Source organism: Alteromonas gracilis, assembly GCF_036870955.2.
Taxonomy (GTDB): Bacteria; Pseudomonadota; Gammaproteobacteria; order Enterobacterales; family Alteromonadaceae; genus Alteromonas; species Alteromonas gracilis_A.
Window position 1 is genome coordinate 3,690,973 of the sequence record NZ_CP145482.2, and the last position, 57,671, is coordinate 3,748,643.

At 43.5% G+C, this 57,671-nt stretch carries 52 protein-coding genes and 7 pseudogenes (2 of these 59 only partly in view); 28 read left to right on the forward strand and 31 right to left on the reverse strand.

All coding sequences use genetic code 11. From position 1 onward, the window contains the following. Together V6N89_RS17745 and sthA are read left to right on the forward strand one after the other, a co-directional pair. Positions 1 to 448 carry the end of an acyl-CoA desaturase gene (locus V6N89_RS17745; RefSeq protein ID WP_346993045.1) on the forward strand. 680 nt of this gene lie to the left of the window's left edge, so only the last 448 of its 1,128 coding nucleotides appear in the window; the start codon falls outside the window, past its left edge; the stop codon is at positions 446 to 448. A 168-nt stretch (positions 449 to 616) separates the two neighbouring features. After that, positions 617 to 2,039, forward strand: a pseudogene (gene sthA, locus V6N89_RS17750) (Si-specific NAD(P)(+) transhydrogenase). Between the two features lie 53 nt (positions 2,040 to 2,092). Here the strand turns inward: sthA and V6N89_RS17755 are convergent. Further along, positions 2,093 to 2,398 (reverse strand): pyridine nucleotide transhydrogenase, encoded by a 306-nt coding sequence (locus V6N89_RS17755; RefSeq protein ID WP_338518737.1) that lies wholly within the window; start codon positions 2,396 to 2,398, stop codon positions 2,093 to 2,095. A 134-nt stretch (positions 2,399 to 2,532) separates the two neighbouring features. Between V6N89_RS17755 and V6N89_RS17760 the strand changes: the two genes are divergently transcribed. Next, a complete protein-coding gene (locus V6N89_RS17760) occupies positions 2,533 to 3,099 on the forward strand; it encodes a uracil-DNA glycosylase family protein (protein ID WP_338518738.1) in 567 nt (188 codons plus the stop codon). Here the strand turns inward: V6N89_RS17760 and V6N89_RS17765 are convergent. Then, positions 3,096 to 5,321: a bifunctional diguanylate cyclase/phosphodiesterase gene (locus tag V6N89_RS17765; RefSeq protein WP_346993046.1), complete on the reverse strand. Its 2,226-nt coding sequence runs from the start codon at positions 5,319 to 5,321 to the stop codon at positions 3,096 to 3,098. The two genes, V6N89_RS17760 and V6N89_RS17765, sit on opposite strands and share 4 nt — an antisense overlap. 138 nt (positions 5,322 to 5,459) lie before the next feature. Here V6N89_RS17765 and V6N89_RS17770 point away from each other — a divergent pair, with 138 nt between their 5' ends. Further along, positions 5,460 to 6,365: a TIGR03899 family protein gene (locus tag V6N89_RS17770; RefSeq protein WP_338518739.1), complete on the forward strand. Its 906-nt coding sequence runs from the start codon at positions 5,460 to 5,462 to the stop codon at positions 6,363 to 6,365. Positions 6,366 to 6,371: 6 nt separating this feature from the next. On the opposite strand, the gene V6N89_RS17775 is transcribed toward V6N89_RS17770, so the two are convergent. From V6N89_RS17775 to pspA, 8 genes are all read right to left on the reverse strand, one after another. Next, positions 6,372 to 7,118, reverse strand: a complete 747-nt coding sequence (locus V6N89_RS17775; RefSeq protein WP_338518740.1) for a phosphoadenylyl-sulfate reductase — start codon at positions 7,116 to 7,118, stop codon at positions 6,372 to 6,374. After that, the gene (gene cysI, locus V6N89_RS17780; protein WP_346993047.1) at positions 7,108 to 8,829 is read right to left on the reverse strand and encodes an assimilatory sulfite reductase (NADPH) hemoprotein subunit; all 1,722 of its coding nucleotides are present in this window, start codon (positions 8,827 to 8,829) and stop codon (positions 7,108 to 7,110) included. The genes V6N89_RS17775 and cysI overlap by 11 nt, the downstream gene beginning before the upstream one ends. Next, positions 8,829 to 10,652 (reverse strand): assimilatory sulfite reductase (NADPH) flavoprotein subunit, encoded by a 1,824-nt coding sequence (locus tag V6N89_RS17785; protein ID WP_346993048.1) that lies wholly within the window; start codon positions 10,650 to 10,652, stop codon positions 8,829 to 8,831. The genes cysI and V6N89_RS17785 overlap by 1 nt, the downstream gene beginning before the upstream one ends. A 167-nt stretch (positions 10,653 to 10,819) precedes the next feature. Further along, positions 10,820 to 11,575, reverse strand: coding sequence for a TIGR04219 family outer membrane beta-barrel protein (locus tag V6N89_RS17790; RefSeq protein WP_338518741.1), 756 nt, complete (start codon positions 11,573 to 11,575; stop codon positions 10,820 to 10,822). 3 nt (positions 11,576 to 11,578) lie between these two features. Then, positions 11,579 to 12,571 carry a DUF2333 family protein gene (locus tag V6N89_RS17795; protein ID WP_338518742.1) on the reverse strand — a complete coding sequence of 331 codons (993 nt, stop codon included), beginning with the start codon at positions 12,569 to 12,571 and terminating at the stop codon, positions 11,579 to 11,581. Between the two features lie 153 nt (positions 12,572 to 12,724). Continuing rightward, a complete protein-coding gene (locus V6N89_RS17800; RefSeq protein ID WP_338518743.1) occupies positions 12,725 to 13,087 on the reverse strand; it encodes a hypothetical protein in 363 nt (120 codons plus the stop codon). Continuing rightward, the gene (locus V6N89_RS17805; protein WP_338518744.1) at positions 13,087 to 13,287 is read right to left on the reverse strand and encodes a PspC domain-containing protein; all 201 of its coding nucleotides are present in this window, start codon (positions 13,285 to 13,287) and stop codon (positions 13,087 to 13,089) included. The genes V6N89_RS17800 and V6N89_RS17805 overlap by 1 nt, the downstream gene beginning before the upstream one ends. Positions 13,288 to 13,345: 58 nt before the next feature. Continuing rightward, a complete protein-coding gene (gene pspA, locus V6N89_RS17810; protein WP_346993049.1) occupies positions 13,346 to 14,014 on the reverse strand; it encodes a phage shock protein PspA in 669 nt (222 codons plus the stop codon). Positions 14,015 to 14,413: 399 nt separating this feature from the next. Here pspA and V6N89_RS17815 point away from each other — a divergent pair, with 399 nt between their 5' ends. Genes V6N89_RS17815 through V6N89_RS17825 form a run of 3 tightly spaced genes read left to right on the forward strand, consistent with a single transcriptional unit; the run spans position 14,414 to position 15,648 of the window. Continuing rightward, complete coding sequence (locus V6N89_RS17815) at positions 14,414 to 14,797, forward strand: FG-GAP repeat protein (protein ID WP_346993050.1); 384 nt, start codon at positions 14,414 to 14,416, stop codon at positions 14,795 to 14,797. Continuing rightward, positions 14,797 to 15,126, forward strand: a complete 330-nt coding sequence (locus V6N89_RS17820; RefSeq protein WP_338518747.1) for an FG-GAP repeat protein — start codon at positions 14,797 to 14,799, stop codon at positions 15,124 to 15,126. The genes V6N89_RS17815 and V6N89_RS17820 overlap by 1 nt, the downstream gene beginning before the upstream one ends. A gap of 36 nt (positions 15,127 to 15,162) precedes the next feature. After that, positions 15,163 to 15,648 carry an FG-GAP repeat protein gene (locus V6N89_RS17825; RefSeq protein ID WP_338518748.1) on the forward strand — a complete coding sequence of 162 codons (486 nt, stop codon included), beginning with the start codon at positions 15,163 to 15,165 and terminating at the stop codon, positions 15,646 to 15,648. A gap of 24 nt (positions 15,649 to 15,672) precedes the next feature. On the opposite strand, the gene V6N89_RS17830 is transcribed toward V6N89_RS17825, so the two are convergent. Together V6N89_RS17830 and dusA are read right to left on the reverse strand one after the other, a co-directional pair. Further along, positions 15,673 to 15,960 carry a hypothetical protein gene (locus V6N89_RS17830; protein WP_338518749.1) on the reverse strand — a complete coding sequence of 96 codons (288 nt, stop codon included), beginning with the start codon at positions 15,958 to 15,960 and terminating at the stop codon, positions 15,673 to 15,675. Positions 15,961 to 16,152: 192 nt separating this feature from the next. Continuing rightward, positions 16,153 to 17,127 carry a tRNA dihydrouridine(20/20a) synthase DusA gene (gene dusA / locus V6N89_RS17835; RefSeq protein WP_346993816.1) on the reverse strand — a complete coding sequence of 325 codons (975 nt, stop codon included), beginning with the start codon at positions 17,125 to 17,127 and terminating at the stop codon, positions 16,153 to 16,155. 435 nt (positions 17,128 to 17,562) lie between these two features. Here dusA and V6N89_RS17840 point away from each other — a divergent pair, with 435 nt between their 5' ends. From V6N89_RS17840 to V6N89_RS17860, 5 genes are read left to right on the forward strand one after another with little or no spacing between them, the layout of a single operon-like run. Further along, a complete protein-coding gene (locus V6N89_RS17840) occupies positions 17,563 to 18,105 on the forward strand; it encodes a hypothetical protein (protein ID WP_338518751.1) in 543 nt (180 codons plus the stop codon). A gap of 3 nt (positions 18,106 to 18,108) precedes the next feature. Continuing rightward, a complete protein-coding gene (locus tag V6N89_RS17845) occupies positions 18,109 to 19,866 on the forward strand; it encodes an OmpA family protein (protein ID WP_338518752.1) in 1,758 nt (585 codons plus the stop codon). A gap of 15 nt (positions 19,867 to 19,881) precedes the next feature. Further along, the gene (locus V6N89_RS17850) at positions 19,882 to 20,367 is read left to right on the forward strand and encodes a Rab family GTPase (RefSeq protein WP_338518753.1); all 486 of its coding nucleotides are present in this window, start codon (positions 19,882 to 19,884) and stop codon (positions 20,365 to 20,367) included. 9 nt (positions 20,368 to 20,376) lie between these two features. Beyond that, the gene (locus V6N89_RS17855; protein ID WP_346993051.1) at positions 20,377 to 21,285 is read left to right on the forward strand and encodes a hypothetical protein; all 909 of its coding nucleotides are present in this window, start codon (positions 20,377 to 20,379) and stop codon (positions 21,283 to 21,285) included. Positions 21,286 to 21,301: 16 nt separating this feature from the next. Continuing rightward, entirely contained in the window at positions 21,302 to 22,498 is a 1,197-nt protein-coding gene (locus V6N89_RS17860) for a putative bifunctional diguanylate cyclase/phosphodiesterase (protein ID WP_338518755.1), read from the forward strand. On the opposite strand, the pseudogene fghA reads toward V6N89_RS17860, so the two are convergent. After that, positions 22,490 to 23,334 (reverse strand): annotated as a pseudogene (gene fghA, locus V6N89_RS17865) (S-formylglutathione hydrolase). The gene V6N89_RS17860 and the pseudogene fghA overlap by 9 nt on opposite strands. A 113-nt stretch (positions 23,335 to 23,447) precedes the next feature. Here fghA and V6N89_RS17870 point away from each other — a divergent pair. The 4 genes and pseudogenes from V6N89_RS17870 (at position 23,448) to V6N89_RS17885 (ending at position 27,112) form a co-directional block, all read left to right on the forward strand. Next, on the forward strand, positions 23,448 to 24,362 hold the full coding sequence (locus V6N89_RS17870) for an acyltransferase (RefSeq protein WP_338518756.1): 915 nt from the start codon (positions 23,448 to 23,450) through the stop codon (positions 24,360 to 24,362). Next, positions 24,359 to 25,251: pseudogene (locus tag V6N89_RS17875) on the forward strand (acyltransferase). Before V6N89_RS17870 ends, V6N89_RS17875 begins: the two are co-directional and overlap by 4 nt. Positions 25,252 to 25,254: 3 nt before the next feature. Next, entirely contained in the window at positions 25,255 to 26,568 is a 1,314-nt protein-coding gene (locus tag V6N89_RS17880; RefSeq protein WP_338518757.1) for a mechanosensitive ion channel family protein, read from the forward strand. A gap of 172 nt (positions 26,569 to 26,740) precedes the next feature. Further along, on the forward strand, positions 26,741 to 27,112 hold the full coding sequence (locus V6N89_RS17885) for a hypothetical protein (RefSeq protein ID WP_338518758.1): 372 nt from the start codon (positions 26,741 to 26,743) through the stop codon (positions 27,110 to 27,112). 128 nt (positions 27,113 to 27,240) lie between these two features. Here the strand turns inward: V6N89_RS17885 and V6N89_RS17890 are convergent, their stop codons facing one another. Next, positions 27,241 to 27,432, reverse strand: coding sequence for a hypothetical protein (locus tag V6N89_RS17890; protein WP_159627831.1), 192 nt, complete (start codon positions 27,430 to 27,432; stop codon positions 27,241 to 27,243). Between the two features lie 335 nt (positions 27,433 to 27,767). Between V6N89_RS17890 and V6N89_RS17895 the strand changes: the two genes are divergently transcribed. Both V6N89_RS17895 and V6N89_RS17900 read left to right on the forward strand, forming a co-directional pair. Then, positions 27,768 to 28,583 (forward strand): DUF2884 family protein, encoded by an 816-nt coding sequence (locus V6N89_RS17895; RefSeq protein ID WP_338518760.1) that lies wholly within the window; start codon positions 27,768 to 27,770, stop codon positions 28,581 to 28,583. A 176-nt stretch (positions 28,584 to 28,759) separates the two neighbouring features. Then, positions 28,760 to 29,593: an NAD-dependent epimerase/dehydratase family protein gene (locus V6N89_RS17900; protein WP_338518761.1), complete on the forward strand. Its 834-nt coding sequence runs from the start codon at positions 28,760 to 28,762 to the stop codon at positions 29,591 to 29,593. Positions 29,594 to 29,732: 139 nt separating this feature from the next. On the opposite strand, the pseudogene V6N89_RS17905 reads toward V6N89_RS17900, so the two are convergent. From V6N89_RS17905 to V6N89_RS17915, 3 genes and pseudogenes are all read right to left on the reverse strand, one after another. Beyond that, positions 29,733 to 31,156: pseudogene (locus V6N89_RS17905) on the reverse strand (sodium-dependent transporter). 198 nt (positions 31,157 to 31,354) lie between these two features. Then, positions 31,355 to 32,080 carry an SDR family NAD(P)-dependent oxidoreductase gene (locus tag V6N89_RS17910; protein WP_338518762.1) on the reverse strand — a complete coding sequence of 242 codons (726 nt, stop codon included), beginning with the start codon at positions 32,078 to 32,080 and terminating at the stop codon, positions 31,355 to 31,357. Beyond that, positions 32,070 to 32,465: a thiol-disulfide oxidoreductase DCC family protein gene (locus tag V6N89_RS17915; RefSeq protein ID WP_338518763.1), complete on the reverse strand. Its 396-nt coding sequence runs from the start codon at positions 32,463 to 32,465 to the stop codon at positions 32,070 to 32,072. Before V6N89_RS17915 ends, V6N89_RS17910 begins: the two co-directional genes overlap by 11 nt. A gap of 222 nt (positions 32,466 to 32,687) precedes the next feature. Between V6N89_RS17915 and msrA the strand changes: the two are divergent. Continuing rightward, positions 32,688 to 33,232 (forward strand): annotated as a pseudogene (msrA, locus tag V6N89_RS17920) (peptide-methionine (S)-S-oxide reductase MsrA). Positions 33,233 to 33,328: 96 nt separating this feature from the next. Here msrA and V6N89_RS17925 read toward each other — a convergent pair. After that, positions 33,329 to 34,450 carry a hypothetical protein gene (locus V6N89_RS17925; RefSeq protein WP_338518765.1) on the reverse strand — a complete coding sequence of 374 codons (1,122 nt, stop codon included), beginning with the start codon at positions 34,448 to 34,450 and terminating at the stop codon, positions 33,329 to 33,331. Positions 34,451 to 34,572: 122 nt separating this feature from the next. Between V6N89_RS17925 and V6N89_RS17930 the strand changes: the two genes are divergently transcribed. The 6 genes from V6N89_RS17930 to V6N89_RS17955 all read left to right on the forward strand — a co-directional run bounded on the left by V6N89_RS17930 (position 34,573) and on the right by V6N89_RS17955 (position 39,861). Next, a complete protein-coding gene (locus V6N89_RS17930; RefSeq protein WP_346993817.1) occupies positions 34,573 to 36,453 on the forward strand; it encodes an alkaline phosphatase family protein in 1,881 nt (626 codons plus the stop codon). Positions 36,454 to 36,470: 17 nt separating this feature from the next. Further along, entirely contained in the window at positions 36,471 to 37,007 is a 537-nt protein-coding gene (fldB, locus tag V6N89_RS17935; RefSeq protein WP_338518766.1) for a flavodoxin FldB, read from the forward strand. A gap of 30 nt (positions 37,008 to 37,037) precedes the next feature. After that, positions 37,038 to 37,826, forward strand: a complete 789-nt coding sequence (locus tag V6N89_RS17940; RefSeq protein WP_338518767.1) for a CLCA_X family protein — start codon at positions 37,038 to 37,040, stop codon at positions 37,824 to 37,826. A 142-nt stretch (positions 37,827 to 37,968) separates the two neighbouring features. After that, positions 37,969 to 38,376, forward strand: a complete 408-nt coding sequence (locus V6N89_RS17945; RefSeq protein ID WP_338518768.1) for an ExbD/TolR family protein — start codon at positions 37,969 to 37,971, stop codon at positions 38,374 to 38,376. Between the two features lie 173 nt (positions 38,377 to 38,549). Next, positions 38,550 to 39,050, forward strand: coding sequence for a collagen-binding domain-containing protein (locus V6N89_RS17950; RefSeq protein WP_338518769.1), 501 nt, complete (start codon positions 38,550 to 38,552; stop codon positions 39,048 to 39,050). Between the two features lies 1 nt (position 39,051). Further along, entirely contained in the window at positions 39,052 to 39,861 is an 810-nt protein-coding gene (locus V6N89_RS17955) for a collagen-binding domain-containing protein (protein WP_338518770.1), read from the forward strand. A gap of 70 nt (positions 39,862 to 39,931) precedes the next feature. On the opposite strand, the gene V6N89_RS17960 is transcribed toward V6N89_RS17955, so the two are convergent. The 10 genes and pseudogenes from V6N89_RS17960 to V6N89_RS18005 all read right to left on the reverse strand — a co-directional run bounded on the left by V6N89_RS17960 (position 39,932) and on the right by V6N89_RS18005 (position 50,548). Then, entirely contained in the window at positions 39,932 to 42,358 is a 2,427-nt protein-coding gene (locus tag V6N89_RS17960; protein WP_346993052.1) for a cellulose synthase subunit BcsC-related outer membrane protein, read from the reverse strand. Then, positions 42,358 to 43,410 carry a glycosyl hydrolase family 8 gene (locus V6N89_RS17965; RefSeq protein ID WP_338518773.1) on the reverse strand — a complete coding sequence of 351 codons (1,053 nt, stop codon included), beginning with the start codon at positions 43,408 to 43,410 and terminating at the stop codon, positions 42,358 to 42,360. The genes V6N89_RS17960 and V6N89_RS17965 overlap by 1 nt, the downstream gene beginning before the upstream one ends. Before the next feature lie 5 nt (positions 43,411 to 43,415). Beyond that, complete coding sequence (locus V6N89_RS17970; protein ID WP_338520169.1) at positions 43,416 to 44,312, reverse strand: cellulose biosynthesis cyclic di-GMP-binding regulatory protein BcsB; 897 nt, start codon at positions 44,310 to 44,312, stop codon at positions 43,416 to 43,418. Further along, entirely contained in the window at positions 44,297 to 44,812 is a 516-nt protein-coding gene (locus V6N89_RS17975; protein ID WP_346993053.1) for a cellulose biosynthesis cyclic di-GMP-binding regulatory protein BcsB, read from the reverse strand. The genes V6N89_RS17970 and V6N89_RS17975 overlap by 16 nt, the downstream gene beginning before the upstream one ends. A 53-nt stretch (positions 44,813 to 44,865) precedes the next feature. Next, positions 44,866 to 47,247, reverse strand: coding sequence for a glycosyltransferase family 2 protein (locus V6N89_RS17980; RefSeq protein WP_346993054.1), 2,382 nt, complete (start codon positions 47,245 to 47,247; stop codon positions 44,866 to 44,868). Next, entirely contained in the window at positions 47,216 to 47,920 is a 705-nt protein-coding gene (locus V6N89_RS17985) for a hypothetical protein (RefSeq protein ID WP_346993055.1), read from the reverse strand. Before V6N89_RS17985 ends, V6N89_RS17980 begins: the two co-directional genes overlap by 32 nt. Beyond that, positions 47,898 to 48,404 (reverse strand): hypothetical protein, encoded by a 507-nt coding sequence (locus V6N89_RS17990; protein ID WP_338518779.1) that lies wholly within the window; start codon positions 48,402 to 48,404, stop codon positions 47,898 to 47,900. The genes V6N89_RS17985 and V6N89_RS17990 overlap by 23 nt, the downstream gene beginning before the upstream one ends. Positions 48,405 to 48,639: 235 nt before the next feature. Beyond that, a pseudogene (locus tag V6N89_RS17995) lies at positions 48,640 to 49,141 on the reverse strand (YgjV family protein). A 276-nt stretch (positions 49,142 to 49,417) separates the two neighbouring features. Beyond that, the gene (locus tag V6N89_RS18000) at positions 49,418 to 49,831 is read right to left on the reverse strand and encodes a methyltransferase (RefSeq protein WP_346993056.1); all 414 of its coding nucleotides are present in this window, start codon (positions 49,829 to 49,831) and stop codon (positions 49,418 to 49,420) included. 97 nt (positions 49,832 to 49,928) lie between these two features. Next, a pseudogene (locus tag V6N89_RS18005) lies at positions 49,929 to 50,548 on the reverse strand (NAD(P)H-binding protein). 70 nt (positions 50,549 to 50,618) lie between these two features. On the opposite strand from V6N89_RS18005, the gene V6N89_RS18010 reads away from it, so the two are divergent. Next, the gene (locus tag V6N89_RS18010) at positions 50,619 to 52,832 is read left to right on the forward strand and encodes a S9 family peptidase (RefSeq protein WP_338518782.1); all 2,214 of its coding nucleotides are present in this window, start codon (positions 50,619 to 50,621) and stop codon (positions 52,830 to 52,832) included. Positions 52,833 to 52,908: 76 nt separating this feature from the next. Here the strand turns inward: V6N89_RS18010 and V6N89_RS18015 are convergent, their stop codons facing one another. Genes V6N89_RS18015 through V6N89_RS18025 form a run of 3 tightly spaced genes read right to left on the reverse strand, consistent with a single transcriptional unit; the run spans position 52,909 to position 56,311 of the window. Continuing rightward, entirely contained in the window at positions 52,909 to 53,283 is a 375-nt protein-coding gene (locus tag V6N89_RS18015; protein WP_338518783.1) for a PH domain-containing protein, read from the reverse strand. A 12-nt stretch (positions 53,284 to 53,295) separates the two neighbouring features. Continuing rightward, on the reverse strand, positions 53,296 to 53,601 hold the full coding sequence (locus V6N89_RS18020; RefSeq protein WP_346993057.1) for an EAL domain-containing protein: 306 nt from the start codon (positions 53,599 to 53,601) through the stop codon (positions 53,296 to 53,298). Then, positions 53,531 to 56,311, reverse strand: a complete 2,781-nt coding sequence (locus V6N89_RS18025; protein ID WP_346993058.1) for a diguanylate cyclase domain-containing protein — start codon at positions 56,309 to 56,311, stop codon at positions 53,531 to 53,533. The genes V6N89_RS18020 and V6N89_RS18025 overlap by 71 nt, the downstream gene beginning before the upstream one ends. 145 nt (positions 56,312 to 56,456) lie before the next feature. On the opposite strand from V6N89_RS18025, the gene V6N89_RS18030 reads away from it, so the two are divergent. Continuing rightward, positions 56,457 to 57,482 carry a serine/threonine dehydratase gene (locus V6N89_RS18030; RefSeq protein ID WP_338518786.1) on the forward strand — a complete coding sequence of 342 codons (1,026 nt, stop codon included), beginning with the start codon at positions 56,457 to 56,459 and terminating at the stop codon, positions 57,480 to 57,482. Positions 57,483 to 57,558: 76 nt separating this feature from the next. Beyond that, a protein-coding gene (locus V6N89_RS18035) for an amidohydrolase (protein ID WP_431189812.1) crosses the window boundary here: on the forward strand, positions 57,559 to 57,671 show its start. Its footprint extends 1,507 nt past the window's final position; only the first 113 of its 1,620 coding nucleotides appear in the window; its start codon is at positions 57,559 to 57,561; its stop codon lies beyond the right edge, outside the window.

Consider the following 57,671-nt stretch of genomic DNA (forward strand, 5'->3'; position numbering starts at 1 on the left):
TTTCGGCGAGGGCTACCATAATTACCATCATATTTTTGAATATGATTACCGCAACGGTATTCGTTGGTATCAATTTGACCCAACAAAATGGCTTATTAAGGGCCTCTCTTATGTGGGTTTAACTACCAACCTACGTAAAGTACCTGAAGAGCGTATAGAGAAGGCATTGGCCGCCATGCAGCTTCAGCGCGCCAGTGAAAATGTGTCATTGTTACCAAATGCCGAAGAAATGATGCACACTATACAGCAAGAATATGACCTCCTTATGCAGCGAATGAGTGAATACTATTCGACGAAAAAGCGTGTTATGCGTATTAAACAGAAAACACTCAAGCGCAGTATCGAAGGGCTAGAGTTGGCCTATAAATACAAAGAGCTAAAACACGCTTTCGCCGTTCAGAAAGAAAAGTGGGTGCAACTGCAGAACTTGTCATTGCAAATGGCTTAGTACTTAAATTTGATCAAACAATTGAATTAGAAATAAAACCACACCTAGCCAACGCCCGTGTGGTTTTTTTATGCGCAAAAATTAAACCCGCTATAGAGTTAGAATTACAAAGCCAGTAAGGTAGTACTATCCTTGTAGATGTTAGATAACAACAAGTTGGGAACAAGTATGGCAACAAAGCAAAAACCAAAAACACCGTCATATCACTATGATGCAATCGTTATAGGCACAGGCCCTGGTGGTGAAGGTGTAGCGATGCAGCTGTCTAAAGCGGGTAAAAGAGTCGCCATTGTAGAGCGCTACGAAGCAGTTGGAGGGGCTGTACTCATTGGGGCACCATTCCTTCAAAAGCACTAAGGCATTCTGTAAGCCGTTTAATTGAATACAATACATCACCTTTGTTTGCTGACAGTCACCTGAGTAAAAGTCTTACATTCTCAGATATTATGCGCCATGCCAGTGGTGTGGTAAAAAGCCAAACGAGGCTACGCTCTTCATTCTATGATCGCAATCGCGTTACTCTATTCCATGGAGAAGCGAGCTTTGTAGATGCGCATACACTAGAAATTACCAGAAAAGACGGCTCAAAAGACACGGTAACTGCTGGGCAAATTGCCATTGCCACAGGCTCTCGCCCCTATTGTCCTAAAGACATCGACTTTAATCATCCTCGTGTTTATAACTCAGACACTATTTTGTCGTTAAATCACGATCCTAAATCCATTATTATTTACGGAGCAGGTGTCATTGGCTCTGAATATGCGAGTATTTTTAGAGGTCTGGGTGTAAAAGTCGATTTGGTGAATATGCGAGATCGCTTGTTGTCATTTCTAGATACCGAAATATCAGATGCCTTGAGCTACCACCTGTGGAACAACGGCGTGCTCATTCGCCACAACGAATCGTATTCGTCAGTTGAAACAACGGATGATTCAGTCATCCTTAATTTAGCATCTGGAAAGCGAATGCGAGCCGACTGTTTATTGTTTGCAAACGGGCGAACCTAAGCAATACTGACACACTTAACCTTGAAAACGTGGGCCTTAAAGCAGACAGTAGAGGGCAGTTAAGCGTTAATGAAAACTACCAAACTGAGGTTGAGAATATTTATGCTGTGGGCGATGTTATTGGTTATCCTAGTTTGGCATCAGCCGCTTACAATCAGGGTCGCTTCGCCGCAGAGGCGATGTTAGAGAAGAAAACCCACGCGGCGCTGGTTGCAGATATCCCTTCTGGTATTTATACCATTCCTGAAATAAGCTCTGTTGGCAAAACAGAGCAAGAGCTCACCGCTGCAAAAGTACCTTATGAAGTGGGCCGAGCACAGTTTAAACATCTAGCCCGTGCACAAATAGCCTCAACGCAAACAGGCAGTCTCAAGATCTTGTTTCACAGAGAAACCAAAGAGATCCTTGGTATTCACTGTTTCGGCGAACGTGCATCGGAGATCGTGCATATCGGCCAAGCAATAATGCAGCAAAAAGGCGAAGGCAACACCATTGATTACTTCGTCAATACGACGTTCAACTACCCAACGATGGCTGAGGCGTATCGTGTTGCAGCTATTAATGGCTTAAATAGAATTTTCTAACAGGCACAAAAAAGCTTAAGCATAGATTGCTTAGCTTTAAAACTAAAATTAAATTAGTTACGGTTCGCAGCTAACGCATTCAGCGCGTCTTTGTGAGCCACGATATCAATGTGCATTTTTTCTTGATCGAATGTCATTGTCGCAATGGCATAGTCGCCTTGACTATCGCTCGCTACTTCAATCACTTTTGCTTGTGCATCACGGAAACGAATGTTATTGCCAATCTTATCGGCCATACATTGGTTATTCATTTCGAATGTTTTCGCATCCATGCAATCGAAAAGCTGGTTACTGCCAGATTCCGCATGCGCAATACCAAATGCAGCTGATAATGCTAATCCAAGTACTACTTTACGCATGTCTCTTCTCCTGTGTTACAGTACATTACTGTTGAATGTAAATATACTGTATATACGGGAGATAGTCAATTCAGACCATAGTAATGTTACAGAAGTATGACAGTGTGAAATATTTGACGAGATTTGGAAAAAAATTGTCGGAATTCGGAAGCTTAGAAAAAAATATCAGGGCTTGTACCCTGTGTAGCGACGTCTTACCCTATCCGCCACGTCCTGTTTTTTCTCTACATAATAAGTCTAAGATCCTGATCATTGGCCAAGCACCAGGATTAAAAGCCCATGAAAGTGCCAAACCGTTCGACGACTTAAGCGGTAACCGCCTGCGCCATTGGATGGGGATCAGTGCAGACTTATTTTACCAAGCCCATAATGTTGCCATACTTCCAATGGGGCTCTGTTTCCCTGGTTACATAAACGGCGCCGATGCTCCACCAATAAAGCGTTGTGCTCCTACATGGCACCCGTCTGTACTAGCGCATATAAAACCATCGCTTACGCTTTATATTGGCCGTTATGCACAGCAGTATTATGCAAAAGAGTACAAAACACTGACAGAAGCGGTCAAAAACAACAAGACTAACGAATATGTACTTCCACACCCTTCTGGTCGAAACAATCGATGGCTAGCCAAGAATCCATGGTTTGAAACAGAAATTGTTCCTCGACTACGTCAAAGCGTATCCAATGCGTTAGATCTCTAATCTTGTTCTTTTAAAAATTCTAGCAGATCATCAAAAGGCATTGGTTTAGCGTATAAATACCCTTGTGCTTCATCACATCCCAATTTAATCATGTAACTTGCTTGTTCTCGCTTTTCAACGCCTTCTGCAATAGTTAACAATCCTAACTTGTTACCTAAAGTGACGATGGTTTCAGCAAGAACAGCGCTTGCACCGGGCTTGATGTCTTTAACAAACGAACGATCTACTTTTAAACGATCCAATGGTAATTGCTGTAGATAGCTCATCGATGAGAAGCCTGTGCCAAAGTCATCAATGGCAATCTTAACACCAAACTCTTTCAGCGTTCTGAGTGCATCAATGACAATTTGCGGCTCGTCCATAACTACGCTCTCGGTAATTTCAAGTTCTAACAAACTCGGGTCGCAGTTAGCAGTTGAAAGCGCATGTTTTACTTTGTCGACAAATAAGCGATCTCGAAATTGCGGAATGGAAATATTGACTGCCACTCGTAAATTGCCGTAATCAAGTTCACGTAATTGTTGCAGTCTGCGGCAAGACTCTTCTAAAACCCACTCACCAATATCTACGATAAGACCTGAATATTCAGCTAATGGAACAAACACAGTAGGTGATATATAACCACCGTCACCATCAGGCCAACGCAAAAGCCCTTCCATACCAACAACCTTTTCGCTAAGTAAGTCTACTTGAGGTTGAAACCACAGTTCGAGCTTGCGTGCGGCAAAGTCACTACGCAGGCGTCTGATCATATCCAAACGCCATGTTGTCTGGTCTTCGATATCTTTCGCGTAGTATTCAAAGTTGTCGGTCAGGTTTTTCTTTGCGCGGTTGAGCGCAATATTAGTTCGCTTCAATATCTCGATACCGATATTGCGCTTACTATCGAGTTTGCATAACCCAAGCGTTACATTAACCGGTAGCGTGTGGTCGCCTACCTGAAATGATGAAGAAAAAATCTCGTTGATAGAGTCAGGAGAAACCAGGGTTGCAGGGCCTATCAAGCCAAACACATCAGCACCTATACGGCCTTTTTTGACACCTTCGTCAAATGCGGTTTGAAAACGCTCACTGATAGCCCTAAGCAATTCATTGCCCACCTCTTGACCTAATCCGTCATTGATATCTGAGAAATGATTAACGTCAATTAGCGCTACACAGCAATCATCGCCAGCAAAGATATGCGGCTTATCAAGCATATTAATGAACTCGTTACGGTTAGGTAAACGTGTCAACCAATCTCTAAATGCTGCATTTCTCAATTCATGGAATAAGTTAACGTTTTCGTAGCCAACTGAGATACTCGATAAAAAGACTTCTAAGAGGTCGCGATCTAGGTCGCTGATCTCATGGGTCTGGCGCACATAAACAGCGGCTTCGAAACCTGCGCGGCAGATAAACAACACAGAAAAACCTGGTTCAAATATATGCTTTTTAAATCGCAAACAACGCGCGACGTTATCAGCGATGTCCTCTTTATTGAGTTCGCCAATAGGTTTATTGATGTATTTTGCGTATTCGCCCGCTGCGCCTAATACGTAAACGTCTTCATCTTCTCGGTCAATGAGCGATCCGGCGCGTGCGCACAAAAGCCCTTCGGAATCTAAACCAATGAGTGAGCTAATCTGTGTGACGACCCCCTCACAAAACGCTTTAACAGAGTGTTCTTCAAAAAGATTAGCCGATGAAGTGATAATCTTTTCTAGGCCCGCACGATTTTGACTAATAGTGATAATTTGTTGATAAGAACGAAGCGATGCAATGATAGTGGTGAGGAGTTTGGCGCGAGTTAGTTCGGTTTTCGTTTTATAGTCGTTAATATCATAGACTTTAATAACTTGCTCTTCCGGCGCATACCCCGGCTGACCCGTTCGCAATATTATGCGCGGTTCAAACAGTTTCATGTCTTCGCGGATATATTTTACGACATCGAAGCCTGCATCGTCGGTTTCCATTACCACGTCCAGTAAGATAATGGCTATTTCATTGCCATACTCATGCAGCAATTCTTTCGCTTGCTTTCCCGAATAGGCGTGTATGAAATTAAGCTTGCGATCATTGACCACTAAATCAGACAAAGCGAGACGTGTGACGGTGTGAATTTCTTCATCATCATCAACTATAAGAATGTTCCAGTCTTTGCCTAGAAGTACTTGTTCGTCTGTTGAACCATCGTCGTCTAAGAAGATGAGTTCGTCATTATCGTAATCCATTGCCGACATTACCACTTATTTCCTCAACATATACAATATAAGAATGCGCTACTCATTGTATAAAGGCAACGATTACATTGATAATTAGGTTATGCAATGCAATAGTGCTCCCATAGTGCCGTTAGATTTATCAATTAATACATTTATATGAAGATTACGCCACAGCATTTTTCCCAAGAGGTGAAGAAAACGCAAACACCTCAGGAAAAGTCATCACCTCAGGCCAGTGAGAGCATTCCCACAGAGCGCAGCACCGTAAACACTAAAGTTGACGTAAGCCGTCAACGCATGTTGTCTTGGTTTGCTCGTGTTGGCATTAGCCCGTCTATGCTGTCTCCTGATCCAAAAAAACAAAAACATGCCATCGAACGCAGGAAGCAAATTTTAGAAGCACAAAAAGCAAGCAACCTTCAATCTGTTTTAAATATAGCACTAAATGTCACGATCAACGAACAAACTACCGAGAATCTAGACCCAGACTGGTTTTTTGCTTTTAGTACAATGGCTGAAGAAATCTATAGTCCTCCTATGCAGGAGCTGTGGGGCAAGATTTTTGCTGTAGAAGTGGCACGTCCTGGCAGTTTTTCATTGCGTACCCTGCAGCTACTAAAGACACTTACTCACCGTGATGCAAAAATTTTCAGTAAAGCAGTAAGTGTAGCAAGCAAGAGAAATAACGATCCCGTGCCGAGAATTTTAGTCGGTTTTCACAGGAGAAAAGGGCTTTTTTCATTTTTGAGACGCGCTGTACCAGAACAGATTAACCTAGCAACGGTGGGACTGAGTTACCCTGACCTCCTATCATTGCAAGAAATGAAGCTCATTTATGCTAGTGAAATAGAAAGCGGAGAATATGCAGAAGGTCAGAAAGTGTCTCTGCGCTGTGTGAATGACACTATTAACCTCACTTGCCAGACATCTGGGGTCGCGTTGGTGTATTACAAGTTCACTCCCGTTGGAAGCGAACTGTACACGCTGGTAGGGAAATCCCCCAATGAACCGTATCTAGGTGCACTAAAAACGGTTCTTGGAGAGGCCTTTTTGGTGAGCTAGTCTAAGCTAGATACCATCACCAAATTCATGAAGGCCACATTCACGTTTCAAGCCAAAGAAACGCGTATCTTGCTCACTCATACCTTCTTGAAGAGATTGCGTTGTGTGCCAATCACCGATAGATACATACCCTTGCTCCCATAATGGATGGTACTCGAGGTTGTTCTCTTTTAAGTAGTAGTGAAGGTCTTTATTGCTCCAATCAATAATAGGATACAACTTAAACTGTTTTCCTACCTTTTGAAGCACAGGAAGCTTTCCTCGCGTGTCCGACTGACTGCGACGTAAGCCAGCAAACCAGGTTCCTGCCTTAAGTTCAGACAATGCGCGCTGCATCGGCTCTACTTTATTCAGTTTGTTGTACTGCTCGATACCGTCTATACCCTTTTCCCACAGACGGCCGAATCGCGCTTCTTGCCACGCTGAAGACATATCTGCTCGATAAACATGTAAGTTTAGATTCAGTTTGTGAACCAGCTCATCAATAAATTTATACGTCTCAGGGAAAAGGTAGCCAGTATCGGTAAGCACAACGGGAATATCCGGTTGTGCTTGCGTCAGCATATGCAGCATCACTGCTGACTGCGCGCCAAAGCTCGATGAGACAATGTGCGTGTCCGGCAAGTTTTCAAGCGCCCAAGCCACTCGCTCTTGCGCCGTCATGGTTTCCAACGTTTCATTGATATCGGCTAACGCTTCTTTGCTGATATCAAGTGACAATGGTTGCTGCGTTGTAGCTGTATTATGCGTCATAGAAATCCCGTGCGGAGTCTACTACTGGTTTAACGATACCAGCGCGAATGACAAAATCACCAAAGGCTTCGCCATCATTACGCTCTTTCGCCCATTGGCCTAAAAGCGTATCAAGTTCTGCCATGATTTCTTGTTCACTAATATTTTCACGATACATACGTGGAATACGTGTACCTTCCCGGTTACCACCTAAATGAAGGTTGTATTTACCTGGACCTTTACCCACTAAGCCTACTTCTGACAGCATGGCGCGACCACAGCCGTTTGGACAATAGGTTACACGAAAGATTACGCTGTCTTGCTCTAGACCGTGTTTCGCCAATAACCCTTCAAGTTCGGTTACCGCATCAGGTAAATAACGTTCAGCTTCTGCCATAGCTAATGGGCATGTAGGTAATGCTACGCATGCCATAGAGTCAAGGCGCTGATTAGAAATCTCAGGCGCAATCAAACCGTGCTGTCTTGCTAAAGACTCAATAGTGTCTTTATCTTCAGGGGCTACGCTTACAATAATCAGGTTCTGGTTTGCGGTTAAACGGAAATCGCCTTTGTGGATTTTAGCAATCTCTGCACAACCTGTTTTTAAGGTCTTATTTGGGTAATCCAAAATACGGCCGTTTTCGATAAAGACGGTAAGATGATATTTGCCGTCGATACCTTCTACCCAACCAATGCGATCACCACGCCCAGTGAATTCGTAAGGACGGCTTTCTTGAAACGATACACCAGCGCGCTTTTCAACTTCGGCTTTAAAGTTTTCCACACCAACACGTTCAAGTGTGTACTTTGTCTTTGCGTTTTTACGATTGACACGATTACCCCAATCGCGCTGGGTGGTAACAACCGCAGCGGCAACATCTAGGGTGTTTTCTAGCCCAATGAAACCAAAGTCACTGGCTTTACGCGGATACGTGCTCTTGTCACCGTGCGTCATCGCAAGACCGCCGCCCACAAGTACATTAAAGCCCACTAACTTGCCGTTCTCGGCAATGGCTACAAAGTTCAAATCGTTAGCATGTACGTCTACGTCGTTTTGCGGTGGAATAACCACGGTAGTTTTAAACTTACGTGGCAAATAGTTATCACCTAGAATAGGCTCAACAGGCTTTTCGGTGGTTTCCACTTTTTCGCCGTCTAGCCAAATTTCCGCATAGGCGCGGGTTTTAGGAAGCAAATGCTCACTAATTTTTTTAGCCCATTCAAATGCTTCAACGTGAAGTGCAGACTCAACTGGGTTCGAGGTACATAGCACGTTTCGGTTAACGTCATAAGCAGTGGCAATTGAATCGATGCCGACTTTGTTTAGCATCTGGTGCATCGACTTAATTTTTGGCTTTAACACACCGTGGAATTGGAACGTTTGACGCGTTGTTAAACGAATGCTGCCATAAATAGAGTGGTCTGCCGCGAACTTGTCAATGGCAAGCCACTGATCAGGCGTGATAACACCACCCGGCAAACGCGCACGAAGCATAACATTGTGCAACGGTTCTAGTTTTTGTTTTGAACGCTCTGCACGAATATCACGATCGTCCTGCTGATACATGCCGTGGAAGCGGATAAGCTGGAAATTATCCGCAGTAAATCCGTCGGTTAGATCATCTTTCAAATCGGTTTCAATAGTACCGCGCAAGTTATTGCTTTCGCGCTTAAGGCGTTCGTTGTCAGCCAGTTTGCCTTCAACGATAAATGGTGATTTTTCGTTACTCATTAATAGACATCCTTCTGATAACGTTTCGCTTTACGCAACTCAACAATATAGGCTTTAGCATCAGCTTCAGATTTTCCGCCGTGCTCTTGAACAATAGTAATTAAGGCATTTTCTACATCTTTTGCCATGTGCATTGCATCACCACAAACGTAGAAATGTGCACCTTGTTCAAGCCATTCGTATACTTCTTTGCCGTTTTCTAATAAACGATGTTGAACGTATACCTTTTCTTCTTGGTCACGTGAGAATGCCAATGTAATTTTGTCCAGCAGGCCGTCTTTCACATACCCCTGCCACTCGACTTGGTACAAGAAGTCTTGCGTAAAGTGTGGGTTTCCAAAGAACAACCAGTTTTTGCCTTCTGCGTCCTGAGCGTCGCGCTCTTGCATAAAGGCTCTAAATGGCGCTATACCTGTGCCTGGACCAACCATAATAACTGGGGTATTTGGATCTGCAGGCAAACGGAAATTGTCATTGCTTTCTACAAACACATCCACTTCACCGTTTTCTTCAAGGTATTCGCACAAGAAACCCGATGCACCACCCTGATGGCGATGACCAAAAGCTTCATAATCAACGTGTGCAACGGTTAGATGAACTTCTTCTTCCACTTCCGTTTGGCTTGATGCAATTGAATACAAACGTGGCGTTAGCGGGCGCAGTGCATCGACTAACTGCTGAGCAGTCAGCGAGCCTGGATGGTCGCGCACAATATCAATTATCTGACGTTCAGCCATGTAAGTACGAAGCTGCGCTTTGTCTTCCATTAATGCCGCTAAACTTTCAGAGCCTGTGGCTGCTTGGTAAGACTTAATAAAGTTTGGATAACTTAATGTAAGCTCAAGTTTTGAAGTCAGTGCTTCAGACAAAGGCATACTTGATTCGGCCACAACCACTTCGGCGTTACCGTCTAAAGAAAGTAAACTAATAAGCTCTGATACCAGTGATGGTGCGTTTTTGAACCATACACCAAGCGCATCGCCGGGCTGATACGTTATGCCAGAATCTTCGAGGCTAATTTCGATATGGCGAATGTCTTTTACTGAGTCGCGCCCTGTTATCTTTAGTGACTCGATAAGAGACGCTTTAAACGGGGCTTTTTTAGTGTACGTCTGTGCCGCAACACCGTGAACAGCTGCGCCGCTTTGCGCTGCTACTGCAGGTGCTGACGCGGCACTGAAATCTTCTTTAAGCGACTCAATAAGTTTGCTTAGCCATGCTTCGGCTTCAGCTTCGTAGTCAACGTCACAATCGAGGCGGTCGACAATGGCTTTGCCACCAAGTTTGCCTAAACGCTCATCGAAGTCTTTACCTGTTTGGCAGAAGAACTCATAGCTGCTATCACCTAAGCCTAGCACAGCATATTTTGTATTGGTGAGCTTAGGCGCTTTTTTGCCCGCTAAAAACTCATGCAATTCTATAGCATCATCAGGTGCATCACCTTCACCATGCGTACTAACGAAAACAGCAACGTGGGTTTCGCCTTTCAAGTTGCGTGGCTTGTAGTCTGCCATGCTAACGAGCTTGCTATTAAACCCTGCTTCTTCTGCTTTTGCTTGGCACTGTGCTGCCACGCCTTTCGCATTATAGGTTTGTGAACCATATAAAATGGTCAGTGTTGGCGCATCACCCGCAGGCGCAGCTTGCGTTTGCATCATAGGTGCTACTGCACCACCTTGCGCTGCCGCCATACCCGCAGCATACCCACTTACCCAAGTAAGTTGATCGCGATTTAAACCCGCAATGGCCTGCGTAATTGCATTCCATTGTTGTTCGTTTAATACGGCGCCTGGCGCTGTGTTCGAATTAGAATCTTGTGACATAGTCTTTTAGCCTTTTATCAATGGCGCTAAGGCTAACGAGTTTCTTCAAGAAGAGAAAAGAATAAATGAAACTTTTTTATTACGGAAAGTGCTTAAAAGCGATATTGAAATAAAAAAGGCGTGAACTGAAACTCAGTCACGCCTTATCACTATTTGGCAAAAAGAGCTTAGAAGTGTAGCTCTAATCCAGCAAATACGCCGTCAAATTCCATGTCAGCGTATACGTCGTCTAAGTCTTCAATATCCACAGTTACGTTTCTGTAACCCAGTTGCAATGTCATATCTACAGCAATGCTCTCGATAAATGAGTACTGAACTGCGGCTTGATAATCGCTAACTTCATGATCATCAAATGACAAATAGCTGCCTTCAAAATAAGCAGACAGTCCCGTGAAAGGTAGACCCAGCTGAACTTTTGAGTATGCCATAGGGATCACACCTGAAAATTCAACGCTACCCGCAGTGTTACTTGCAGTGTCTACCACTGCGAGTGTGCCGTCTATGTACTTAGCATTGATACCTAGGTCAAAGCTCACTAAATCATTGTCAAACAATTCGTAGTACAAGATAAAATCTGTAGCGTCAATCTCAACATCAGAATCTACTTCACTGTTCGCGGTATACAATTCACCGTCAAACGTAAAATTGGTGCTCAACACCGTAGTACCTGAGTTATCAAGAGATGTGCGGTTAATTTTGACGTTTGGAATAAAAGGTACTGGATGCTCAAAAGCGACATACAGTGCAGTGTTGGTTTCATCATCGAAGCTAAAGTCTGTCGTACTGCTGCTATCAGCAAAGCCGCCAGACGTGTCGGTTTGCCACATCTGCGCACCAACATAAACACCCGCAATCGTATCAGCCTGTGACGCCGTAGACACCATTGCACAACCTAACGCTGCAGCTAAAAGACCTTTTTTCATTAATTATCCTTGATTAAGCAGTTCTGAAAGTTCAATTAAAGCGGCATTTGCACGAGAAATATAGTTTGCCATTACTAACGAATGATTGGCTAACATACCAAAGCCGCTTCCATTTAATATCATTGGGCTGTATACCGTTTGCTGAGTTGCCTCGAGTTCTCTGATGATTTGCTGAAGGCTGACTAGTGCATTTTTGTCTTCTAACACGTCATAGAATTCTATTTCCACTGCTTTAAGAAAATGCAGTAGTGCCCACGTCGCGCCTCTTGCTTCATAAAAGTTGTCATCTAACTTCCACCAGCTCGTTTTCACCACGCGTTGGCTAGACACTGGAGATGACTGTCTTGCGTTCGCATCTCCTGCAAGGTCGGTATTGATTCGCGCTGATCCTACGCTGGCACTGAGTCTTTGTGAATAGCTACCCAAGCGCTTTTCTACTTGTTTAAGCCATTCGCGCAAATTATCGGCACGGGTGTAGAACTGACTGTCTGCATTTCTGGTGCTTGCTAGTTCATCTCTATACTGTTTTAACAAAGCAATACCGTCTGCATAACTTGATTCTGACGACGGCAGCATCCAGCTTCGATGATCCATATTGAATTTGGGGTGTGCCTTAGTTAAGTAAGGGTTTTCTATTGACTGAGACTGAGAGCGGCTAAAGTCTTTACGCATTGACAGTGCAAGGTCGCGCACCATTTCAAGCGCACCGAATTCCCAAGCAGGCATATTGTCAAGGAAAAGCCCAGGGGGCGTGACATCGTTTGATAAGTACCCGCCAGGTTTATTAAGCAAAGTTTCCGATACATCAATCATGGTTGAGGTAAGTGTGTAACCCGCAATTTTAGTTGGGTTTTCAACAGAGCTACTGTTTTGAAGACGCGCTCTTACATCGTACGTGTCAGGTGAGAAGCTCCAATACCAACCTATCAGCCAGAAAATCACAAAAATTATTGCAGCGACAATCGCTATCCATTTTGAGTTTATAGATTGTCTCATATGACACCAACCTTCCTTTTAAATGACATATAGCCGACATGCGTCAGCTATATGAATTTCTACTTTAAGTGAAAAATGCGAAACCTTTGTTACCAATGCATCTATAACATCATCTTTTGGTACGGCAGCACAACTTAAATTGACTTATGTTGCTTATAAAGAATTGTGCATGTAGTGGCTATTTCGGCGTTGATAGCGTGCAGAATTTCTCTTTTTTAGCGCGTAGAGCGCCAGTCCGATGATAATAAATGGCCAGAATGCGCTAACACCAACGACAAAAAGTGCTAACAAGCCTGCGCCAAGCCCCAGCATAATAGTACCAATTACGCTTACCGCGACAACAAAACCAACAATAACTAACGCTACGCCAATGAGTGAAAGCACCGCAATATTTTCCCAAGGGCCCAGCAGTTCGTCAGACATTACGATATGCATGCCTAACCAGCTGTCTACAAGGTTGCCTAAGCAGTTCATTAATACTATGGCAATAACTACTGCAATTAAAAAGTTCTTCATTACACCATCCTCGGTAATAAAATGACGGCTGCTATATAAGCAATCAGCGTGATTGGTGTGGCAACGAAAAGGCTTATTACCGCTGCAGCTCTAACCCAAACCGCGTCAATATCAAAGTAGCGTGCAACTCCTGCACAAACACCCGAGATAACGCCTGAATCTAAGTCTCTATACATACGCTTTTGTGTTGGCATTTTCATGATTTTCTCCACTGTCTTTTACTTTGCTAAATACGGTCTGTGTTTAAGCTAAGGCTGCTTATGCAGCCTTGTTTTTCTTAAGTGCTTCAAGTTCTTTCTCAATGGCTTCGTCAGCCTCCATTGCATCAAACTGTGCTTGAAGTGATGTCGCTTCGTCTGATTTGGTTAAGTCGTACGCATCAACCTGCGCTTCAAGATAGTCAATTCGCTGTTCATAACTTTCAAAGCGTGTCATTGCATCATCAATTTTGCTTTCGTGGTCGGCTTGCTTCACTTTAAGACGGGTTTGAGCAGAGTTTCTGCGCTGAACTAACGTCTTTTGCTTTGCCTTTGCTTCGGCCAATTTGCTATTTAGACGCGATGTATCTTGCTGAATTTTCTCTACCGACTCAGCCAGATGCTTTTCTTGCTCTTCAAGTGATGCGAGTTTGTTCACATACTTTTGCTTCTCTATAAGCGCAGCTTTTGCTAGCGACTCCTTGTCATTATTCATTGCAAGCTGTGCTTTATCCTGCCAATAAGCAATCTCTTTGTTAGTGGCAGCTATATGACGACCAAGCGTTTTTTGCTGAGCGATATATCGTGCCGCATCTGTGCGAACTTCTACCAAGGTTTCTTCCATTTCCTGAATAATCAAACGAATGATTTTTTCTGGATCTTCAGCCTTGTCCAGCATTGCGTTAATGTTGGCTTGAACAATATCGTTAATTCGCGAAAACATACCCATGATTATTTCTCCGTTAAAAAATGATTTGGTTACCAGCCCTGTAGCACTTTTGCGTTGTATTTCGCTGGGTTCCCTACTGGATTCCTTTAAACTATTACAAGCAGCATGCCAAGTTATTAACATACTGTTTTAATTGAATTTTACAGTTCCATCCGTGTTTGACGTGGCTTAAAAAAACCAAGCAATCCTAACAATTGGTTTTTTTAACCACTGATTTTGTTAATTTGACCACTTCTGATATTAAGCAGTTTTTGCATCTAAACATGAACAAGTCATCGCCTGTAAATTCAAGTGCCTTTTATAACCACCTTTGAAATTTCTAGTTTCGTCGACTCTGAATTGTCGGAGACTCTTCTACCCACTACTGTGTTCACTTTCTAATCAAAGAATGAGAAGGTAATGGGAAGATACCTCACAGCAGTTAGGTTCGCGGTTGTTGGATTGCTGCTAATCACACCCTGCAGTTTTGCCCAGCAATTTAAAGTGATGTCTGATGACGGTAGGTCAGAGGATTTTTTTGGTTACAGCGTTGCTATTGATAAAGGCGTCGCCTTAGTCGGTGCTTTTAAGGCAGATGTAAAAGATAGTGAAGATGCTGGTGCAGCCTATGTCTATATAAAAACAAAAGATGGTTGGCAGCAGCAAGCCAAACTCACCGCTACACCGCGCTATCCAGGTGACACTTTAGGCGGAAACGTTGCACTTAAAAATGGATTCGCGCTTTTAGGCGCGAGAAATAGTGACCTAAAAAAGAAAAATCTTAAGCGCCGTTTTCATTTTTAATGAACAAAAACGACACATGGGTTCAAACACAAGTGTTGACGGCCATAGATGCAAATAAAGACGACGCATATGGACAAAGCATTGCTCTCACTGAAAACTTCCTTGTTATAGGTGCGCCACACAGTGATAGTCCCCATACCAATTCAGGTGCCGTTTATGTGCACAAACAGAAAGACAACCAGTGGCAGTTTCATTCCAAGCTCACCGCAGACGACGGCGCAGAAGGTGACTTGTTTGGCATTAGCGTAGCCATTGATGGTAATAGCCTTCTTATCGGTGCTGACTTACATGATGAGACAGCAGAGAACGCAGGGGCTGTGTATGCCTAAATATTTGAGGACAACCAGTGGAATAAACAAGCAAAATTGCTTGCAAGTGACTCAGAGAAAACGGATATATTTGGTGTGAGGGTTGCGCTAAGCGGTGACACAGCATTAATTTCAGCACGTAGGGATGATATCGAAGGCGTTGGTATAGACGCTGGCTCCGCCTATATTTTTGAACGCTCCAACGGTTTGTGGAGACAGACGGAAAAGCTAACGGCGCCCGATGGCAATGCAGATGACCGATTTGGTCGTGGCGTTGCTTTAACAACTAATTTGGCAGTTATAAGTGCAATGCACAGTGACGCAAACGCAAATAACCAAGGCGAGTTATACGTTTACGAAAAGCAAAATGGAAAATGGCGTTCTAAATATAGGGCATTAGCAAATGATGCTTCAGAAGACGATAAGTTTGGCTGGAATGTAGCGTTGTATAAAAACATGGCGATTGTGGGCACGCCCTATAGCGACGACAATGGAACTGAGTCAGGTTCAGCTTATATTCTTGATATAAAAAAAGCGCCCTAAGGCGCTTCTTTTGAAACAATGATATTAGTCAGCATCTTCTTCATTTGACGAACCCGCTGCGTCAGTATTCACTACTAAGTCTGTCACACTAACGTTGCCAGGTGTGCTGCTATTTTTGCCATCTAGTTCAAAATGATAAGACGTATTAGCAACTGTTTGATAAACGTCTGCGCTTATCTCATTGGCAGTAACTGAAACCGCTGTTGTTACCATGTCAGTTAGTAATGTTTGAAGCACTGACTCTTGCGCGCTCACTGCGCTGCTCATCATGCTTGCTGAAAGTAAAGTCGCTGCAATTAGTGAAGTTTTCATAGTTTCCCTCGAACGTTAAGTCAGTGCAACAACACGTTGTCGTTGCGATACTTAGTAGTTAGCGAGAGACGTGCCAACATCAAAATAAATAGTTAAAAACCTGATTTTATTGAATTTTCTTAAAACAGCATTACCAACTAGAGAAAAAACAAATAGTACAAATATTAAACTTTAGTCAAAAGCACTAATACTTTAGTCTTTTTGACCATTGTACTGAGCCACCTCTCTCTGTGCTTTTTCTACAGCATCGAGTGCATTCATCAAAAGATCTGGATCAGGAGACTTGCCTGTACCATTTTGACTTAAGTAACGGCGCCAAATCCGTCCACCTGCTTGGCCTTGGAAAAGTCCCAACATATGACGCGCCACATGCCATGGCTTAAAATACGGGTCGTCTTGACGGGTTATGTACTCTTGCATCTTTATCACAAGATCTCGGCGAGAGATCGTTTCACTGCGATCATCCCCAAAAATAACCTCGTCGACATTCGCTAAAATGTAGGGGTTCGCGTAAACCTCACGCCCTATCATTACACCATCTACGTCAAGCAGCTGCGCTTTCGTTTCATCCAGCGTTTTGATACCACCGTTGATGCTAATAGAAAGTTCGGGCCTTGCAGCTTTTAGGCGATGTACGCGAGGATAATTTAGTGGTGGGATTTCACGGTTTTCCTTTGGGCTTAACCCCTGTAACCACGCTTTTCGCGCGTGTACGATGAAGGTATCGCATCCAGCGTCAGCGACCACATTGATGAAACGTGAAAAATCTTCATCTTCATCCATATCATCAATCCCGATACGGCATTTGACTGATACGGGAATGTCAACCTCTCGCTGCATAGCTGCGACGCATTCTGCAACGGTCTCAGGCTGCGCCATCAAACATGCGCCAAAGCTCCCATTTTTTACTCTGTCGCTTGGGCAACCCACATTGATGTTAACTTCGTCATATCCGCGTTCTTGTGATAAAACGGCACAACGCGCCATGTCGCTCGGGTCGCTACCACCTAATTGAACAGCGACAGGATGTTCTTCATTATTAAACCCCAGATAATCGCCCTTGCCGTAAATGATGGCGCCCGTTGTAACCATCTCGGTATACAGCAATGTGTGCTTGGAGAGTAGACGCAAGAAATAGCGACAGTGGCGATCTGTCCAGTCCAACATGGGGGCGACAGATAACTTGCGATTTAATGGAGTAATAGACACAGCACGAACCTCAAAAACATCGTAACGAGAGAAGCAATATAAACCGCGCATTAGCGCGCATTCTCGAGCGGCGTATAGTACCTATGTTCAATAAAAAAACAACGTCATAGTGGCATAATTTAGGGGCATGATTTAGGCGCTGATCACTGGATTGTACGGGTAACGTTGTAGCCTTGTTTTTATAGCCAAACAGATCAGACCTCACATGCTTTTACAACACGCTGAATAAAAAGTACTTTTTCGATATCCAAGTATTTACTATTAATATACTTTTTGAGTATTTCAAAGTGCTTCATTTCCCGTTATTGTAGGAAAAAACTACAAAGCGTTTAAAATACCGTCTATCAAAGACTGCGTTGACGGCTTACAGCGCTTTTCTCGCCGGAGATGATTATGGAAGACAAGAAGCAAAAGGATGCGAAAGCACCGACTCCAGCCGATTCAGTACAACAGACTGATGAGTTAACACAGCTTCGAGAAATTCTATTTGGCCAAACAAATCGAGCTTTTAAAGCCGACTTGTCAGCTTTAGAGTCGCGTGTAGAAGAAAACTTCACCACTTTGAACCACAAGCTTGATAAACAATTTAGTGAAATTCGAAAGACAATTGATGAACATGTGGCAACGTTAAGTGATCAACTTGCCAGTGCAAATGAAAGCCATAGCACTATTCAAGCTCATCTTCAGAGTACAACTGATAGATTGCAGAGCGAGCTGGAAATAGCGGAAACCTCTGCCAAAAGTGACAACGATGCACTCGAAGCACATGTAGTCAAAGAGCTGGAGTCTCTCGATAATCTATTTAGTAAACGTCACCAAGAACTGTTGGCAAAACTGCAGCAAGTGACTAGCGAGCTTTCTGAGAGTAAAACAGACAGAAAAACGTTGGCTAATCTATTGTCAACGATGGCAACAAATCTCGCTACCGATAGCTAAATCATGACCAGTAAGGTGCCCTCACCTGAAAACACAGATCGCTCTCTTGATAACGTGAGAGCGCTGCTTATTGGGCGTGACGAAAAGTTTGTCGATGAGAAGCTAAAACAGAATGCGAAACACTATGTCAGTGACGTTGTCTCAGAGGCGTTAATTACCCGCGAAAATAAAGACGGCTCTGTCAATAAGGTCTTGGTGCCATTAGTCGAGAAGTCGTTACATCGTTCAATAGAAGCGAACAGTGATAAAATTGTGGGTTCGCTTTACCCGCTCGTTGGTACATTAGTCAGAAAAGCGTTTTCATCTTTCATCATTGAATTTGTTGAGCGGACTAACACGCTTATTGAAAATAGCTTGAGCCCCAAGAGTATTTCATGGCGCTTCAAGGCGTGGCAATCGGGGGTCAAATATTCTGAATTTGTCGCCGCGCAGATATATCAGTACCAAGTCCAGCAACTACTCGTTATTCACAGAGAAACGGGGACTCTGCTGCGCAATGTTTCTTCCGATCCTGAAAAGGAGAAAGATGCCGACCTCATTTCTTCAATGTTAGTTGCCATTAACGACTTTGTTGCCGATGCTTTTAGTGAAAGCCAAGGTGACGCAGAAAATGAAATCGGTGAGATAAAGACGGGTAATTTCACGTTACTTATTAAAATTGGGCCTCAAGCCATTTTAGTCGCGGCGGTGACGGGTATTGTTCCCCCCGATATGCGCAGAAAGCTTCAGCTGACACTCGAACAGTTTCATCAGTTTTACCAAACGCCATTAACCAACTATGACGGAAATAATGCACCATTTGATGGCGCAGAGACGATCCTCTCAGACTGCTTAGTAAGTGAAAAAAAAGAACAAAAGAAAAAGCCCAAACGACTTGTTGGTGCACTCCTGCTTTTCGCTGTCGCTGCAATTTTAATGGTACTCGCCTCTTTGCGCCTCTCACTTAGTATTTTGAAAAACGATATTGAAAGGCTGCAGCCACCCGATGGAATACTCGTCGCAGACACCTATATTGACCAAGGTAAAATACATACTAAGGTATTGAGAGACCCATCTGTGACTAGCGTCGATGAGTGGCTAAAGCAAAATGAAGTAGATACGACGCGTATTCGAATCATAGAAGAGCCTTTCGCTTCTCTTAAACCAGTAGTGGTCAAACAAAAGCTCACCCAACTGCTTAATGACTATCCATTACAAGACAGAGAAACGTTATCAGTAAATGAAGCCGCGAGTGAAATAGCCATTAGTGGTCAAGTGTTTTCATCTACCGCGGCCCAGTTGACTCAACAGCTAGAATCAATCCCTGGCATCGATAGTCTTATCATTAATACACAAAGATTGGCTATTGTCCCTGTGGTTGAGATTAATGATGAAACACTTCAGCGAGCGGCGCTTGGCAGGCTTGTCGACAAAATATCTTCGCAAAGTGTACTTTTTGCTACTAACCAAGACACCATTTCTGCAGTAGAGTTAGCAAAGCTAGAGTTGCTAGCCAGCGACATATCTACGCTTGAGGCGCTGGCGATTAAGACGAATACGTTTATTAGCATTGTAGTATTGGGAGCCAGTGATAATTCAGGTTCAAGTGCGCGCAATAAAGTGTTAAGCCAAAAACGAGCAGACACTGTCGTGAACACGCTTGTGTCACTTGGTGTCAAAAGCGAACTACTGATTGCCGTAAGCCTCGGTGAACTGCCATTGAAAAAAGCATCAATGGGGCGCTCTGTTATGATTAATGTTTTAACGTCCGATGTGAAATAGTAAGGAAGCTGGAAGGTGATTCAGAAAAAAGTATGTATTCTCGGACCAACAGGTGTTGGAAAAACCAGCTTAACCAAGCAGTTTGTAGAAGGTATTTTTTCAGAAAAGTACAAAACGACAATTGGCGTCAAAATAGATAAAAAGCAGATCAGCAAAGAATCACAAGACGTTCAGCTTCTAATCTGGGACTTAGAGGGAATTGATCGCTACTGTGGCTTTAATCCCCGATACCTTCGTGGTGCCAGCGCTTATATTATTGTTGTTGATCAAACTCGCTCTCAGTCTTTGCTAGAAGGTATGGAAATTTTGGAGTTAGCCAAAGACCACTACCCCAATATTCCTGCATTTTTTGTAGTAAATAAAACTGACCTTCCCACCAGCTGGCATTGGAGCGAAGAAGAGTTGAACGCTTATGCGCAAAAGTTCGTTTCTCTAGTAAAAACCAGTGCAAAAACTGGTGAGAATGTTGAAGCGCTGTTTAATACCATTGCGTTCTGGTAGGGGAAATCCATGGATATTCACTTATTAAATGCTTTAGGTATCACCAATTGTGCATTGTTTCGATGTCACAGCAATGACGACATAGAGTGCTTAACAAGCGACCTAGGATGGTTACATGGTGTCGTATTACTCGATGACCAGCGCCGCTTAGTCAAAAGCGATATCCCTTCTCTATTTCTAACCGATTTTTTCATTGATGCGAATGAAGTGTGGCAAGGCGACGCGGCATTCACATTGTCTTCAGGTTTTTGGACTGAACGAATCAATGATACAGAGTTGCGCTTAGAAGCATTGGCGATTAATAGTGGAGCGCAATCTCGATATTTGGTGATAAAAAATGTTGAGGACGAATTTAACGACAAGCGTAAGACACTACAAGCTGCACGAGAGTTACTCCTCAGCCATCATGAAATAGTGGGGCAACACGAATATATCAGACACAAACTCAATGATGTTCTCAGAAAAAATAATCGACTCCAGCGACTAGTACCACCTATTCAGCAAGCTATATATGATTTAGATACAGGTGTTGTGATCATTGATGCTAAAGGCCACTTAGTACTAGACAATAAAGCGGCTCATCGATTACTTGTGTGTAACAGCACTACGCCAAGTTCGACACGTATTGATGAACTTTTGAATATTTTGGACGCCTCCCAGTCATTTCTGCCTTCCCTGATTAAGAAAAAAGCGCCATGGCAAGGCGAAGTATTTTGGCAGCCCGTCGGAAGCTTCAATGCATGGCTGCAGTTGACAATACACCCTGTCTTGCAAGGTACCCAATTGACGCATTGGGTTTATTTGTTTACTGACATTACGCACATTCACAACAAACGTGAAAAAGTGCTTAGTGCAAGCGGTATGGATTCACTCACAAATGTGGCCAGTAGAGGTATCTTCTTAAATACGGTTCGTTAAGCTCATCAACGAAGGCGTGGCGTTTAAACTTTTTATCATCGATATATGTCGATTCAAACGCATTAATGAGATGCTCAGCTATAAGTCTGGGGATGAAATTCTAAAGTCTTTTGCCTTGCGCCTTCAGTCATATGTTAATAACGCCGGGTTTATTGCACGAATTGGCAGTAATGAATTTGCATTGATTATGCGCGACGACAACACACTGTCGTCATCACATGATGCGTTAATACCCGGGCTAATCGAGAAGCTCACGCGCACCTACACCGTGCTCGACGGAACCGAACCAAACCTAGCGGTAAACATTGGAGAGGTGAGCTTTCCAAGTAACTGTAATTCAGCAGAGACCTTACTACACCACGCCGATATTGCACTTCAAGCCGCTAAATACGCGGGTAAAAATATCGCGCTTGCATACAGCGAAGAGTTACATAGACAGCATCACGCCGTGAATCATCTTGAAAATCAGATGCGAGAAGCAATTAAAAACAATCACCTTAAGCTTTATTTACAGCCTATTGTTGATTTGGCTTCGGGTAAAATAGTCAAGTGCGAAGCCCTGACCCGCTGGATTACTCCAGAAGGAAAGTTTATTCCTCCTGAAGTCTTTATCCCTTTGGCCGAAAAAAGTGATTTGATATTTCCATTTGGAGAATGGCTTATCGATGCAGCATGTGACGCGATAAAACAAATTAACGCGGCAAATATCGATATTAGGCTTGCTATTAATATTTCCGGGCGCCAAGTGAGCGACCTGGACTTACTTGACCAAATAAAAGCAGCAATCAACGAGCACAACATTGACGCGCGACACCTCTCAATAGAGCTAACCGAGAGTATTCTTATCAAACGACTAGATACCGTATCTGTGCTGCTTAACGAGCTTCGCTCTATGGGTGTGACCGTTTCGATTGATGACTTTGGAACGGGGTTTAGCTCGCTGGTTTACCTCAAAAAGCTTCCCATAGACGAACTCAAGATTGACCGTTCATTTGTCAGTGAGTTAGAAAACAATACCGACGACCAAGCCATAGTTCAGGCCATCCTAGGTCTCGCCAAAAACCTCAATATCAACATTATTGCTGAGGGTATTGAGACCCCTCAGCAACAAAATTTTTTGACGATGCATGGATGCCACTATGGCCAAGGGTACCTTTATCAAAGACCTGTGCCACTTAGCGAATTTATCACCGTGGCAAAGCGGTTAAATTAACCCCATGTGCCCTGCGTGAAACTCTAAATGCTCTTCGATAAATGACGCGATGAAATAGTAACTATGGTCATAGCCTTCATGCATATTAAGCGTAAGCTGTGTTTCCGAGCGCTGCGCCGCATGAACAAGTGATTCTGGCTTAAGCTGCTCGTGTAAAAACTCATCTTTCGTTCCCTGCTCTACCAACAAGGGAACATAATGCGTTTTGTTGGTAAGCAATTTGGCAGCATCGTAGTGCTCCCATTGTGCGCTGTCACTACCCAAATAGTTGCTAAACGCTTTTTGTCCCCAAGGACAGTCGCTTGGGTTTGCAATAGGACTAAACGCAGATACAGAAACGTACTTATTAGGATTTCTCAAACCGATAACAAGTGCTCCGTGGCCTCCCATTGAGTGACCACTAATGGCACGCTCTTTTGTCACGGGAAAACTTTCCTCGATGAGGGCTGGGAGCTCCTCTGTTACGTAGCTATACATTTTATAATGGGTGTTCCACGGCGCTTCTGTGGCGTCAACATAAAAACCTACACCTAACCCAAAATCATAATTGCCGTCGGCATCGTCAGGCACGTTTTCCCCGCGAGGAGAAGTATCAGGCGCAACAATGGCCATGCCCAACTCGGCGGCAAGTTTCATTGCTCCCGCTTTCTGCATAAAATTTTGGTCCGTGCAAGTCAGGCCAGACAACCAATAAAGTACTTGAGTACAGGTTTGTCTTTAGAAGCAAATGGCGGTAAGAAAATTGCGAATGTCATCTCGCACTGTGTTGTAGTTGCGGTGTGGGTGTAGCGCAGGTGTTGTCCACCAAACACTCTATTTTCACCTATAAGCTCCATTTTGTTTCCTTTTCATCATTAATTTGCGCCTTTATTGTGGAATCAGTAAAGGCTCTATCGGATTTTAGATCAAGTTCGTTTACACTAAGTGCCTAATTTTTGAGGTAAGTAAAATGGTAAAAGCCCTATTGCATCATGTTGTTGGCACAATTTCCGTCATCGTTTACTTTTTAAACACCGTGTTATGGGCAACGCCCATTTTGTTGCTATCGATATTTAAGCTCATTCCCATACCTCAATGGCGCCGTTTTATCTCATACTTCTTAGACGCCTGCGCCACTGCGTGGATAAGTGTGAACAATATTAACCAACGAATCAGCGGGGGCACCACGTGGCAAGTAAACGGGCTCGAGAAGCTCAATCGTGACGATTGGTATCTTGTGCTGGCCAATCATCAATCTTGGGTTGATATTCTCGTGTTGCAGCGCGTATTCAATCGAAAGATTCCATTTTTAAAGTTCTTTCTCAAAAAAGAACTTATCTATGTCCCTATACTCGGGCTTGCTTGGTGGGCGTTAGATTTTCCTTTCATGCGCAGATACTCAAAGTCGTTTTTGGCGAAAAACCCGCACTTAAAGGGTAAAGATATGGAAACTACGCGAAAAGCATGTGAAAAGTTTCGAACTAAACCTGTCAGTATCATGAATTTTGTCGAAGGTACCCGCTTCACAAAGTCTAAGCATGAAAAGCAAGCTTCCCCCTTTAGCCATTTACTTAAGCCTAAAGCGGGCGGTATTGCCTTTGTGCTTTCTGCAATGGGTGACCAATTGCACAAGCTTATTGACGTGACTATCGATTATCCGCAAGGTGTTCCCTCGTTCTGGGATTTTGTTAGCGGTAAGGTTCGTAACATTCGTGTAAATATCGATGTAATGCCCATAAAAGACATTATGGATAACGGCATATTTAGTGATAATTACTTCGACGACCCGCAAGTTAGGGCCCGCTTTCAGTCTTGGTTGAACGAACGCTGGCAAGCAAAAGATAGCTTATTGGAATCACTTAACGCAACGCAGAAACCATTATGATCCGTGCAGTACTCGCTCCATTTATTTTTATCATACATACCACTCTTCAAGTTTTAAACCTCGCGTTATGGGGTGGCTTGATTATTGTTCTTGGGCTGGTGAAGTTACTTTTGCCTAACGGCCCTGTTAAAGCACTATGGAACAAGATCATGCACACGCTCATGTTCAGTTTTGGTCGATTCAGCGTATTGCTCATTCGTTTATTTAACAATATAGACATTGAATGTGCGGTACACGGAGAGCTCGCAAAGGACCGGTGGTATCTCATTATTGCAAATCACCTTAGCTATCTTGATATTATCCTGTTGATCGAATTTGCAACTCACCGTATCCCAGCGCCAAAGTTCTTTTTGAAAAAAGAGCTTATTTGGTTACCTTTCGTCGGCTTAGGTGCTTGGGCGCTAGATATGCCGTTTATGCATAGATATACTCGCGCGTACCTGGAAAAACATCCCGAAAAGAAAGGGAAAGATCTCGAGACCACCAAAGCCTATTGTGAAAAGTTTAGAACCGTTCCAACCACAGTAATCAATTTTGTAGAAGGTACGCGTTTCACTACAGAAAAACATACGGCCAAGCAAAGCCCATATTCAAATTTACTCCCCCCAAAGCGGGCGGTGTGTCATTTACACTTGCTGCAATGGGCGAGTTATTTACTAACGTGTTAGATATCTCACTACTGTATCCAGAGAATAAAAATCATCCTATGATGGCAATGCTTAGCGGTCGAATGACAAAAATAGTGATTGACGTCAATGTCACTCCAGTGCCTGAATTACAGCAACAATCACAGCGCACAGAGTCAGAGTTTCGTCTCTATTTTCAAGACTGGTTAAATAGCTTGTGGAAAAATAAAGACAACCGAATTAAGAAACTATTGGAGTCTTAATAGATGGAAGTGAGCAGCTCAATTAGAGATACTTTTATTCACTTTGTAAAAGATGTTTTTCCGAGCCTCACTACAGAGGACCCGCTCTATAATGTATTAGCACTAGGCGCAATCCTCGTTATCAGTGCACTTATTTATATCATTGCCAGGCTGCTGGTTCGCCCACAAATTGCCAGCTGGGTCTATAAGACGAATAACCGCTGGGACAACGCACTTCAAGAGCATGGCTTTTTCCGGCGCTTAATGCACCTTTTCCCTGCACTTTTTATCTATATTGCGACACCAGTATTGATAGAAGATGAAGCCATCATGCATGGTATGGTTATCAAATCGGCTCAACTTTACATGCTCTACAGCGGGCTATTGGCCCTCTATGCACTGCTAAGTACGGTAGAAGACGTTTACAATGCATCAGCGCTTGCAAGACGTGCACCCATAACCGGTTTTATTCAAGTAACCAAGCTCGCCTTCGCCATAATCACTATTTTATTGAGCATTTCATTAATTGTAGATAGAAGCCCCCTTCTGATAGTTTCGGGGCTCACCGCACTCGCTGCAGTACTCTTGCTCATTTTCAGAGACACCATATTAGGATTCGTTGCTGGTATTCAAATTGCGGCCAACCGCATGTTCAATACTGGCGATTGGATTGCTATGCCCAAATATGAGGTAGACGGTGAAATCTTAGAGATTGGTTTAACTAACGTTAAGGTGCAGAACTGGGATAACACTATTTCAACGTTACCCACATACAGCTTAACTACAGAAGCGGTAAAGAATTGGCGTGGTATGCAAGAGTCCGGTGGTCGCCGTATCAAGCGCGCTATTTATATCGATATACATTCAATTAAGCTATGCGATGGCGAGATGTTAGAGCGCTTTTCAGGTATTCGTTATATCAATGAATACATCGAGAAAAAGAAGAACGAACTGCGCGACTATCACCGCGATTTTTCTATAGACGAGTCTGATTTATTAAATAGCCGTAGGCTGACTAATATCGGTACTTTTAGGGCTTACCTAGAGGCCTATTTGCGTAAGCATCCAAACATAAATCAAGATATGACACTAATGGTACGCCAATTACCGCCTAATGAACTTGGACTGCCATTGGAAATCTATTGTTTTAGTGCAGAAAAAGCATGGGTTAAGTACGAAAAGATTCAGGCAGATATCTTCGACCATGTCATGGCTATGCTTGCCCCTTTTGACCTACACGCTTATCAGCGAGATGGGCATTTGTCTTTATTAGCGCATCGCGAGTCATCTGCATTCTCGCATGAAAGTAAGATACCTGCAGAGCAAGTCGATCAGTAGTGTTACGCTTCGGTTATTAAGTGTACACCTAGGGCTTGCTCGCCTTTGTAATGCGCTCTGTTAAGCGGCACACTCGAAGCGTACTATTGAGCATGAATATCATACCTTCTGCAATGAACAAGGTGCTGAGGTGTAGCAACATTGTGGTCTTCTTATTTACAAGGTGACGACAATGAAAAAAACGTCCATGGTTCTCTTTTTTGCCTTATTCATGTTGAGTGCTACGGTGAGCGCCGCACCTCAGCTGCTTTACCACCAAAACAATGATGCGAAAGCAATAAGTGGGTCAATTGCAGCCCTTACCGCTGCCATCCGGCAAGGAAAGAGCATTCGAATATATATGAACCTTGGTTTCGTCGAGCATTCCATGGATGCTGGTTTTTTGAGTGTTATTGGAGACAACGTATACGCACAAATCAGCGGTATCCAAGCTCAGCGTCCAGATCGTGAAAACCAAACCATTGAACTAAAACCCTACTCTCGCCATATTGGGTTTTATTCGACGCGAAGCCCGTATGAAATTAAATGGTATAGCACAGACTGAAGAAATACTGTTTAGACGGGAAGTAAATTGAGAATAATTATGATGGTTTGCCGTGTTGAATAACAGGACAAACCATCTGATAAAACCAATATGTTAGTTATTGGTTTTGTTGCTTTGGCAGGCAGTCGCTACGCAATGGCATATGCCATAAGTAAGCACAGTACTAAACCAGTGACACCAAAAAAGCCATACTCGATTTTCTCTTGCATGCCTTCTGCGCCAGCTTTTGCTGTCATAAAGCCCATAACGATGCTGCTTAGTCCTAGCGTAAAAGCAATTAGCGCAACACCAAACATAATTGCATTAATCCAATCAGCCATTGTGGTAACCCCTTAAAATAATTGGCGGTATTATGCACCAATTAAAATCTTTTGAACATGCTTTAGCTGGGTTTAATTCTATAGGACATGACGAGTTTAACGACTTCTTGATCTTGGTCAAAATTGCTACTTTGTCGACAAATTCACTAATTAATTAACGAAAAGCTAAGAACGCCAGATTCACAAAACAATTAAGCCATTGTTTTAAAATGAAAATAATTTATGGCAAGGCCATTGCAGTAGATAGCAGTAGACAGTGCAATAGATATGTCAATAGTACATCAATGATAAATGAATAACGCTATACCATGGCAAGATTGATTAAGGAAAAAACAATGTCAAAAAAACTTTTACTTTCAGCTGCAGTAGCAAGTGTTTTGTTTAGTGGCCAGGCATTGGCTCACAATTCAAGCTTCCAGAACAATAGCTGTGATATCGAGCTAGATGGTCACATCAAATACTATCAAGGCGATTTGACTGTCAAAATGGACGATGGCTCGGTTATGACAATTGACAAGTTTCATAACCTTACCGTTAATGGCAGTGATGTTTCGCTAAGCAGCGAACAGCAAGAATGGGTAAGCGAGTATTACAATCGTATTGATGAAGCTATTCCCATGACATTAACTATTGCCAGTGAAGGACTGGAAATTGCGAACGTCGCTGTGACCGAAGTTTTCTCTGAGTTACTCGGTTCAGACAATGACATGGACGCGAGCTTTCAAACGTTGTTTACCAACCTTGAAGGCAAATTGTCAGCGTCGTTTTACGATGATGCTGGAAATATCCGCATTGACTCAGCGCAATACGACGAGCCGGGTTGGTTTGACGAAAGCTGGGAGCAAGAGTTTGAAGAAGAACTTGAAACGCTTATCAGCGAGTCGATGGGCAGGATCTTAATCGCACTTGGCACTCAAATGTTGTGGGAAGGCGGCGATATGGAAGACTTTGAGCAAAGAATGGAAGCGTGGGGTGAAGATCTTGAATACCGTTTGGAATCACAGGCAGCTGCGCTAGAAGAAAAGGGTCAAGCGTTGTGTGAAGTGCTGAAAAAAGCAGACTATGCAGAAGGTAAAATGCAGGCCTCTATTTCTGGCCTTGATGACCTGAACTTACTCGACCTAGATGGTCACGGCGAAATGAAGATGTAATTTCAGCAACGCCCCTAAGTAATATACAAGTATGTCGATGCCGAGCAAATTGCTCGGCATCGTTGTTTTATCACCTCTATTACTCTTAAATGCTTATTTGTCTAGCCCGGACTTGCTAGTTTTAACGAGCTGAGTAATGATCACTTCACTCTTTGTACATAAGTGAAAGCAAGCTCATGAAGCAGAAACTTGTCATTAGTGGCTATGGCTGGCTCGCGGGTTATCTTGGTGATGCGCTTCAGCAAACTTTGGATATCGTAGGGACCAGCAGAAACGACGACAAATTAGCGTTGTTATCAAAAAAGGGAATATCAGGTGTTAAGTTTGCACTGGGTGACAACACTCGGGAACTTCAGAAACATCTAAATGGCGCCACTTTTGTCATTAATATTCCCCCCGGCAGACGAAATACCAATTTAGCGTCGTTCACCAAGAACATGTGTACGCTTGTTGACGATGCCATTAGCGCAAACGTAGCTCATATTGTGTTTATAAGCACCACTTCAGTCTACGGAGATAGCACTGATAATACGCTAACGGAAGAAGCGCCATTGCATCCAGAAACTGAATCAGCAAAAGCACACGTGGCAGTTGAACAGTATCTCGCCGAGCGCTTGTCGAGTAAATGTGATTCTCATAGGTCAACTCACTACACGTGCGTGCGGCTTGCAGGTCTTGTAGGGCCTGATCGACACCCTGCAAATTCATTGAGCGGGAGAACCGTAGGCAAAGGCAATAAACGAGTAAATCTTGTGTATATTACTGACGTAGTAAGTGCCCTTAAGAAGATTGTTACAGCACCTACCGAAGAAAAGCTCTACCACCTCTGCGCCAATGAACACCCTAAAAGGGGAGAGTATTACGTCGCGGCTGCCGAAGCATTACAGGTTACTCCGCCTGTATTTAGTGAAACTGACAACAAACCTTGTGGAAAGGTAATTGATGCCTCACAAAGTTGGGAAAAATTGGGTATTGTTCCTCAATATGCTTCGCCCGACGCAATGTTCTAATGGTATACATATTGATAAAAGGCTCAGCAGTGCGCTGAGCAGTTCTGATGACGTGTAATGCACAAAAAACGGCGACTAAATAGTCGCCGTTTTTTCATACTCTTAATGTTTTCACTCCAATCGCAGCAGTCTTAGCGAATTAGCCAAAAAAACTAAAACCGAAATACTTAACTGCTACCGTATTGACGAAAATGACAAGCAGAATGAACGGAATAAACGTCTTTAAAGAAACATCGACATATTTTTCGAACCAGCTTTCTTTGAAGCCGCTGCTGCCTTCCTCAAGTGAAGTATTAAAATTAGCACTCTTCCAGCGGTGGATAACAAAAATACAAATTAGCAATCCATTGAGCGGCAAAATCGTCTCGTAAAACACATCAATAATGACATCGAAGAGCGATTTATCTACCCCTGCATAGTGCATAAATGTGGTTAGAAACTCCACTTTTCCAAATGACAACGCACTTAATATGGCCAGAACAATCATAATACTGCCTAGCGATGCCAACGCCCATTTACGACTCACTCCTTTCTCGTCCATCAATGCCGCAACGGGAACTTCGAAGATGGAAACAAGTGATGTAATTGCAGCGAAAAACACCAGCAAGAAGAAAAGGCTCGCTACGATTGAAGCGCCCACGTAGCCAATAGAACTTTGAAGCGCTAGGAAGATATTCGGCAAGTAAGTGAAAATCATGCCAACCGATGACTCACTTAATTCATCAGGATTTATTTCTGGGTTGAATGAGAAAATAGCAGGTAAAATCATCAAGCCTGCAGTAAATGCTACCGCAGTGTCAGTTAATGCGACCAACTTAGCAGAGTTTGGTACGTCAGCGCGTTTGTCGATGTAACTTCCATAGGTAATCAATATGCCCATTCCTAGCGATAGCGAGAAAAACGCTTGGGACAATGCGCCATTAATGACAGAAGCGGTTAACTTTGAGAAATCAGGAACAATATAAAACTCAACCCCTGCCATGGCATTTTCGCGAGTCAGTACAAATACGACCAGACCAAGAAGCATGACAAAAAGTGCTTAAGCATAAGAAGCTTGGCTGCCTTTTCGATGCCCTCTTTTACGCCGCCTTGCAAAATAAGATAAACCACTGCTACGACTACCGCCATATAGGCGAAAATAGACGGTGAGTTAATGAACAAGCCAAATGTGTTGGGGTCAGCAAGCTTATCTAGATTACCGCTTACCGCCTCGTAGAGATAGCCAAATATCCACACCGTAATGACCATATAAAACACGGCTATCATAAATGGCGTTGCGATGGCTAGCCACCCTGCGAGTTTCCATTTAGGGCTGTTGTTGCTAATTGCACTATAGGCTCCTAGAGGGTCCTTTTTGGCATGTCTACCGACTGACATTTCAGCCAACATCATAAGTAAACAGATGGCAAAGACAAAGATAGCGTACATTAACAAGAATGCACCGCCACCATTTTTGGCTGCACCAACAGGAAAACCAACCAAATTACCTATGCCTACTGCTGAACCTGCAGCCGCTAGAATAAACCCTATGCGCGATCCGAACTGTTCTCTGGCCCCGCTCATATCCCTTCCTCTTGTTGAGTTATTGTTATTTATTGTCGGGATGGCGTTTGTAGTGGTGACTCACATGTGGCGTCAACGCGTTGTATTGCAACCGTTAAAGGCGTATCAATACGCTGCACCATTCCCAAAAGGAGCATGGTAACAGCAGTGAAATAAAAAGTCTTGATGTTGAATAAACAGAAATGTGGTCTGACCGTATCACCAGGTTACCACTTGACCATCCCAGTCGATAAAATGACAACTTTGTTCGCGGTCAAGCGTTACAAGATGAGATAACAATTGCTCTGCAGTGAAGTCAGGGGTAAAGAGCTTTTTCGCTGCGACATTTTTCTGAAAAGGTTTAGATAGAGATGTGTCAACCGTTCCCGGGTGATAGCACACCAACATAATGTTCTTTAACCTTCGTTTGTATTCAACTGATGCTGATTTGACAAACATGTTGAGCGCAGCTTTCGATGCGCGATAGCCATACCAGCCACCTAATCCGTTGTCAGATATACTTCCCACTCGAGCACTGAGACAAACAACGGTCGCTTCTGCTTTGTCCATTATTTTCACTAAATGCTTCAACCATAAAGATGGAATGATCGTGTTTACAGCAAAGTAGCTCTCAAGGGCTTTTTCGTTTACGTCCTCTAGACGTTTCTCTGGATGTATGTCTTTTTCAGGATCATGCAAAAAGCCCGTTGTGATAACGACGTTGTTCAGTGCAATGCCTTCGTCCATTAATTTCAACACAACGTCTTCTATGTGGTTATCATCTTGTTTAGCAAGCACTAGACATTCTACATTTGAAGGATAGTTTCTAGCAGACAGGTCGCTGCGGCTCACCGCTATGACATCATCACCACGAGACGCACACTGACGGATAAGTGCATCAGCAATGCCACCTGAAGCGCCAATAATCAACGTTTTATTTGTCATTTGTTTCTCCTGGAATACAGCGGTCACAGCCGCGCTTTTTACCGGTCAGCCAATAAGAAATGGTGTAGCGGTGCTTGGCAAAGACATTGTAAAACGCATCTGCTGCTATCCTAACAATCGGCCAACGTAGCGGTGCATAGAGCCATCCCATACCCACCGCTTTCCACGCTTCGTGCGTCACATCCAACCCCGTTATCAATGTGCCGTCATCTCGCATACCGTGAATACGAGCATTTAACGCATGCCAATCCAATGTTGGGTATTTCGACTTGAAGTCTGGGGCTTGAATATCGACAAGAGTGAGACGGTTATTTTTGTCTCGCTTTTTCAAATGGCGCATCTCAGCCATACATAAAGGACAATATCCATCGTAAAAAACAATCACTTAACTACCTTTAAAATATCTTTCATCGCTATAAACCCGTGTCGATAATGCCGTGTAATACACTGGGCATAGGTCGAGACCGACACGCTCTCGGAGTTTTTATAATTTAATATTCGTTTATACGCTAAAAAAACCTGCTTGGATGACTTGAGTTGTGGCTCATCGAAACCCACACTAGAGCAAGTTATCCTTCGCGATTAGATATTTTTACGAGGCTTTATTATGGCGAACAAGCAAGTTGCAACACTGGCAGGTGGGTGTTTTTGGTGTATTGAATCAGCGTTCAATACCGTTGAGGGTGTTGAAAAAGCCATATCGGGTTACGCGGCGGGGAAAAGAATGACCCAACCTATGAAGAAGTATGCTCTGGGAACACAGGGCACGCCGAAGTAGTTCAAGTTAACTTCGATGCCGATGTAATTTCGTATCGTGAAATTTTAGAGATATTTTTCGCGCTTCACGACCCAACGCAATTAAATAGACAAGGTAACGACGTAGGTACGCAGTATCGCAGCGCTATTTTTTACCACGATGATACGCAAAAAGCAGAAGCGGAAAAAATTATTGAAGAAATTACCGCCGATGCCATTTGGCCAGATCCGGTAGTTACTGAAGTGGTAGAAATTAACAACTATTATGCGGCAGAAGACTACCATCAAAGCTATTTCAAAAATAACCCTCAAAATCAGTACTGCTCAATGGTTGTTGCGCCAAAACTGGCAAAGTTCAAAAAGACATTTGCTTCGCGCCTACGAAGCGATAGCTAACACGAACAACGTGTTTCAAAATCAGGAATGACAAACAAAAAGGGTTGCAAAAACAACCCTTTTTTAATGCTTGTTTTTATTACTTAAAGAACCCGTTTATTCAAACCAACTGGACTTTAATGGCAGCGGAAACAGCAAAGGCGCCAGATCTTCGTAACGAGAAACATCTGCTTCACACACTGCGTTTTTCATATAATTTTTTTCCCATGGGTCATTAATTATCCATAAGGTGTCTTCAAGCACTACTAACCCTTCCATCGATGCATTGTCCATCACATAGTTGCCACATGCCTCTCCACCATTCACTTTAAACGATACAGGTATACGTTTGGTGGTCTTTTGCTTTGTGATATCAATTATCCATAATTCATTGTCATTTCTAGCCGCAGCCAAAAGAAACGTTTCATTATTCGCTGTTGTGTGCAGCGCTAGACCGTTTATAGGGTGATTACCCGAGGTAAAACTCGGAAGTTCTACGCCTGGTTCGGACACTGGAGCAAACTCTGTTGTAGACCAGAAGTCATCGTCAATATTAACGGTAAAGATTCTTGGCTGACCTGCTTTGTCTTTCTCTAAGCCCAAGTATAAGGTGCCATCTGCTGCCATCGTAAGACCTTCGATGCCATCGTTGGGAAAATTGCCTACTTCATATTCTAGTGAAAATTGAAGCGGGCGTACGCTATTCATCTCTACTTTCCCTTCCCCTTTTAACTTCAGTTTTACCAATAACGTGGGGTAGTCGGTAGAGCCCGTAGCTTCATATTTCGATTCACAGCGAGGGGATAGCGCACCAGTTCGAGTAGCGTCTTCTGTTACAGTATAAATAACAGTTGGGTCACGAGGGTCAACGGCAAGTGCTTCTAAATCTGGCTGCTCACTTAAATAAGTGTAAAAGCAGCTTCTTCTTACCGAGTTAGAAAATGAAAATGAAGCACTTGATGCCGTCAGCTTTGCGTTTGAAGGATTGATGGTGTGCAGTTTCAATTGCTGCGTGGCATCTGCGCTGGCATCGGCAATGGTTACTAACTGTCCGTCAAGCACAACCAGACCAGAGGTTTGTGGATCGAACATCACTTTACCATTGTTGTCGGTTATCCACTCGCCTACTGTCTCCTCAGTAAGGTCAACTTCGGCTGGTTCAATAACGACATTTTTCGGCTCACTGCATGCTGCAATCACTAAGACAGCACAAGCACTAAATATCGACTTCTTAAGCATGTTAAAAGTTTCCTTTTTTACACATCGCATTATTAAATTGTAAGGGAGTATATCCAGCATACCGTTTATTACCAAAAAAGAGTAAGGTTATCCTTCTTAATGTATCTTTTGAGGGTTTAGCTATTTCTACGCAGCATCTTCCACTTGTTATCGCAGGTCCCATCGTTCGAAACGTCACAGAGCGTCAGTGTTGTATTTGGTTGTGCACATCAGTTTCTGATGCACCAAGCTTGGCTTTATCTGAAGGCAAAGACGTACTGAATGGTGAGGGAAGTGCAGAATCGGTAAAGGTTGGGGAGCATGCCTACCTTCATTTGCTACGTTTTGATACTGAACATCCATTTAGCCAAAATATGAGAATTGGCTATAAATTGTGCTTTGAAAACAATGAACACCAATCTCGTTGGGAAGAAGAACTTAAGCCGCTTCTGTACCAAGGCCAGTCCACGTTGAGTTTTCATTTCACAAAAACGCCAACCACTATATTACACGGCTCATGCAGAAAACCTCATTTTCGAGGTGACGATGCACTCACGCAAGTTGATTCACTTCTTCACGCGGCATTTACGCAGGATACCCCTGCCCCAGATTTATTGTTGATGACAGGCGATCAAATTTACGCAGATGATGTAGCGGGCCCCATGCTCAAAGCCATTCACTTCACCATAGAGGCGTTGGGCCTTTATCATGAATCACTGGAAGGCGCTGTAGTGCAAAACACCAGCGAATTAGCCTCACATCAGCACGGCTTTTATGAGCGTGAATTACTACTGCCTCAGATATCCACCAACACCGTACTATCCTCTTTGTTTTTTGGTGCCAAAAAGAAACCGGTTTTTACGTCAGTCAACGCACAAAACCATCTTATTGGCAGCGCCGAAATCATCGCGATGTACTTGCTAGTGTGGTCACAAGCGCTTTGGTCTTTGATAAAAATAGACAAAGAGAATATTGATGAAAAATATCATGAAAACTTCGAAAAAGAAGAACAAGCGCTTAATGGTTTTGTTTCCTCTTTACCTAAAATTCGACGGGGATTAGCGCATATTCCAACCTACATGATTTTTGACGATCACGATGTAACCGATGATTGGAATTTAACGCGAGGTTGGGAGCAAGAAGTATACGGTAACCCTCTGTCGAAAAGGATGATCGGTAATGCGCTTTTGGGGTATTTGCTATGCCAAGGCTGGGGAAATGCACCTAACAAAGTTACTCCACTCATTGAAAGCGTCATCACAAAATACAACAGCGGCGCAGCTAAAGATCATGACGATTTAATTGATCAACTACTTGATTTTGATCAGTGGCATTATCGACTTGATACCACTCCGCCGATAGAAGTACTAGACACAAGAACCCAACGTTGGCGCTCTGAATCAGATTTGAACAAGCCTTCTGGCCTTATGGACTGGGAGGCTCTGTGTGACTTTCAGCATTCCATCATTGGAAAAGAGTCTGTCATTGTTGTGTCTGCCGCGCCTATCTATGGCGTAAAAGTCATCGAAGCAATTCAAAAGATATTTACGTTCTTTGGTAAAGCACTCACCGTTGATGCTGAAAACTGGATGGCACATAAAGGTACTGCAAGCGTCATTCTCAATATTTTCAGACATTATAAGACGCCGCCCGAATTTATAATATTATCCGGTGACGTACATTATTCATTTGTCTACGACGTGAGATTGCGCTTTCGCCGCAATAGTCCGCATATCACACAATTTACATGTAGCGGTTTGAAAAACGCTTTCCCCGATGGCCTCATCAAATGGTTGGATCGCTTGAATCGGGTTTTATATCGCGCCAAGTCACCTTTAAACCTTTTTACACGACGTAGGAATATGTCTGTGAAACCGCGCCACCCAAGCATGGGTTATGGTGAACTTTTTAACGGTTGTGCCCTCGGTGTATTAAAAATTTCACACAATAGCACGCAAGTACAATGCAAGGCTTTGTTGTCCAACGGTAAAGAGGTAGAATTCCCGCCAGTTAACGACGATTAGTTCAAAAGAGGTATCTAATGAGTGATAGCGCCCTGTCAATTGGCTTATTTTACGGCTCAACCACCTGTTACACAGAAATGGCAGCAGAGAAAATACAAGCGCAGCTCAATGGTCTCTTTGACGAAGAGGTAGTCATCTTACACAATATCAAAGATGTCAGCCTTTCTAGGGTAGCGGATTACGATATTGTTATTTTTGGCATCTCTACATGGGACTTTGGTGAACTTCAAGAAGATTGGGAATCTCATTGGGAAGACGTGCACGGTCTCGATCTATCAGGCAAAACTATCGCGCTATTTGGACTGGGTGATCAATTAGGCTATGCCGACTGGTTTCAGGATGCACTCGGTATGCTGCACGATGCTATAGTGCCATCGGGCTGCAAAATAATAGGTTTTTGGCCCAACGACGGATACGAGTTTGCCGAATCTAAAGCACTCACAGCTGACAAGTCAAAATTTGTAGGTCTGTCGCTGGACGATGAAAATCAATACGACAAAACCGATGACCGCATAGCCTCGTGGTGTGAACAAATATTGACTGAATTAGCGTAATGCGCCTTGCCCAATAGAGCAGATATCAGCATGGAGCCCAAAGGCCGCCTTCATCAACATTTTTATCGCAACGGCCCAAGCCATCGCGATGGCGCAGATGTATCGTTTCAAGATATTCGAAAGCTTTTTGATTTTGCCACCATCACAGTAGGTCGATGGGTAACACCGCAGGAACAACAGATCGCTGCCAATTTGTTTTTTGATGCTCTGTACGATCTTGTTGCGATCTTGAATGTGAATGAGCAGGTACTATCCCTTAACGGATCCTTGTCGCTCGCTTTCGGCAGCGGTGGTCAAAAACATGCAAGCGCCCATTACAACAGTACAAAACGTCAGCTTGCACTTGCAAAAAATGCAGGAGCAGGGGCGTTAGCCCATGAGTGGTTTCACGCGTTCGATCATTACATTGCACCCCGCATGTTTGATGGAGTTGCACCCGGTTCATTTGCCACACAAGCATGGCTAGACAATGCATCCATGAACTCACATCCACTGAATCAAAAACTGAGCGATTGCTTCTCGTTATTGTTTTTAAATGATCAAAAGAGGCCCAATGAGTACTTTGTGCGATCGGTAGAGGCTGATCGCGCGTTAAAAATGTATTATTATGCTATGCCTCAGGAGATGGCTGCCCGTGCTTTTGAAGCGTGTATCCAGGATCACGAAATCAAAAATGCGTTTTTGGTGCAAGGCACAAAAAAATCAACGGAAGCTAGACTTGGCATTTATCCTCATGGTAACTTGCGTACATCACTCAATCAGGCATTGATGTTGTATTTTTACCAATTAGGTGTCGCTATTTCACATAAACAAAGCTAGTTTGTTGTTTTATTACTGTGAAACTGAGTATTTTTCCAGCAACAAGTGTTAATGAGCACACTGTTTTTATACAAAAGTCTGTATATTTTTGTAACAAGCAGTATACTAAAGCGCTCGAACGTAACAGAAGAAAGAAGACGAGATGAAAAGAAAGAAGCATACCTCGGCTGAAGACGAGGCTCAGATTGATATGACCCCCATGTTGGACATCGTGTTCATCATGTTGATTTTCTTCATCGTAACGACGTCGTTCGTGAAAGAGAAAGGTTTAGACGTAAACCGTCCTGAAGACAATCAAGCGAAAAATGATCAGCCATCTAAAGCGCTATCTATCCGTATTGATGCCGATGGCACGATTATGATGGGCGGTCGTGAAGTTGATATTCGTCGTGTTGTTGCAAACACGCAGACATATCTAGCAGAGAACAATACAGACTCAGCAGCAATCCAAGCCCACGAAGACAGTGAGCACGGTACTGTTGTAGAAGTTATGAACCAGGTTAAAATTGCGGGTATTCAGAAAGTATCTGTACTGGTCAAAAAGAGCTAAAACCTCTTTAAAATCAATAAAAAGCCGCCTTTTGGCGGCTTTTTTAGTATTGGCACATATACCAAAGTATCTCTTGTAAGACCGTGCATTTTTTGCTCAAATGATAGTATGCAGTGTGCTTGGAAATCCATGTTGAAACTCGGTTCCAGGCTAATTTGTCACTGGAGCCAACAATGAAAACAAATTTCGGTACTCGTCGAGTCGCCGCATTACACGTAGCGATTGCATCTACACTTTTCGCCCAAAACGCCTTAGCTGCGACCATAGAGCTAAGCGAGGCTTTTAAATACAACGCGTTTATTTTCAACGACTTTGACGGCGAACGTTCTGATGTTGAAGGTACTTTAGCGGTAGGTGGAAACCTTACGGTTGAGCACTTTGACGTCGGTCTATTGCTCGAGCCAAATCTATCTTCAAGCTCTCTTTATGTCGGCGGCGACCTAAACTATACCCATGGCCAGGTACACGGTGGTCAAGTGACCGTGTCGGGTATGATCACGGCTGAAAGCGTTTCTTTTGATGGAGCATTGAACAGCGGTGGTTCGTCATCGGTAAAATACGGCAATATCGAAACAGGCGGTATTTTTAGTAAAGGCGATGTAACGCTTGATAGCGCTGGATTAAACCAAGGCAATATAGAATCCGAAGGATCAGTCACTATTACGTCTGCTTGACTTGGATGACGGTGAAGTTACTTACGGTAACGAGCTTACTGTCACGAGCGGAAATAGTGGTCGAGCAGCTACCAAAGATCCGTCTAATCGCGTTAATGTAGAAAACATCGACTTTCAGGCTATTGCCGATGAAGTAACAGCGCAGTCGAATGAATTTGCCAACATGGCGGTTAACGGTACAACCACACTGAAATGTGGAGCAGTCGACTGTACCGATAGCAGCACAGAAACCATCGATACCATTGTTTTTTCAGGCAATGATGATGTTAACGTTTATTCAATTAACACTGACTGGTTTAGTGCTGATGGCAAGGGTATTGTCTTTGACTTCTCTACCACCAGCTACAACATTATTAACGTGTACGGTAAAGAAGTTGAGCTATTCAACACAGGTTTTTTTAACACGGCATTTACTACGGAAAATGAATATTTCCGTGAAAATGGCCAATACCGTGATAACGATAACAACATAGACCAACGACACGACGGTCTGTATACCAACAACATTTTATTTAACTTTGTAGATGCTGACAGCCTTTCTTTACATTCGGTTGGTGTAAAGGGTAGCGTACTGGCACCCTACGCTGAATTAAGCTTTTACAACGGTCATGTTGATGGCAACGTCATTGCAAGTAGTTTGGTAACCCCTGAGGTAACCTTGTATGACGACCAAGGAGTTCCATACCTTGCCCCTACGGGACAGATTAATGATTACCGATTTGGTGCTATCGACGTCAGCGAACCTGCTTCCATTGCTTTGTTGTTCGGCACTGGTGCATTCATGTTTTCTCGAAGAAGAAAACAGCGATAGATAAACATTCAGAGACAAAGCAAAAGCGGGCCAACATTGGCCCGCTTTTTTGTTTTATCAAGTAGTATATTTAAAGCGCGAAGCCCGTTCTTCTTGGGGAAGACAAAATGAGTTCATCACTAGTAACGCCAGTACCTGGACCACCTCGCCATCTTATTTGCAAACCCGCTTCAAAAGACTGGAACTCTACCGCAAAGGCTTTTCCGACATAACCCGACAAAATCCAATTATCATCTATACGATACTGGCCTTCTGCCATAATGTTGCCACTAAGGCCCGTGGTTCTATCGTAATCCAATAGAGTGCTAGCATCGTCTTCAAAGGCAAAGAACTCACCTAAAGGAAAGCGTAGTTCATCTTGTTGTTCCAGCCTTGATAGTGCTAACTCAGTGCGCAGTTTAACTTGCCAATTCATTGCTTCCAGCGTGAGTAGCTCAGAGTACCCACCTATACTGACAAAATAACGCGGACTAAAGTACCCGCCATTGCCATATGTGAAACCACTCAGATTATGGTCATACGTGCTGTAGCTAGCGAAAGGACCGACGCGCCAGTAGTCTAAATAAGATGAATCCGACTCGGCTAGGTCGTAATTGAGATAAGCACCAAGAGACCACATACCATTGTCTTTCACCCGCTCGCCTTTTAGGGAGCTTAATTGTGCAGTACCCGCCACAGACCATTTAGGAGCAAATACATGTGCTACAAGCGCTCGAGCGCCATTTTCAATGACATAACCCCACGGAAGATTGTGCTGGGCATTAAACGTTCCTGTTTGACTCAGCAGACTGTCGTCTTTCGCTTTCCGAAACAGCGTTAGTGCAACGATGGTGTCTGAGAAAAAGCGAGTCGCAGACAACTGCCCTGTCACTTTAGTATCCACCGGTTGTGAAAACATACCGTACTCTAGGTTTGCGTAAACATTGAATTTGCTATCTTGATACGACACTTCTGCGCGTACTCCAGTGTCTTCAAAGCCTGATATCCCCTCAAATGGCATTTGCGCTAAATTTGCCAGTTGTCTATCGCCAAACCAATCTCCCTCATTAGGTGAGCCGCTATAGAATTGTTTGTAATCAAGGATGACTTGCCATAACCATTTTTTATAAGCCGCCCCAATACCCACATAGTGACTAAATACGTCAAAGTGACCTAATCCGCGTTGACCGCTTCTATTTCTTACATTAGTGCCATATAGAACGGTAAAAGCATCTTTGGTTTGCGCGTTTACTACACGCTCATTGTCATTAGAATAGGCGAACCAGAATTGCTTTCTTGGCCATGCATTTTGGTTACTCTCGCGCTGTAAGCGGGATTTGATCACAGAAAATTTCAATGCTAAACGCGCAAGCGCGGTGTTGTCATTTTTATTAAGCACCACCAATTCGTTCGCTATCACCTCATTGTCAGGCTTCTTCGAAAGGACTACTTCGAACGCTGAAGTAGCGGTAGCAATATCTTGATTTTCTTTTGCGGCCCAGCCCACTAACTCCTGTTCATCAAGCGTCAAAGGGCGAATCTCACTAAGCTGTTTAGCGGCATCTATACTTTTTGAATACTCGCTTTCTTCAAAAAAGCGTACCTGGCGTTCGGCAAGTGCATCAGCGCAACGACGCAGAAAAGTCTCGGTGGAAATGGCACATGCCAACTTGAAGGCGTCATCTGCGTTGTTTTGCGCTATTAGCGTCGCGTATTGACCTTCGTTGTTGTTCAATAGCGTAAATAAACTGAGTGCCTTGTCGTATTCTTTATTGTCGTAGTTTTTCCACGCATTCCCCTCAATAATTGACATCACATAACCTTGAATATCTTGATTGAGGTAACGTGTTAATAATGTCAAATCCATATTCACCAGGGCGCGTTCAACATAAATTCCCTTGATACTATTTAGGCCCTGAAGAATTGACTGTTTTTGAACATCTAGCGTGGCGACCTTTTGTGCATTTTCAAACTGGGTTTTAGCTATTTCCAAAAGATTTTTGTCTAATGCCGTCCACCCCATCAAAAGGTAAAAATCAGGACGGTTTAGTGAATTACTCAATGCGACAAGGCGTTTAACTTTTTCATTACTTGTTGATGCTCGCGCTTTGGGGGTTAGCGCAGCAAAGGCTTCTAGCGGTGCTGCGGGGTTAGGTTTGGTTACTTCTGACTCCGGCTTGAACTCCACCGTCTCAGGCTTTGACTTTGGCGCCTTGTCTGTATTCACTATTTTTTTGGGCCTATCTGGTTCATTAAGGCCCTCTATTGCATCAAGTACTTCTTGCGATACTTGCCAATTAGGATACGCCTCTTTAAGTCGAGCATACTCGTCGTTAGCAAGCGCTATTTGCTTTTGATTAATGTGATACCAAAGCCCAGTCAAATCTGGCTGCTGCGCCTCAAGGGGTTTAATATTGAGGTTTTTGTCTTGATACGTTGTAGTCGCTTGTGAAAAGACTTCAGGACTCGCAAAAAGTGTACTTAGTAGCGCAACTAAAGATAAGGCTCGCCAACTCATTATTGATTATCCATAACAGCTAACATAGAAAGTAACGTAAGGCTTGCAGAATAATAATCTGTACGACGCCTGATATCAGGCCATTCAAGAGGCTCTTCTTGTAGAATGTTTTTCACAGCACCTTTTATCGCTACCATTCCTTGGGTCATTTCGTAATTCGCGGTATTCCCGCTCGTGAGGTTCACTGTTGCAGGAACCTTACCTTGCTGCCACCAAGCAATGTACGGCGAGAATAACTGTGACTCACCCTGCTTCACTGAGCCAAGCGACCAGGCTAAATGCAACGGGATCCGCACTGCATTAAATCCATATTCTGAGGAAATAACGTTTTGTAAGGTTAAACGCTCTTCTAGACGTCTTTGTGTTTGAGTGGTCGTTTCAAGACGTACCCAGTCGCTTGGCAGGCGATATTCTGAGAATTGCATATGTTGAAGTAACTTTTGGCCGCTGTCATAAAGAGACTGCCAAGTGCCAGGTTCATCTGAGTATTTTTTCAGGTTCAGCAATGCTGGAAACACCCAATAAGAAAGGTTCAACTGTATACTTTCTTCATCCTCAAAACCAAACTCTCCAGGTAACAGCAACGTCAGGTCATTTGAGCGCTTGATAAGCTTAACTTCAACCCCTTTAATGATGTTGATTGCTGCGTTCTTGTAGGTCGTGTTGTCCCATCGCTCTGACGCTCTTAACAGCGCCCAGGCAATCAGGATCTCTCCATCTGAAGCATTATTTGGATCATCAATGCACTGGCTATCTCGAGTATCACAAGGTCGATAACGCCAACTAAAAAGCCCATCGTTACGTTGTAATACCTGCTGAGTCCATTGCCAGAGAGAATCAAAAGTCTCTTGGTCGTTTGCTTGAACAGCGAATAGCATTCCATACCCCTGCCCCTCGCTGTGAGAGACATTTCCATTCCCCGTATCAACTACTCTGCCTTCGTCAATGAATAGCGCTTTGTACGCTGCAAATTTCAGACTAAACGTCATGTCTTTTTGTGTAGAGCACGACGCTAATAGCATCAACAATAGTACAACGAGCCCTCGCAACATGATATCTACCATGAGTCTTGTATTTGCTTATTTCTTCGCTTTAGAAGCGTGTACATAACTGCGCTAAGTAGCACGACAATGATGATAAAGCCAATCATCCAATACCACGGGTGATTAGAAAGCCATAAACGCATATGCAACCAAATGTCATCAGCTTCACCCACTTCAAACTTATCACTGACTTGCATAACGAGTGACGGTGCCAGGTTGTCTTTCCATGCAAAGAAGTCTCCTCCTAACTGCCCCCACATTGAAAGGCTAACCAAATCAAGCGTACGCATATGAAGTATCTCTGGCGTTTGTGCAGCCATGATAAACAACGTGTCGCGCTGAGCAGATGAAGGATGTCGCTGCGCCGTTAAAATTGCCTGATTGCCTAAATCGCTTTCTTGCACTGTGTGTCCGTCAACACGCATTTCCTTAAACGAGAGGTCCTCGCTCATCGTTCTTACATGGTTGTACAAGTTGTTCTGCAAACGATAAGACCAACGTTTGCTGGCTTCAATAGCAGTACTAAATTCCGTTTGTTCAACTTGGGTCAGCGTCTCAGGTGTGCCCAATACAACAATAGAGCCATCTGTTTCAAGAGTATTACCAACCTTTACTTGCACATTAAGCAAAGGCGCTTGTGCAACTTGCGCGAGCTTCGCTGCAAGTGTTAGTGCGGTATCTAAAAACGTATTATCAGGAGCATTGATTGTTGCAACTGGAGCTGACTTAAAGCGAGCAAAAGGGTAAGCCGCTTCTGCGAGAATCGCTAAGTTTGGCTGAACTGCAATATTTCCTGCAGAAGGTAAATCAATGGCCGACGTGTTCTCTAATTGAAACACAAGATGAGAGCCTGGGATGTCATCACACGGTACTCCCGCTAACGGTGCACGAGAGGTTACATCAAAGTCGATGTTGTTTGACCCACCTTTAAAATAACGTGCTTAGGTACAGATAACTGGTAATCTCGAAAAGACTGACCATTTGTATTAGTTAATGCAAGGCCATGCACAAGCTCGTCGTTTACGCTCACATTCATCACTGAACCAGGTCCAAACCCTGCCCCATAAGCAAAATCCAGTAATAATTTTACACTTGCATTTTCAGGTACATAGAAGTCAGCAGGCAACCTGAAAGACACGCGATGATTGAAGTCGTTCTCATTGCGAAACTGTGCAGTTGATACGCCAAAATCGTCGAACGTGTAGTGTTCGCCTGGCGATAGTATGCGGTGGCGTTGTAGTGATTCCGCTTTCATCTGTGACTGCGATAGCACCGTTACTTGATCAACCGGGTTTAATGCATCATCCATCACTGCGAGAGCTTTAGTCGCTTTATAAACGTCATCATCGTTTCTTCCACTGATAATTAGCTGAGTAGCTTGAAGGCACAATAACCTTATCGTCCACAACAAAAGCTAGCGTTCGTTGCGCCATTAAAAAGGCACCATCGATTTTGTTAATGACATCAGAAGATAGTACTGGGGATAGCTCCGTAACGGTTCCCATAAGCACGTGTACTAAGCTGTTTTCGCGTTGGCGTTAAATACCATGCACTTCGCTCAAAACGTTGGATATTGTCATCTTGCCAGAATTCGCTTTCGTCTTGAGCGACATCGGGTAATACGTAACCATCATCAAACACCGCATGAGAAACAGACAATGGTTGATATTGATTGCGCAAGGCTAAGGCTTGTGCAGTAAGCGGTAAGGCATGTTGAATAAGCGCATCTGAAGGCTCTCGCGCAGTATACAGAGCAACGCCACGTTGCCCTCCAATACCCGGATTAAAAAATCCGCTCAAATTATCAAGTGTAAATGCCGTGTCATTGAGAGAGGTGTCCAACGTAAGTGTCGAATTATAAATATTAATTTCGCTCCACAATTCTGGCGCGTTTCCATCGACACATTGTTCAGCGTAATGCTGACTGACTGAGAACGTCAACGTATTGAAACCTGCACGCCATAACGCTCTAGGTACAGGTATTTCAGAGGTTAAAGAAGGGCGGTCGGGATCAAAGGCAATTTGGCCTATAGTAGCGTTGTTAAACCTTACAAACAGCTGTGAACGTTTTTTAATAAGTGCTTGCGAACTAACAACTTCAAGACGAATTTTTGCATTATTTACATCTGCTATTGTACTTAAGGGGATAGATACATCGACACTGTCGGATTTACCCTGTAATCGCAACGTTGCATCGCCGCCATAAAACTCCGTTAATCTGAAAGTCTCGGTTTGTGCAACCAACGAAAAAGGCATTAATAAACAAACGAGTAGAGTGAAGTATTTTCTTATCATTATTTTTCCCTTGCTTAGCCCTTTATAGAACCCTAATCTTCCAGCAAACTTTCCTGCCAATACAAGCACATGCAAAAACACGGGCTTCATTCCCACTTTTAACACATGCTTTACGCCAAACCAGTATGTTATCGCTCTGGTTCGCCTGCGTTGGAATGACATCCAACGTAAACTGTCACACAGAGCAAATGCAACAACATCATCAACCTGATCATCCGTTTTAGGCATAAACCTAATACGTAATACCTTCGAAGTCTCGTCATAGTGCAATACATCAATTGGAATTTGCACATTTTTGTTTTGTGCATGACTCCATGAGGTAAATATAGCTTCACTAGGAATAAGCGCCCCCTCTCCCTTAAGCCGTAAACGCGCTCCACCGAGAGACAGATCAATAAGATCACCAACCCAAGCTTCTTCATAACAGGTTTTTATTACAACGCTATTGGTAGTAGGTAATCGAGACTGAGCGCGCACCTGTTTTCTCTCTAATAGAACACTCATGACCGAGAGTAAAAGCAGTAAGTTAAAACTGTTCCACAACAAAACAACAACGGTAAGTTCTCTTGTTAATGGCTCTGTAAAGTACTTATAAATACCCGCAAAGAGTGCGAACGTAATTATCAGCGTTAGCCAATAGAACACATTTGATAACGGAGAAATGAATGTGTGATCCAAACTCTCTCCCTTTGGTGTGACCACGAATGAAGGCGCTCTCGGTTTAACAAAAACCTTCACTAGCGCGTTCAAGGTAAAGGCGCATTGCAATATCTCATAAAGCTCAGAAACCAAAGGCCAACGTGTCCGCCCAAACAACATGGTAGAGATGGTATAGGTGGCGATAACGTGAGGAATAGTAAACGCAAAAATTTCCAGCATTGATGCATGGTAAACTTGCAAGTCAAACACTAGATAAGCCAGTGGCATAAGAAGAAAAATAATACGAGCAAAGGGAAAGAGCCAAAACATGATAGAACTCATGTAGCCAACTCGTTGATACCACTTCAGTCCTCGCGCATTGTAGGGCTTTTTTAACAGTAGAATTTGTGTCATTCCCTGTGCCCAACGCATACGCTGCTGAATAAACGCGTCGAAGGTTTCAGGGGCAAGTCCGCTCACCATGGGTCTGTCAACGTACACAGATTCGTAGCCCATTTTATGCAGATCAAGCGCGGTTTCAGCATCCTCGGTGATGGAATCACCCGATATACCACCAACTAAATCAAGGTGGGCACGTCGCATAAGTGCAGCTGAACCACAGAAAAAAGAGCTCCCCCAGTAGTCTAAACCTTTTTGAATTGTTCCATAGAACATATCGTTTTCAGACGGCATTCTTGTGAATGCTGAAAAGTAATTTCTCTCGACAGGGTCAGGGTTAGCCATAAAGTGTGGTGTTTGCACCAGAAAAACTTTTTCGTTTTTCAACATCCATGGCACCGTTCTATCTAAAAAGTCTGACGTTGGCACATGGTCAGCATCAAGTATGACGATCAATTCCCCATGGGTATTTTTGATCGCGCTATTTACATTGCTTAGCTTTAGCAAACTCATTTTTTTCTCGCGTATGATAAGTAATTTGCAGTCGTTTGCATAATGCCTGCAGGTCAGTGCGTCGTTGCTTAGCCGCCTTGGCCGCAGTTGGATTTTCAGCATTAATTTTTTGATCGGTACCACCATCGTCTAACAAATGGATAAACAGTTTATCCTTCGGGTAATCAAGCATTTTTGCCGCACGAATAGTGACCTCAAGTATATCTTCATCTTCGTTATAACTGGGAATCATTACGTCGACAGTAGGTAATGTGTCTTTATCTATGCCTTCTAATGTGAGTAGAGGTCGACTTAATGGAAACGCATTAACGATGGCTCCGAGGATAGACGTGATACCTGCATACAACTCCGCTGCAAACAGTAGCCACACCGCTATAAACGATAGGATATCTGAATACTTTAACGTATATATTCCGCGCCATAATAGATACCGGGCACTTAGTGCTAACGCGAGCACTAATGCTAACGTTCGGAAAAAGTGTTGATGTTTTTGAGTATGATTGGCTTCCCTGCTACACAGAGAAATGGCAATTAAGATGGTGATAGATGAAAAGAGTTGGCCTATTGCGTCTATGGGCGCAAGCAATAGCAGCCCCAATAAAAGCGCTGCTATCCAAAAAATGACGGAAAACTGTGTCGTGTAGTGATGTCTATGCGGTTGCCAATTGCCCAAGCTTACGATCCAATATGTGTATTTGTGCTACACATGTATAGTTCGCCCTGTTAATTAACGATATCTTACCATCTGACATATCAATTTCGTGATTGCTCATGTAGAACATTCTCGAAATAGCATCGCGCTGCTTTCTGTTTAATTTGCTCGCCACAAACAACACAGGATATGCAAAAACGCCAACAGCCGCTAACGCAATTAAGCAATAAAAAAGTGCTGGTGCCATCATGGGTGCGGTATACAGGGAAAACAATAACATTGCTGTACTTGCTAAAGTAAATATACCAGCAATCTTACGTAAACGTATAACTTTTATAAGATTATTTTCCGCGTTCAAAAGCAAACCCAAACGACGATGCCACAGCGATTCAGTCTCACTTTGAGACTGCTCACCAACCAACGTCGGCTGTACAATGCTTGCGCTTTGTATTCGTTCAGAATCTGGCAATTGGCCGGATTCGTAAACGCTGCCAACTAATTTCACTACGTACACTCCCCACTACAACACTACCTGAGTTTACTACTGCTCGTCCTGAGGAAAAACTACAGAAATCATACTTATATATAACGCAGTATACCTAAACACCTATTACTTACCATTGAACTTTGGATTAAAAATCCAACAATCTGCCAGTACAATTAAAAACATAAAAAGCAAGTAAATCAAAGGGATACGCTTGACATTCTGTCAGTTGTAAATATTTTGAAGAAAACTCCTATCAACCTTGGAGCTTTTGACTTCTTAGCTTGCTTAATATGCTCAATAAGTTGCTTACATTAAAAACAGTGCCAAAAATGCTTCCAACGGAGAATGCATAAATTAAGCCAAGAGTTTCAGCAACAAGAAACACTTTGCGGATGGTATGTGTGTCTCTGATTACGATAGAACCCACGGTGAAAATGAGGGAGGACGCATATGCAATAAAAATAATCCACGAATGCGACAGCACAAACCACTCGTAAATGAGAAACGCGACGTTGACGCCAATGAATAAAAACAACACCGCGTTGCTGCGATGCTTTATTGCGATTATATTGCGCAAACTTGCCAAAAATGTCCCAACGCCCGCCGCCATAGCGTCTAGCATAAAAAAATGTGCACTTAGCGCAGCCAAGGCAAATGCCGAAATAAGTAGGTACCGAGTCAACATGGTTTTGCCGATAGCCAATAAAATTAAGGATGACTGCAAGCGCACCAAACGCTTCAGCGATAATAATCATCGGGGTAAATCTCTCTTTAAAACTTAAGGTAATAGGCTTTGCACAAAGCTGTAAACTGGTCTGTATACGCACCTTTATGATCACGTATGGTCAGCGTATCTGACAAGATTTTGTCGCTTGGCTGAAGATGAAACTGAAACGCGCTCAAATAAGGCTCTCGAGCAGCGCTATGCCTTATGTTAATAGTACGTGTGAGATGCATCCCTTGTTCACCAGCAAGGTAAATAATCTTCTTGGCACTGGCGTACGGGTAAACGCAATAAATAGACCCCGTATCTACAAGATACTCAGAACAAAATTGAAACAAATCAACTGGTTCAAGACGAGACACTTGACGTGCAATAGCACGTGCGGGTGTTTGTGTGCAATAAGCATTGGTTGCCGATTTTGCACTGTCGAAATACGGGGGTTAGTAATAATAAGGTCGTATAAATGAGACGGTTGAAAATGCGCTAAGTCAGTATGAACAACCTGCATTCTGTTTGACCAAGGTGCATTTGCAAAATTCTGAGATGCCTGTTCGGCGGCACTGTCATCAATTTCAATGGCATCAACGGTAGTCTCTTGTGGTGACTTTTGTGCAAGCATAAGTGCCAAAATGCCGCTTCCTGTTCCGATATCGAGGATGCGCTTCGCGTTGTTCGTACTAGCCCAGCTGCCCAAGATAAGACTGTCTGTATTGACCTTCATTGCGCATTTATCCTGCGCTACTGTGAATTGCTTACAACGGAACATTTACTACTCGCACTTTTTAAATAACAGATGTGTCAATATATCGACGCATGTTTTACCACTTTTGCAATGACATCATGTTTCTTGCTACGTCGACGGCATGAACGGGGCGATATTTTTTAAGCGGCCCTTTCATCACATTTTGCCATACCAGCGCCGTTTTCTGTGCAATATCTTCTAGAAAGCGTGATTCATTGCGCTCTCCGAGTAACAAAGAGGGACGAACTGCTGAAGCATTAGGGAGCTGAGGCATACGCATAATAGCGTTTTCTAACTCTCCTTTTACTCGCAAGTAGAAATTACTGCTTTTGGCATCTGCGCCGACCGATGATATCCACACAAAGCTATCTGCACGTTGCGCACGTGTTAGCTGCGCCGCAACATGCACAAATTCAAAGTCAACACGTCGAAACGCCTGCTTTGAGCCCGCTGCTTTTAATGTTGTTCCCAAACAGCAGTACACGTGATTTACACTGAAATACCCCTGATAATCCTGCAAATCATCAAAGTCGATAACAATGGCTTTAACCTTTTATGAGGGTCATTAAACATTTGCGCAGATAGCGGTTTTCTCACTAAGCAAGTCACTTCTGCATAACGCCTATCTTGTAAAAGTATATTTACGAGCGTTCGTCCCACTAAACCTGTCGCTCCTAGCACGATTGCGGTTTTCATACTTCACACCTTGTATCATTAAATGGTTTCTCTACAATCAAACCTTCGACAGGTAAATATGCAGATAAAAATGAAAAAAGCCCTTTTGATTGGAGCCGCTATGCTCTCTACTGCTTTAAACGCTGAAACGCTCACTATTGAGCGTATTTTCTCTTCTCCCTCGTTAGATGGCAACGCACCGCGTTCATTAAAGGTATCCCCTGATGGACAACGCGTAACCTTCTTAAAAGGTAAACAAACTGATTACGAGCGTCTTGATTTATGGGAATACCATATTGAAAGTGGCGAAACTCGTATGCTGTTCGATTCAAACGATTTGTCTAGCGGCGAAGAAGTACTATCAGACGAAGAAAAGGCGCGACGCGAGCGTATGCGTTTATCAGGTAGCGGCATTGTAAGCTATCAATGGTCTGATGACGGTAAAGCCCTTTTATTCCCGCTAGGCGGCGATGTGTTTTATCACAAGCTCGGTGAGAAAGGCGCAAAGCAGCTTCTTGATACCGACGCATTCGAAACCGATATCAAACTATCGCCAAAAGGCAACTACATTTCTTTTATTCGCGACCAAAACCTATACGTAAAACACATCGCGTCTGGCAAAGAAATGGCTATCACTAAAGAAGGTGGTGGCAACATTAAATTCGGTATGGCTGAGTTTGTCGCACAAGAAGAAATGGGCCGCATGACGGGCTATTGGTGGTCTAGCGACGAAAGTAAAATTGCCTTTACCAAAGTGGATGAAAGCCCGGTAGACGTGATTACTCGTTCAGAAATTTACGCTGACGATATCAAGCTTATCGAGCAAAAGTACCCTAAAGCTGGGACGCCGAATGTTGTTGTAGAACTCGCTATTCAAGACATCAATACTGGCAAACGTACCTGGGTTGACCTAGGCGAAAATAAAGACATTTACTTTGCACGCGGCAAGTGGATGCCAAATAGCACAACGTTTACTTATCAATGGCAAACCCGCGATCAGCAAACGTTAGAGCTTCGTGCATTTGACCTTTTGTCAGGTAAGCAAAATGTGCTATTAACCGAAACCAGCAACACTTGGGTTAATCTGCACGACGACCTTTATTTCTTAAAAGATAAGGGCCAGTTTATTTGGGCATCAGAGCGCGATGGCTACAAACATCTTTACCTTTTCGACAACGAAGGCAAATTAGTTAAACAGCTAACAAAAGGCGACTGGGTTGTTGATGATGTAGAAGCCATCGACCTTGCTAACAATACACTTTACTTTTCTGGTCGCAAAGACACGCCACTAGAAAGCCATGTTTACAGCGTTTCTCTAGATGGCGGTGAGGTCAATCGCGTAACTGAGCTTGGTGCCTATCACAGCACAGCGTTCAGCAAAGATGCGTCAATCTTTATTGACCGCTTCTCTACCATCAACTCACCTGCTCAAGTTAGCCTAAACGATGCATCTGGTAAGCGTATTACATGGCTTGAAGAGAACAAGGTTGAACAAGGCCACCCGCTATACGCTTACATGGACAGTTGGACTGCTCCTGAATTTGGTGACATCACCACCAAAGACGGTGCAACACTTAAATACCGCATCTATACTCCTCAGAGTGCAAAAGAAAACCCGCAGCAAAAACACCCTGTTATCGTTTACTTATACGGCGGCCCGCACGCCCAAGTAGTGACTAATAGCTGGGCAGGTAATCGCGGTTTGCTTTTCCAACACTGGGTAGACCAAGGGTATGTAGTATTTACGCTAGACAACCGTGGTTCAAACTATCGTGGCAAAGGCTTCGAAGATCCAATCTACAAGAAGATGGGCTTTATTGAAGTTGATGACCAAGTAGCGGGCGTTGAGTTCTTACGTACACTACCATTTGTTGATGCTACGCGAATTGGTGTACACGGCCACAGTTATGGCGGTTACATGACACTTATGACCATGTTTAAAGCAAGCGATTACTTTGCAGCAGGGGTGTCTGGCGCGCCAGTAACGGACTGGCGTTTATACGATACCCACTATACTGAACGCTACATGGGCAACCCTAATACCGATAATGATGCATATACTGCATCATCAGTATTCCCTTATGCGAAGGACTTAAAAGGCGACTTGCTTATTTACCACGGTATGGCTGACGACAATGTGCTGTTTACTCATTCAACAATGCTGTACAAGCATCTTCAAGACTTGGCTATTCCATTTGAAACCATGGATTACCCGGGTAAGAAACACAGTATTCGCGGAAAGCAAACGGGCATTCACCTGTATAAGACCATAACAAATTTCTTCAATAGGAATTTGAAAGACTAACTGTGAATTGCAGCAAATAAAAAACGGGTCTTCAATGACCCGTTTTTTGTCTCTTTAGCGCATCCGTCATCAACGTTTACGCAAATAACTGTGTAGCCAGGTTTTTCTGCACAGCTTGTGCAGAAGAAGCACTTAACTCAATCTCAATGGCGTCGGCTTTGCCAGACAACCACAATTTAAGCTCTGCATCCGTATCGAAGTGTCCTGCGGTTTCTACCACAAACTGGGTAATCGACTTATAAGGAATTGAGTGGTAGTTGACCTTACGCCCGGTTAAACCTTGCTTATCGATAAGAATCAAACGTTTGTTGGTAAATACGCTCAAATCACGAACTAACTTAAACGCCGAAGTAACGACTTCATTGTCTGCGAGAATTGGTGACAATTCTTCCTGAACGTCCGAAGCATCCGTCTCACTGGCATTTCCCATAATAGTATCAAATAAGCCCATATCAATTTCCTTTTAGGCAGAAGCAAGTTTTACTCGCCATTGAACTCGATGCGCCAATGGTTTGGGTTTGTCTAGTGCATAGCCTTGACCAAAATCTATTTTTAAGTCGCGAAGCACATCTGCTGTTGCTTTATCGACGACGAATTCAGCCACGGTTTGCTTACCCATGCTGTGCGCAATGTTATTAATCGCTGTCACTGTAGCATGATCGATTGGGTCATAAACTATATTTCTCACGAATGAGCCGTCAATTTTCACATAATCGACATCGAGGTTTTTGAGGTATGTAAATGATGACATACCAAGCCCCAAAATCATCTAGCGCAAAGCTACAGCCAATATCTCTCAAAGTAGAAATAAAGTGTTTAGCGGCATTGAGATTTGTAACAGCAGTGGTTTCCGTTATTTCGAAACAAATTTTCTCAGCGGGAATACTTGTGCTTTGCATTCTCTGTGTAATTTTGTGAAGTGCCATCTCATCACCTAAGGTGATACCCGATAGATTAATAGCAACCTTACCAACGTTATCGATGTGAGCAGGGTTTTGCTCTAAGGTTTTGAGCGTGTTTTCAACTACCCATAAGTCGACCTTATTCATTAAGCCATGTCGCTCAGCTAAGGGAATAAATAAGCTTGGGCTAATTAGATTGCCGTCTTTGGCATGTAAACGCAGAAGAATTTCATAATGCTGTAGCTGCGCTGTATGTGTGCCATCAGGCACACTAAGCGGCATAATAGCTTGGCTGTATAGTTCAAAACCATCATTTTGCAGCGCTCGATGAAGCGCGTGTAGCACCTGGTTTTCACTATCGTCAATTGCCATCTGGCTATCACTTTCACGAAATACGAAATAGCGATTACGCCCAAGATGCTTTGCTTTGTAACACGCATTGTCAGCAGCTTTTATTAACGCCTCAGCGCTTGTGGTATTGCTGTTGATTTCAATAACACCAATACTTGCTCCCACAAAAAACAATTTATCGTCATAAACAAAGCGATAATTGGAAATAGCGATAAGTAATTTATCTAAGATTTTCGTTACGTCGTCTAAGCGCTGGTTTTTGAAGATAATACAAAACTCATCACCTCCGATACGAGCCAACAAGTCTGTGCTGTTTACGTATTGTCGAAATATAGTCGATATTTCTTTAAGTAGCTTATCTCCCGCGGGGTGGCCACAACTGTCGTTAACCAGCTTGAATCGGTCCATATCGACAAAACACATAACGCTTTGTGTCGTTTGTGGCTGAGTTTGAAGCGTTGGCGATAAACTCTGAGTAGATAAATGTGAAGTCAGACGTGTAACGTTAGCACTTCCATTGTTTTCATGCCTCTCTTGCTGCGCGTCGTCGACATCATTGTTTTTAAAATCGTTCAAAAGCGAGCGGAGCTGTGCATCAAAAGCATATCGGTTCAACAAGCCTGTCAACTGATCGTGATTGGCTTGAAAGTACACCTCTTCTTGCAGCGCGAGTTCTTTGGTAACGTCACGGGCAATCCCCTCTACCGCAATCAACATACCATCCTCGTCAACGATAGGCGTATCAGAGAACTCTATTATATGATCTTGTCCTGACTTGCCGCGATAATGCACTAAATAAGGCTCTGGCTTGGTGCCGCTGGCAATGATCTGACGAATTTCAAATGTCTGATCAGGTACTTGTCTTACATACTTAGCTTGATCTTCACAAAAATCATTTGCGCTATAGCCCAAAATATCTTCTATACCAGCACTCACGTAAACAAAATTATGTTCAGCAGTCTTGGTATAAACGAAATGTCGATGCATACCGTCGACTAGCCTTCTATAACGCTCTTCGCTTCGCTTTAAGTCTTGCTGTGCTCGAAATCGCTCAGTGACATCTCGCACCGTTACCGCGATGTTGTCTCCGGCTTTTACTACTTGTATTTTTAGCCACTCGGGCACTATCTTATCTGAGGTCACAGCGATGTGCGCCTCATAAGGTACACCTGTCTTAGCCACTTCCGTCACGTTGTCAAAGTCACTATCAAAACGAATGTATTGCATTTGTTCAGCTAGGTGCATAGTACTTAAGACATCGCAAGCACCTCTGAATAGGTATCGACTATATGAGTTGGCTTCGACCAAAACAAAATCATTATCAACGGGTTGATAAATCAATAGCGCATCAAGCGATGCTTCACTAGCAGTAAGATAGCGCTGCTGACTCATCGACAGTTTAACCGCACCTTTTAGCTGCTTGTGGAGAACATAGCTGACTAATGCTGACATCAAAAGCCCGATTACGATAATCAACATCCCTGAGTTGTATGGGCTGAGTTGGGACTGCATTGATAGCACAAGGTCTCGTTTTATAAACGGGAATGGCGTCAGAGATACAATAGTGCCGTCGTTTACCAGCTCTCCACCATCAAACAGAACGTTATTGTCTGAGGTAAGGGAAAAGTTGAATTGTGGTCCCACTAACTCTCCGAGCATGACACCTAGGATAGTTTGTACGTCGAAGCCTGCGACAACGTAGCCGTGCTCCGGCTCTTGAGGACTAATAGCGCGACCAACGAGGATGTGATGGTGCTGCGTCTTTTGAGAGTAAATTAACGCACTTTCGAGGGTTTCCGACAGGCCTGTAATCTGGAGCCCTACAGCCTCCATTGGTAAGCCTATGAGTTGATTATCGATGCGAGTCCTTGTCCCCGAAGAAGGTGTTGCTATCCATTGGATCGCGCCTTGCTCATCAATAAACACTAGCGAGCTGAAACCCTTTTGCATTCCCATAAGCGACATGGCTTGTGCATTAAACCAATCCACTTGGTTAGGCTCGAAAGTCGGCCAGTTAAGCATAAGGTTGTGGATGGCTTGAACACGCTCTGTCGAAAACACTTCGAGGCTTATTTTGACCTGTTCGGCAACGGATTGAGCTTTTGAGATTCGCGCGCTTTTTTCGTCTTCTTGCAAGTAAATCCCAGCAGATACGAATAAAACACTTAAAAACAAGAATAACATCGTCGGTAAAGCATAAACGCGATGGTTTATTCGTTTTAACATGGGGCACACTCTCTGGGTCTTAGCTGAAGCAGCATAAAGGAGAATTATTAAATAATTATGAATCAGTGAGGCGCGTATAGAGGATTGTCTTATCCGGTATTAGTGATAACGTAGTACCATCAAATTAATAAAGAGCGCTATTTATATGATTTCTACGCCTTCTGTCCCTACTTTCGACAGTGTAAAGCAGGCTTTTGAGCGAATAAAAGACGACGTTAAGCAAACCCCTATTGTCGAATCTAGTTTACTTAATGCATGGATGGGGCAACGTATTCTGTTTAAAGCTGAATGCCTTCAAACCATCGGCGCATTTAAAATCCGTGGTGCAATGAACTTTCTGTCACGGATGAAACAAGAAGGACGCTTACCAAAGTTTGTGGTTGCTAACAGTTCTGGAAATCACGCACAAGCCGTCGCCTATGCTGCTGCCCATTTCGGTGTTAAAGCTACAATATTCGCCAGTGAAAACATTTCTCCAATAAAAGCAGCAGCAACGCAAAGCTATGGCGCAGAGTTAAAGTTATATCCAACTCGCGTAGAAGCGGATCTAGCAGTAAAAGAAGCGGCGAAGGCGGACGACACCGTATGGATGCCGCCTTTTAATCACGAAGACATTATTGCGGGCCAAGGCACTGCCGCTTTAGAAGCATTAGATGAAGTTGGTCACGTAGATGCCGTGTTTGCGCCTTGCGGTGGCGGCGGGTTGTTATCAGGCACCCTGTTAACGGCGCGAGCTATGGTTCCCAATGCGCTTGTAATAGGCGCAGAGCTAGCTGCAGCCAATGATGCGTCAATGTCACTGCAGGCAGGAGAAATCATCGGGCTTAAAGAAGCGCCAGTTACGCTGGCTGACGGCGCTGCAACGCCATCTGTGGGCGACATTACCTTTCCGATTTTACAAGAATTAGACGATTTTTATGAAGTTGATGAGCTGCAAATAGCCTATTGGACACAATGGCTTCATCACCTTTTAAAACTGCATATCGAACCCACCTGCGCTATGACCATGGCGGCCGTGGCCTCGTGGGCTGCCAACACGCCAAAAGGGCAAACCGCTTTGGTCATCTTATCAGGTGGCAATATTAGTCAAGCGTCTATGGCGACAATCTGGGAGCGCGACTTTTTACTTCAGCCCCCTATTATTACTACCGACGACATGGAAGAAGAATAACAAAATGAAAACATCTCTTTACCCTAAATTAAAAAACCTAACAACAGCACATTCTCGTCTAGCGCGCATGTCTTTTATGGCATTGAGCGTGTGTTTGGGCTCTTTGTCGAGTGTTACCCACGCCGCGACCTTGGTTGATAATGTTAAAGGCTACACGCTAGATAATGACGGCAAACTCATGACCTTTTC

Excerpts from the sequence above, each read along its gene's own strand:
- V6N89_RS17755 (WP_338518737.1), bottom strand. The coding sequence starts at position 2,398 with ATGCGTAAAGTAGTACTTGGATTAGCATTATCAGCTGCATTTGGTATT.
- V6N89_RS17765 (WP_346993046.1), bottom strand. The coding sequence starts at position 5,321 with ATGTCGGCAATGGATTACGATAATGACGAACTCATCTTCTTAGACGAC.
- V6N89_RS17770 (WP_338518739.1), top strand. The coding sequence starts at position 5,460 with ATGAAGATTACGCCACAGCATTTTTCCCAAGAGGTGAAGAAAACGCAA.
- V6N89_RS17775 (WP_338518740.1), bottom strand. The coding sequence starts at position 7,118 with ATGACGCATAATACAGCTACAACGCAGCAACCATTGTCACTTGATATC.
- cysI (WP_346993047.1), bottom strand. The coding sequence starts at position 8,829 with ATGAGTAACGAAAAATCACCATTTATCGTTGAAGGCAAACTGGCTGAC.
- V6N89_RS17785 (WP_346993048.1), bottom strand. The coding sequence starts at position 10,652 with ATGTCACAAGATTCTAATTCGAACACAGCGCCAGGCGCCGTATTAAAC.
- V6N89_RS17790 (WP_338518741.1), bottom strand. The coding sequence starts at position 11,575 with ATGAAAAAAGGTCTTTTAGCTGCAGCGTTAGGTTGTGCAATGGTGTCT.
- V6N89_RS17795 (WP_338518742.1), bottom strand. The coding sequence starts at position 12,571 with ATGAGACAATCTATAAACTCAAAATGGATAGCGATTGTCGCTGCAATA.
- V6N89_RS17800 (WP_338518743.1), bottom strand. The coding sequence starts at position 13,087 with ATGAAGAACTTTTTAATTGCAGTAGTTATTGCCATAGTATTAATGAAC.
- V6N89_RS17805 (WP_338518744.1), bottom strand. The coding sequence starts at position 13,287 with ATGAAAATGCCAACACAAAAGCGTATGTATAGAGACTTAGATTCAGGC.
- pspA (WP_346993049.1), bottom strand. The coding sequence starts at position 14,014 with ATGGGTATGTTTTCGCGAATTAACGATATTGTTCAAGCCAACATTAAC.
- V6N89_RS17815 (WP_346993050.1), top strand. The coding sequence starts at position 14,414 with ATGGGAAGATACCTCACAGCAGTTAGGTTCGCGGTTGTTGGATTGCTG.
- V6N89_RS17820 (WP_338518747.1), top strand. The coding sequence starts at position 14,797 with ATGAACAAAAACGACACATGGGTTCAAACACAAGTGTTGACGGCCATA.
- V6N89_RS17830 (WP_338518749.1), bottom strand. The coding sequence starts at position 15,960 with ATGAAAACTTCACTAATTGCAGCGACTTTACTTTCAGCAAGCATGATG.
- dusA (WP_346993816.1), bottom strand. The coding sequence starts at position 17,127 with ATGTTGGACTGGACAGATCGCCACTGTCGCTATTTCTTGCGTCTACTC.
- V6N89_RS17840 (WP_338518751.1), top strand. The coding sequence starts at position 17,563 with ATGGAAGACAAGAAGCAAAAGGATGCGAAAGCACCGACTCCAGCCGAT.
- V6N89_RS17845 (WP_338518752.1), top strand. The coding sequence starts at position 18,109 with ATGACCAGTAAGGTGCCCTCACCTGAAAACACAGATCGCTCTCTTGAT.
- V6N89_RS17855 (WP_346993051.1), top strand. The coding sequence starts at position 20,377 with ATGGATATTCACTTATTAAATGCTTTAGGTATCACCAATTGTGCATTG.
- V6N89_RS17870 (WP_338518756.1), top strand. The coding sequence starts at position 23,448 with ATGGTAAAAGCCCTATTGCATCATGTTGTTGGCACAATTTCCGTCATC.
- V6N89_RS17880 (WP_338518757.1), top strand. The coding sequence starts at position 25,255 with ATGGAAGTGAGCAGCTCAATTAGAGATACTTTTATTCACTTTGTAAAA.
- V6N89_RS17885 (WP_338518758.1), top strand. The coding sequence starts at position 26,741 with ATGAAAAAAACGTCCATGGTTCTCTTTTTTGCCTTATTCATGTTGAGT.
- V6N89_RS17890 (WP_159627831.1), bottom strand. The coding sequence starts at position 27,432 with ATGGCTGATTGGATTAATGCAATTATGTTTGGTGTTGCGCTAATTGCT.
- V6N89_RS17895 (WP_338518760.1), top strand. The coding sequence starts at position 27,768 with ATGTCAAAAAAACTTTTACTTTCAGCTGCAGTAGCAAGTGTTTTGTTT.
- V6N89_RS17900 (WP_338518761.1), top strand. The coding sequence starts at position 28,760 with ATGAAGCAGAAACTTGTCATTAGTGGCTATGGCTGGCTCGCGGGTTAT.
- V6N89_RS17910 (WP_338518762.1), bottom strand. The coding sequence starts at position 32,080 with ATGACAAATAAAACGTTGATTATTGGCGCTTCAGGTGGCATTGCTGAT.
- V6N89_RS17925 (WP_338518765.1), bottom strand. The coding sequence starts at position 34,450 with ATGCTTAAGAAGTCGATATTTAGTGCTTGTGCTGTCTTAGTGATTGCA.
- fldB (WP_338518766.1), top strand. The coding sequence starts at position 36,471 with ATGAGTGATAGCGCCCTGTCAATTGGCTTATTTTACGGCTCAACCACC.
- V6N89_RS17940 (WP_338518767.1), top strand. The coding sequence starts at position 37,038 with ATGGAGCCCAAAGGCCGCCTTCATCAACATTTTTATCGCAACGGCCCA.
- V6N89_RS17945 (WP_338518768.1), top strand. The coding sequence starts at position 37,969 with ATGAAAAGAAAGAAGCATACCTCGGCTGAAGACGAGGCTCAGATTGAT.
- V6N89_RS17950 (WP_338518769.1), top strand. The coding sequence starts at position 38,550 with ATGAAAACAAATTTCGGTACTCGTCGAGTCGCCGCATTACACGTAGCG.
- V6N89_RS17960 (WP_346993052.1), bottom strand. The coding sequence starts at position 42,358 with ATGAGTTGGCGAGCCTTATCTTTAGTTGCGCTACTAAGTACACTTTTT.
- V6N89_RS17965 (WP_338518773.1), bottom strand. The coding sequence starts at position 43,410 with ATGTTGCGAGGGCTCGTTGTACTATTGTTGATGCTATTAGCGTCGTGC.
- V6N89_RS17980 (WP_346993054.1), bottom strand. The coding sequence starts at position 47,247 with ATGAGTTTGCTAAAGCTAAGCAATGTAAATAGCGCGATCAAAAATACC.
- V6N89_RS18000 (WP_346993056.1), bottom strand. The coding sequence starts at position 49,831 with ATGAAGGTCAATACAGACAGTCTTATCTTGGGCAGCTGGGCTAGTACG.
- V6N89_RS18010 (WP_338518782.1), top strand. The coding sequence starts at position 50,619 with ATGAAAAAAGCCCTTTTGATTGGAGCCGCTATGCTCTCTACTGCTTTA.
- V6N89_RS18015 (WP_338518783.1), bottom strand. The coding sequence starts at position 53,283 with ATGGGCTTATTTGATACTATTATGGGAAATGCCAGTGAGACGGATGCT.
- V6N89_RS18020 (WP_346993057.1), bottom strand. The coding sequence starts at position 53,601 with ATGATTTTGGGGCTTGGTATGTCATCATTTACATACCTCAAAAACCTC.
- V6N89_RS18025 (WP_346993058.1), bottom strand. The coding sequence starts at position 56,311 with ATGTTAAAACGAATAAACCATCGCGTTTATGCTTTACCGACGATGTTA.
- V6N89_RS18030 (WP_338518786.1), top strand. The coding sequence starts at position 56,457 with ATGATTTCTACGCCTTCTGTCCCTACTTTCGACAGTGTAAAGCAGGCT.